Origin of the sequence: Pilosibacter rotomagensis, from assembly GCF_045062245.2 — a bacterium.
Classification (GTDB): domain Bacteria; phylum Bacillota; class Clostridia; order Lachnospirales; family Lachnospiraceae; genus Pilosibacter.
This window is the reverse complement of the sequence record NZ_CM170323.1, coordinates 2,212,954-2,270,624: the sequence shown is the minus strand read 5'-3', so window position 1 is coordinate 2,270,624 and position 57,671 is coordinate 2,212,954. Positions and strand designations below refer to the sequence as shown.

Sequence of the window (57,671 nt, the reverse complement as noted above, 5' to 3'; positions counted from 1 at the left end):
CATTGTTAGAAGATGTTTTTAGCTCCTTGTTTACCCAAACAAAGGAAACGATTACATTTGATATGGCATTGGTCTGCCGCTGGTTCACCGGGCAGGCAAAAATCAGTCCGAAAATAACGCAGTTTTATTCCAGAGATGGCAATCGTGAAAAACTGGCAGCAGATTTGGAAAACAATGTACTGCTTTCAATGTATGATAGTTCTATGGCTGCACAGGAAGTATACCGACTGCTAATGCAGGATGATACCATTTCGGAACGAGTAAAAAAAGAATGCTCCCGGCACTATCCTTGTGATAGCCGAGAGGATGAAGCATCGTTTATAGCGGATGTTCTTTGCTTCGGCATGGAGCGTGAGTTTATCAAGCGTGACCCAAAGGTAAAGAATCTCCTTGCTGACGGAAAGCTTTCTCCAATTCTCAGTGATTTCATTGCTGATGAAGGAGCACCAAAGCCTTGCCGACATTTCTGCGGACGTGAAAAAGAACTGGAAATGCTTCACGAATTGTTATTGGAGCATGGAAAGGTATTTCTTCATGGCATCGCCGGTATCGGTAAGAGCGAACTGGCAAAAGCCTATGCAAAGCAGCACCGCAAGGAATACACCAATGTTCTGTATCTGACCTATACCGGTAATCTGATGCAGGATATAGCGGATATGGATTTTGCTGATGACCTTCCGGATGACAGCGAGCAGGAACGCTTCCGCAAACACAATCGCTTCCTGCGTACATTGAAAGAAGATACGCTGTTTATTGTAGATAATTTTAATACTACGGCTTCTCAGGACAGCACTCTTTCTGTTGTGATGAAATATCGCTGCCGTATGTTGTTCACGACCCGCAGCAGATTTGATAACTACGATTCCATGGAAGTAACCGAAATTGCAGGCAAGCAGGCGTTATTATCCATTGCCGGTTGCTTTTTCTCGGACGCAGAAAAATACCAGAGTGTATTGGAACAAATCATTGATACGGTTCACAGTCACACGTTGGCGGTAGAACTGGCAGCTCGACTGCTTGAAACGGGTATTCTGGAGCCGATGGATTTGCTGGAAAAGCTGAAAGAAGAAAAAACATCCTTGGATGCTGATGATAAAATCGGCATCACCAAGGACGGTCAGAGCCGCAAGGCAACTTACTATGACCATATCCATACATTGTTTTCCTTGTATCAGCTTGCCGGTGATGAACAGGATATTATGCGGAGCATGGCGTTTGTACCGACAACCGGTATCAGTTCCCGTGTGTTTGCAGGCTGGTTGATGCTTCGGAATATGAATACCATCAACGATCTGGTGGAAAAAGGATTCATACAGACAAAGTCCTGTCATTCGATTGCCTTGCATCCGATGATTCAGGAAGTAGCAATTACAGAAACCAAGCCTTCTGTCCGGAACTGCCACACCCTGCTCAACAGCTTGCAGGAACTTTGTCTACGGCATGGCGAAGAAGTTTCCTATTACAAACAGTTGTTCCAGACGGTCAATAATATCGTGACTTCGATTGAAAAAGACGATACTGCATCCTATCTCCGGTTTTTGGAAGATTCCTTTCCGTATATGCAGAAGTATGGCTATGAATCTGGAATGGAATTGATTTTGACAGAACTGGCTTCTATGCTGAAAGACAATACCATTGGTTCTGTTTCTGACCGTGCTTTGCTTCTGGACTTCCGTGCCGCTAATGAGAAGAAACCGGAAAAGGCAATCAAGCTGGAAAAAGAAGCTGTGACGCTGATCTCCGAAGTGACCGCAGAGAACGCCCTTCTTGCAGCGAATCTCCATGCAAACCTTGGCGGTCTGTATAAGCAGACCAGTAAGTTGGAACTGGCAAAGCAGCATATGGAAACGGGTATTCACTTGCTTGAGCAATACGGCTTGGCGCCTTATCATGACAGTATTCCGCAAATCACCAATTATGCGGTACTGCTGACGGATATGGGTGAGCCGTACCTCGGGTTATCTGCATTACAAAGGCTGTCTCGTGTCATCAAAGAATCTAACTCTGATGTGTCCGGTGATTATGCCGTTGTACAAGAAGCTATGGGCAATATCTGTCTGTCAATCGGCGATGTGCTGCAAGCTACCACACACTTTAAGAACGCTCTGGCTATCTATGAGGTGCTGTTTGATGCTGAACCGGAACTGATTGAAGAAAAGAAGCAGGACATATTAGAAACTTATACTCAGGCTGGGGTGCAATTAGGTAGACAGTGGTTGGATGCGAAAAATTGAATTTTGTGAGGTGTTGGCATGAGTGAATTCATGAAATTAGCGATTGTATTTATTTCAATGTTGGTTTTGTTTTATTTTTTATGGGTCAACGGATATATGATTTTGAACGCAAAACGAGCCTTATTATTTGTTGTTTCACTCAGAGGGAAAAATAAATGCGAAGTTTCTTTTTCATCTTGTAGCGGATATGTAAAAAAGGTAATAAAATTTAACGAAAGTCGTTAATATACTTTTAAGTTGGATGGCGATGTCTCAAAAGGAAGTATCCATGTTATTGTAGAAAATGAAAATAAAGAGACCATATTAGATTTGACACCAGAGATAAAAACCGGTATGTTGACTGTCGATGAAAAATGTAGATATTTTCTAATACTATAAATGAGCAAATTTGAAAAATTGCACAAAACTACGCTATAGATTTCATAAAAGTGCTAAAGTCATGACTTTCCTTTGCACATCGGAAAAGATAATGATACTTTTCCAACTGGATAAGGGAGCTATAGAAAATATTGATGAGCGATTAAAAGAAAGTTTGTCAATTTATTTAAAAAGAAAAGAAAAGTTACAATTCCTGAAAAAAGCATTGTATTTTGCACCTACATTAACTGAGACAAAACAACACATTTTGCTTTCAATATGCCACATGCTCTGTAACCGCTTAACTGGAAAGAGAAATTTAGAAGCAAAATATCTGCAACTAATCAGGATTGCTATTCGAACATTAAAGAAACGTGAAGAGTTTTTTAATAAGTTATAGTATAATTTTTGCTTAAAAGTTGCAAGGAGCAAATTAAAACCAGGAGGATAATTATGGGACATTTTTATATGGAGAATATATGCACGATGGACGAACAAAGGAAATGTGAATTAAAAATAATTGCCGGCAAAATAGGATGGATCTTATTGATTGCGTATTTGGGTTCGCTAATACTTATGCGAATAATGCCGATTTTTGCTGAAAATATGGCTTTTTATATATTTTGGGCTGGTATCGTATGGGTGGGAATGAAAAAATGGGGAAGGTTGTCTTTGCTGGATACATGTTATTCTAAAAACAAATATGAATTATCCGTATTGGAAAAAGGTTTATTAACGGCATTTGTAATATTTTTATCCCATGTTTTTTGTGCATTCTTTTTGTTTTTGTATGCAAAAGTATTTCAAGACATCGTAATGATGAATGATAAAAGTTTACACAGTGGTTTAGATATTTTCACAGGTGTAATACTGGGACCTCTGGTAGAGGAATGGATTTTTCGGGGAATTCTATGGTCTAAGCTGAAGTCTTATGGGGAGGGATTTGCAATTTTAGCAACAACTATACTGTTTGCTATAATGCATGGTCAGGGGTTATTATTAATATTTCTTTTGATTGGTTTTTTTTCAGGTGTTTTGGTCTGCCTCACAGGAAATTTATGGTATGCTATTACTTTTCATGTTATTCATAATCTGGGGATTTTCTTGTGGGAAAATAAATTGTTTTCCTTTTCAATGAATATGGTTTTAACCATGTTATTAAATGCAGGACTCTTTTTAATGCTTTTAATCCTGCTATTGCTCTGTAGTAAGAAGAATATACTTTTACATTTGTATTATTGTAAAAAGAAATTATTAGAAAAAATTATTTCTGAAAAAAGTAGATTAGTAGTTTTTTTTAATACAGCTGGAATTATGTCATTTGTTTTTTATTTTGGAGTTTCATGGCTGATATCGTTGGTTTCTTTTGGACTAAATTTATAAAGGTAGGTGTTATTTCATGAAAGGTAGTGAGTCGCAGAAATGGTCTGTCAACTTTATTGATGGCTATTTTGAGTATATTTTGAGTTTATATAAAAAAGAGGAATCATCACCCAAATGCTATATGGATTTGCTTATTATTATTTCGGATGCAATAGATTATCTAAAGGATCCTGTTTGGGAAGAAGTTGGTTATTCTATATGTAAAAAAATATAGGTTCCTTTGCAAGTGCAACACATATAATGGACAAATGACATCATCAGCCAGTATCTCTGGATTCCTTTTTGGGAACGCAGCTGATATTTATCCAGACCAAGCTTTTTCTTGCTTTGTCGGAAAAACAGTTCAATTTGCCAGCGTTGGGTATAAAGTCTCAGGATTTCCTGCGTGGATAATGCTGCATTCGTTGAAACAAAGATCCGCAGTGCTTTTGGAATCCCAAAACATGGTGTTGGATAGCTCAGTAGAACCACTGTATTGGGAACATCATTCAGATTCCCTTCATACCGATATACGTAAAACTGCCTTTTATCAACGGTCACAAGGCTGATGTTTGGATCTGTTTTCCGCAAGTGAAGGGCAAATGCACTGGCTTTCTGACGGATTCCGCAAGGATAGAGGATTCGGTTGGTTTTTAAAGCCCCTATGGTGTAGAATCCTTTTTTAGCAAAGCAATCCATGACTTTGGCTGAAGTATACCAGCTGTCACAAAGGAAGTAGGAAACTATCGGTGCAATAGGAAGTTCTGCAGCAATATCCTGTATGATCTGGATCTTTGATTTTGTTTTATCATACAGAATAACGGCATAATTCAGAGTGATTCCATTGCAGAAAGCATGACGGACACGATCTGGTGCCCATAATCCTGTCTGCCTTTCAGATGAGATTGATGAAAATACGCAGCTTCGATTGGATGCAAAGCCTGTGACGAAAGCTTTGTATGGGAAGCAATCGTATCATCCACAATGCAAAAGATAGGCTGACCGGAAATAGTCGCCTCCCGGTAGATCAAATATGCAACGCTGTTTCTTAGGGCATCCTGAAAAAGGAAATCATTCCACTTTCCCTGATTCAGGAAGTGAGCCACAATCGTTCTATGATGTTGGCTGGTCAAGGCGAAATCCGTTGTTTTGCCACGGTATCCACGCAAAAAGGTAGAAAGAATGATAGCCATAAAATGCTGCAGGTAAATATCGGATAAAAAACAGTTGAGGTTGAGAACTTTAAAGTAATTGTAAATCTTATTGGAATGATGTATAATGCCTGCAATAGGCACCCCCTTGTTTGAATGAGTAGGTTGTTGGTCGCACTTCAATTATACATCATTCAGCAGAGGGTGTCTTTCTTTTGTGCAAAATTTAGGATTTACTCATTTATAGATCTAATACTTAAATTTGAAAAAGCAGATGGCAAGATTAAGTTACAATGGGATTAGTGGGTATATAGTTTATAAAATCATCATTTTTCAAATCGCAGTCTGTCGTAGCCTCAAATTAAATAAAGAACTGCCTTGGGCAGCCATGTACTTAACGGTGTGTGGCTGCTTTTCCTTTGTTGAAACAGAATAAAACAATGAGAGAATACAGGGATAATATCCTGATTGAAGCATATAATAGGCTTTAGAACGGAAAACTGTGTTAAGTTGCAAAAATCTTTCCTAAAACCGGTTATACATATTGATTTGAAGGTTGCGATATGGTAATATAGAACAGAAAACTGTATTAAGTTGCAAAAATCTTTCCTAAGGAGGTTATCGTATGGAGATTCGCAGAGATTTTTACTTAGACAAATTGATTAGAAGAAAGAACAATGGATTGATTAAGGTAATTACAGGTATTCGCAGATGTGGAAAGTCCTATCTGCTGAATAATATTTTCTATAATCACTTGTTAGAGTCCGGTGTCCCTGCTGACCATATTATTCGTTTTGCGTTTGATTCCGCAGATGACCTGTATTTGATTGGAGAAAGCCTTATCAAAATTGAAAAAGAAAAACGTGGAGTTGATCCGGAGAAATTTATGGCATATATCCGTTCCCAAGTTACCACGGATGGAATGTATTATCTGCTTTTGGATGAAGTTCAGCTGATGGACTGCTTTGAATCTGTATTGAATGGTTATCTTCGCAAAGATAATATGGATGTATTCGTAACCGGAAGTAATGCAAAATTCCTGTCCAAAGATATTGTTACGGAGTTTGCCGGACGTGGAGATGAAGTCCATATGTATCCACTGAGTTTTTCGGAATTTATGTCGGTTTTCAAAGGCGACAAGTATATGGGATTGTCTGAATATATGCTTTACGGAGGCATCCCGCTGGTCGTTCTTCGTGAAAGTAGCAGCGATAAGGCGGCAGCATTGCAAAACCTGTTTAGCGAAATTTATATTCGAGATATTTTCAAACGTAACCGGATTAAAAATATTGGAGAACTGGAAGACCTGCTGAATATCCTTTCCTCTGCTATTGGTTCTCTGACCAATCCTGAGAAGTTAAAGAATACCTTTAAGACTGTAAAAAAATCTAAAATCACTTCAAAAACGATCAAGAAATATCTGGATTGTTTTGAGGATTCTTTCCTGATTGAATCAGCACAGAGATATGACATCAAGGGTAAGGCATATATTGAAACTCCAAAGAAATACTATTTCTCTGATCTTGGGCTTCGCAACGCAAGGATTAACTTCCGTCAGTTTGAGCAGACACATTCCATGGAAAATGTGATTTATAACGAACTGCGTATGCGTGGATACAGCGTGGACGTTGGTGTTGTTATTATTGCGGAAAAAGACCAAGAAGGAAAGGTAACCCGTAAACAGCTGGAAGTTGATTTTGTATGCAATCTCGGTTCTTCCAGATATTATATCCAGTCAGCTTATTCATTACCTGATGAAGCGAAACGTACTCAGGAAATCAGACCGTTTAGAAAGATAGACGATTCTTTCAAGAAGATTGTTATTACAAAAGATATTGTACAGCCGTACTATGATAACTATGGTATTTTGACCGTGAATATCTATGATTTCCTTCTTGACCCGCAAATTCTTGAAAAATAGTACAATGTAAACTCTTGTTGCGGATATGCAAAGTCGGTGTGGTGGTGAATTATAGTGATTTTAAGTACAATGAAGTCACCAAGCAAAGGAGGATTTCATATGAAACTATCTGATAAAATTGTAGGACTGAGAAAGTCCAATGGAATGTCTCAGCATTCTGGTGATATGTCAAGAGTTTTTAAAAAAGATTTTGATATATTTTTCAGGAAAAAGGGTAACTTTAATAGACCTTCGGCGGAAAATCCAAAGGCGAACATCAGTTCTTGTTGATATTTGATTGAGTGTCCAGCTTTTCGCCGGTGTACAGTTGGTTTTTGACCAGCAATCCAAAAACAAGCCGTACAAGTTTACGAGATGTAAGCGCGAGTGCTCTTTTGTGCTGATGCTTGGTAACTTCAGCATATTTTTTTGCATAATACTCAGTGTATTCTGGCACATGCTTCCTGACGCTGTTAGCCGCTTCTCCCAGATAATAGCGCAGATACGGATTCCCGACTTTTGAGACTTGATTGTCCTCGGAAATAAAATCGCCGGAATCGTTTTTCAGCCAGTACAAACCGGCATACTTTGCAAGTGCATCGGATGAGTGGAACGCAGTTATGTCGCCTATTTCGGACAGCATGCCGGAGGCCCATACCGGTCCGATACCGGGAATGGACTTCAGGATAAGAAACGCATTCGGGTTCATCCCATTGATGCACTTTTCAATTGCCTGCTCTATCAGTTTTATTTCTTTTTGATAGGCCTGGATGCAGTTAAATGAGCTTGCAAGTGAAATATTCAGTGGTTCATACATGCATTGATCCAAACGGTACGAGTCCCTTGCGGCTTTCCGCAAAAGCTCGGATGTCCTGGATATGTCAGAAATACGGTTCCTGCTTTTTTCAGCGAGGAACGAAAGGAGTTCTTCCTCTGAGAGGTCGATGATCTCCTGGGGGGACAGGAACTCCGTCAGTATGGCAGAAGATGTTGCGCCGTAAATATTGCTGAACGGCTTGTTATCACCCTCAAGAAGCTGCAGTTCGCTGAACTTCAGATACAGGTTTGAAACCATGTAGGTCTTTTCCCTGGTAATGCATTCTGACAGGTGCATGCGATGCCTGGTAAGACGCTTCAGGGCGATAAACTGGCCGCCGCGCCAAGGCTCAAGCTTTTTCGTCCTGCCGACCCTTGCGAAGTCAGCAATGAGAAAAGCATCGATAGGATCCGTCTTTTCCATTCCGATATAGGATTTACGGTAATTGGATGTAGCCTTGGGGTTGACACAGAAAACATAGGGCTTGTACGGCATAAGCGTCTCACATGTAGAAAGAAAATTTGCGATATGGACGCTGTAAACAGAGGTAGACTCTAAAGCAACGATGATTGTATCAAGGTTTTTATGTTTCTGCATGCATTTAGCGATCATATCGGCAAGTTCATCAGCGCCGGGCTGATTGTTGCCAAATGAGGATGAGATGTACTTGTTTTCTTCAAAATCCATGGCATAGACCGCATTGGATTTTGAGCTTACATCAATACCTACAAACAAGGTGGACATATAGTTGATCTTTAACAAGATATCACATCCTTTCCGATCTGGATTTGTGGAGCCTGAAGTAAAAGGTTTATCCTGTGCTGCATATGGTGACCGAAGCCTCGCGCAATGAGCATGCACCCGGCCAGCCTTTCTTGCTGGAGCTACGGCGGGGGACGAAAATTCTGTGTTAGCGGAATGTGCCATATGTGCCAGGCTGAATGCTAAAAAAGCAGTCACGGCCAAAGCCGGCTGAAAGGAGGAAAAGCAGTGCCTTCGGACATCAGACTCTGCCTGATATCATAACACAGGATGAATCATATAAAAAGTAACTGTTGACCGTATGGATGGGATTCAGGATGAGGGGAGTTCCTCTTGGATGTCCTTACCATCTATACCCATAAAAAGAATAAGTTCATAAGCGATATTTCTTGCCTACGAACTTATTATACGAGGAGGATTTGGCTGAAAAACTGGATGTATCAAGACAAGCTATTTCTCGTTGGGAATCAGGAGCTGCGATGCCTGATGCAAATAACATTCTTCAACTTAGCAAGCTGTTTGATGTTACAACAGATTACTTACTGAACGATGATTACCAAAGTGATAATGACTTGCCGAAGATAAAAGAAGTTCAAAACGATAATCTCGGTCAGATTATGATCTATCTGGTGACACTTGAAGTGATGATACTTTTGATGCAGTTTATGACAATGTTCATTCTTCAAAATGTGTTTTTTGCATTTCTAAGTTTCCTGCCGTTTGTTGCAGCCATTGGCGGGTTTGAATATGCGTATCAGAAGAAAGTATCCAGTGCAACAGAAAAAACAAAGAACTTCCGTAGAAAGTTTTACAAAATTTCTGCTTGGTTGGGACTTTATTTCCCGATTAGATTTATCGTAAGTGTTGCGGCAGGATTCTACCCTCGTCCGTATAATACTTTGGTATTAGAGGCTATTATTTTAGTAATCTATATTGCAGTAGCAACTTGTGTTAATCTTTCAATAGACAAAAGTTATTTGCCAAAAGAATAAAAGGAAAAATGATTTTGTATAGCAGTCATGCACTACGGTGTGTGGCTGCTTCTTTTTTTACTCAATTTCCACTCAATCCACGCTCAATGTGCTTTTGCCCTCTTTCCAGTAGAATGAAATTGCAATGAAAACAGCACCAAATTCAAAAATCCGGTGCCACTTCAAAGCAAATCTACTGAAAAGAGGGCATTTTTTATGACTATCAAATTTTTTGAGGAGGAATTAAGCAAATGAAAGAACTGAAAAGCATCAAAATTATCGCCGTAGATCATGGCTACGGCAACATCAAAACAGCAAACACCGTCACCCCTACCGGCATTACTGCCTATGACACAGAACCGATTTTCTCCGGTAACATTCTGGAATACAACGGCACCTATTACCGCATCGGAGAGGGACACAAGGAATTTATTCCGGACAAAGCCATGGATGAGGACTATTATCTTTTGACTCTGATGGCAGTTGCCAGAGAGCTGAATGCGTATGGCATCCGTGAAGCAGATGTTCATCTGGCTGCCGGTCTGCCGCTGACCTGGGTTCGCAAACAGCGTGAAGATTTCCGAACTTACCTGCTCCGCAATGAATATGTATCTTTCCATTTCAATGGTAAGGAGTACAAGCTCCATTTTGTCGGATGCAGTTTGTTCCCTCAAGGTTATCCCGCTATTGTCAGCAGATTGGGCGATTTCAAGGGAACCAATCTCCTTGCAGACATCGGAAACGGCACCATGAACATTCTCTATATCAACAATAAAAAGGCGGTGGAGAGCCGTTGTTGGACAGAGAAGTTTGGTGTGAACCAGTGTATGATCGCTGCTAAAAATGCCGTGCTGGACAGCTTTGGTGTCAAAATCGAAGAAGTCACCATTGAGCAGGTGCTTCGCTATGGAACAGCGGACATCGGCAAGCCTTATCTGGACTGTATCACTGCCATTGCGAAAAGGTATGTAGCGGATATTTTCGCCACACTCCGCCGCTATGAATACAATCCGGAACTGATGCGACTGTATATTGTTGGCGGTGGTGGCTGTCTGGTCAGAAACTTCGGGCAGTACGATGAAACCCGTGTAACCATTCTGGATGATATTTGTGCGACTGCTAAGGGATATGAATATCTCGCCCATGCCAGCCTTCGCAGGAAGGAGTAAGCATGAGTGAGAATATCCGCAGCACAAATCTTCGTTTCAATCTGGACAAGGATGTGCAGAACCGGGCGTGGCAGTATCTGCAAACGATGGATAAAAAGAAATTCAAATCCTACAGCCAGATTATCGCCATTTCTCTGGTGGACTACTTTGACCGTTACTACAAGAAGCAAGATGAGCCGTATCTGGAAACCAGAGAGCGTGAGGAACGCTTCGTGGAGCAGATTGTAACAGCGGTGGAAAATGCCATGAACAGGACCCTACCGGTATATTTGGCAGGCTGTATGGTTGGTATTGCTCAGATTACACCGCAGGTAGCTGTTGCAGCATCCGAACCGGAAGATGCAGACCTTGACTGGGATTTTCTTGGGGAATAACCGGTATCTATTCTGACAACGGAAGGAGGTGAACGCATGACACAGTTTCTAATAAAGGATACCCTGATACCGCCGTATATGGCATTTCCACGATTTTTACTGGATATGGAGCAGCTGAGTGAAACCGCAAAAATACTGTATGTACTTTTGTTGGATAGAGCAAGACTTTCACAGAAAAACGAAGGCTGGGTAGATGAGCGTGGGCGTGCGTTCATATTCTTTCCAATCAAGGATTTGGCAGAAACCATGCACAAAAGCGAAATGTCTGTTAAGACCGCTCTGGCAGTTCTGGAAAAAACGGATTTGATTTTCCGCAAGCGTCAGGGACCGGGATTGCCAAACAAAATCTATGTAAAAGTCCCACCGGAATATCTGGTGCAGACGGACAGAAATCTTTCCCTGATACAGACAGAAACCTATCCGTCTGACGGACAGGAAACTGTCTCTGTAAGGGAAAGAAAAGTGTCCGGAAGTAATAATGAAAAGAACAATAACAAGATAAAGAAACAAGGGAGTAAGGCTGACCGCACCGCTTACGGAAAATATCAAAATGTTTTCCTGAATGAAAAGGAGCTGGCACAGCTTCAAAAGGAAATACCATTATACCGGGAATATATCGAAAAGCTGTCTGGCTATATACGTTCCAGCGGGAAGCGGTATCAAGACCACGCTGCTACGATTCACAGCTGGTATACGCAGGATCACCCGGCTCCCGTAAGACGCAGCTATGAATGTAAGGAGGATGAAAGCCTATGAACCAAATCACTGGCACCATTCAGAATATCTTTTCTGACCGCCCTTTGCAGGAAGATGAATACCGCAATGAATCAGACAACCTCATCCACTGCGCCAAATGTAAAACACCCAGGCAGCACCATGTGGTTGTTCTTGGAAAGGAAATGGTGGTTCCCATTCGCTGCCGCTGTCAGCAGGAAGTCCAGGATAAAGAGGAAGCGGAGAGAAAGCACCGTGAATTTCTGGATCAGGTGTCCCGTCTGAAAGCCAACGGCTTACAGGACAAGTCCCTGCGGGAATACACCTTTGCCAATGATAAGGGTTACAACCCGGAAATGCAGAAAGCCCATGACTATGTTGTCCATTGGAGCGAAATGAAGGCAAAATCCATCGGCTTGCTTCTCTGGGGCGATGTGGGAACCGGAAAATCCTTTTTTGCCGGATGTATCGCCAACGCTCTGCTGGAGCAGGGTGTTCCGGTGCTGATGACCAATTTCTCCCGGATTCTCAACGCCCTGTCCGGGCTGTATTCCGAGGAGAAGAACCAATATATCGACAGCCTGAACCAGTACAGTCTGCTGATTATTGATGACCTGGGAATTGAGCGCAGTACGGAGTTTGCCTTGGAACAGGTATTCAATGTCATTGATAGCCGATATCGCAGCAAATTGCCACTGATTGTGACAACTAATATGACCTTGGAGGAACTGAAAAATCCGCAGGATCTGACTCGCTCCCGTATCTATGACCGAGTATTGGAACGGTGTGTGCCGCTGAGAATCAACAATCAGAATATCCGGCAGAGAAATGCCGCTGAAAGCATGAAAGAAGCACGGAAAATACTGGAAAGCGGTACTGGAACGTAAGACCGGCGGTGCCGGATTGTCTCCTAATCAGCGGTGCATTGATAATTCCGCTCATGCAGCAACAATCCCGGCACCATTCTTTTCTAAAACAAGTACCAAATAAAAATCAGTTAGACCGGATATGGTCAGAAAGGACGTAAATATGACCGAGGATGAAAAGAAATTATTGCAGGCGAAACACAGACAGGAAGCGGTTGAAGCCAGAAACCGTCAGAAAGAGAGAAAACAGCGCACAAGAAGATTGATTCAGCAGGGAGCTATTCTGGAAAACGTATTCCCGGAAGCACAGATAATGGACTTGGATAATCTAAAAATGGAGCTGGAAAGACGATTAAGTGCAGAAGTTACGGAAAAACATTGAGGTACGAAAGTATCTCTATTCCCGAAGGGCGCACTTACTCACCACCCGATAACATCGGGCGGTGGTATCCCCTTCGGGGCCGTGCGCTCTGCGAGGCGGATGCGGCTCCTGCGGGAGCCTTATGGACAATGCCACAATCCTGCGAGCTTGCTGTCATTGTCCACGCAGCTGGTGGTCGGTGTTACCACCTATAAAAAATACCGTCGCTTTAACCGACGGTATTCCACCAACTGTCTGCAAAAACCTGCCACCGGCAGCTTTGTTGCAGAGATGGGCATTGTTGCCAAGCCCCATTTGCTTTTTCTAAAAAGCAACAAAAACAAAAGCGAAAGGACGGTGATGAAGAATGGCAATCTATCATCTGGAAGCAAAGGTCATCAGCCGTGGAGCCGGGCGCTCCGCTGTGGCGGCTTCCGCATATCTGAGCTGTTCACAGATATACAACGACTACGATGGGATTCAGCATGATTACACCAGAAAACGAGGGCTTGTCTGGCAGGAAGTATTTCTTCCGCCAATCGCTCCGGCTGCGTGGAGTGACCGAAGCATTCTGTGGAATGCGGTGGAGGAAAACGAAAAGACCAAGGACAGCCGCCTTGCCCGTGAATTTGTGGTAGCACTTCCCATAGAACTGGGAAAGACAGACTGGCAGAGCCTTCTCACAGAATTTATTCAGGACAATTTTGTGGCCGAGGGAATGTGTGCGGATGTTGCAATCCATGACCCATATCCGCCCGGACACAATCCACACGCCCACATTATGCTGACGATTCGCCCCTTACAGGAAAACGGTAAATGGCAGCATAAAACCGAAAAAGAATATCTGTGCGTGAGGGATGGCGCAGAATGGGGATTTACCTCTGCTGAATATAAGATCGCACAGGCGGAGGGCTGGGAGAAACAGTATCAATATCTGGTTGGCGAGCGAAAGGTGTATATGGCACCTTCAGAAGCTGAGAAGCAAGGTTATGAACGAGCCAACAAGTATCCCAAAAGTACAAAGTATGGCAGACAGAATCCAATTTCTCAGCGTTGGAACAGCGATGAACAGCTACTCATCTGGCGGGAAAAATGGGCAACCGTTACCAATCGGCATTTGGCACAGTATCCGGAGATAGATGCCCGGATCGATCACCGCAGTCACGCCGCACAGGGATTGGATGAACTGCCAACCATCCACGAGGGCTATCACGCACGAAAGCTGGAAGCGATGGGTATCGTTTCTGACCGCTGCGAAATTAATCGCCAGATCAAGGCGGACAACGCCCTTCTCCGGGAGCTGAAAGCGAAGGTCAAAAAGCTGGCTGCTGCAGTAAAAACTTCGATTCCGGAGCTGGCAAATGCACTGGAATCCCTGCGTGAGAATATGATTGTTCTTATGTACCGCATCAGCCATATCCGTATCAGCAAGCAGAAAATCTCTGACTATGTGGATGCTGTAAAACCGGTCGTGGAACGATATACGGAAATCAAACAGGAAATCAAAGAGAAAAACACAGAGCGAAAGCAGCTCCGTGCAGAACAGGATTCTCTACCCTTTATTCATGTGATAAAGCATCAGAAATTGTCGGAGCAGGTTGCTACGCTGACTGAGGATTTGGAGGAATTGAAATCCGAAAAGTCCATGCTTCTGAACAGTATGGAATGTGCGGATGATGCAGCCTTCTCCAAATTCAAAAAGGAAGTCAAGAATCTTGATACACAGATGGACGCACTGGAACAGGCAGAAAATAAATTCACTGCCGAACTGGACAGAACACTGGAGAGATACAGGGATTTGGAAAAAACCGTTGCCGATGTGGATGCAGGCGAATTGACCGACACCAGAATGGAGCTTCGCACTGGCAAAGAGCAATCCGCAGCCAGTCAGCTTCAAAAAATCTACGGCGTTAAATATGATTATGATATGATGCGTCAGAGCAAGCTGGAAGTGAAGAAAATGCTTGGGGAAGTTACCAGAAAGCCTTCTATTACTCAAATGCTTCAGCGCAAAGAACCAGAATCACAGATGCAAAAACCTCCCAAAAGAAAGCAAAAAGATTACGAGCGATGATAACAAAATCCACCATTACCACTCCGATTTTGGAATGGTAGTGGTGGATTGCTGCTCTACAATATATCTGAGCCAGTGAAAAATATACTGTCCTTCCTGTGTACATATCGTACTACACAGTATTTTCAACAGAAAAAATACCATCGCTGCTACTTTGGAAGTATCTGCGATGGTATTCCTTTACTAAGGATGCAATAATTATATTTGACATTGTACTTGGACAGTTATCGAATTTCAAATTCTACTGCCAGATAATGAGTATGGATTTCATCTTCTATCGTTTCATATATTTTCTTTATGATGCGATATTTACCGTCTGACAAGTCGCCATACCACGTTTTCCAATTCGTAGAAAAAGCCGTAATTTCTCCCGCTGGAATCTGGTATAGAGTATCTGTCCACAATCCATCCGTCAGCTGATCCAGCCTGTGTCATTCACCGTTTTCCCACTTCTGAATATCATACCATTCCCAGGTTTTCAGTCCTTTTCCACTTTGATTTGAAATTTCAATATCGCCTTCCCGGGATTTATACTTTTCCATCATCATAGTCACGTTAGGCAAGGTATTCATCGCTATATGCCTTTTTTCCAGTAACTGTTTTCTGTTCTCCGGTATTGCCGTTGGTTACAGCAATGCTGGCAATCTTAGAAGCATCCACCATTGAAACTCCTGCCACTACTGATGTAGTTTCTCCCGACTCAGCTCCGTTTGATCCGTTAACATCTCCATCAGCAACAGGAAATTGAATATCCTGTCGCACTTCTTCAGTAGCAAAGATGCACCATTTACCATCCATGTAGATTTCAATGGTTCCTTCGGCAGCACCGTACTGATATGCGTATCCCTCGCCAAAATTCGATTGATCATTTACGGTAGGCTTGGTGTTCCCGTGAACAGAGGATGTGATCTTGCCATTCATCACATCGTGGTGAGCATCTGTATTTTCAAATCCTGTGTACAGATAGAGTGTGTCATTCACCATAACCATCGGAATCACAGCACCACTATCTGCTGAGTGAGAAGTATGTTCCGAATTTTCATTGCCCAAGTTGGTACTATCAAATGAAGCACGAATCACGATTGCATAATCTACATTTTCCAATCTTTCAGGTTCATTGACAAGCACTTCGGGACTAAATACCCTCACTCCATTTCCCACATCAAATACCATAGCTGCCAAAATTTTTTCCGCCTCGGATTGGATTAGAATAGGTTTATTCAACTCATAACCGTTGCAGCTCCATCCGAGGATGGAATAATTCTCAGGGAATGCAAAATATGTGATGAAGGAACCACCATGTTCGTTGGTATCGACTTGAATATCAACACCTACTGAATGACCGTTTTCACGACGAACATCCAATAAGATGTTTATCTCATCGACTTCACTCGTTAATACGGCAGGCGTAGATTTTGTGCAAGTGCCATTACTCCACTGCTCGGCATAAACAGTGCCGCTCATTACACTTTGACCAAAGGTAGTATCATAGGTAAAAGTATTACCATTTCCGGGTGTAGACTGTTCAACAAGTGTTATAGAATCACCAATCGTTTTGGGATTTGTCAGGAAACAAACCGCCGTAACGATAGCAGCAATTATTGCTACGACAACAATCCAGAACGCAGGCTTTTTATAATTCAACACACGCTTCACCCTTTCTTTTACGCCAACCTCGCCAAAGGCAAGCGGGCAAACCAAAATCGTTCTTCTATTTACGCTACAAGAGAGTAATGTTTCGGAATAGGAAATAGACTCGCTCTGATTTAATTCTCGAATGACTTTCTCGTCGCAAGCCAACTCAATATCTCTGCAAAGTAAAATATACGCAATCCATACAAGCGGATTGAACCAATGGATTGCTAAAACCAGATACCCCAGCGGCTTCCACCAGTGGTCACAGCGTTTTAAATGAGCGTTCTCATGGGCGATGATATGGGGAAGCTGCACTTCATCCGTTCCGGACGGAATGTAGATTTTTGGCTTAAAGCAGCCTAGGATAAATGGTGTTTGGATATCATCGCAAATCCAAATGTTGTCCCGCACATTTAACGATGGACGAACCTTGTTGTGGATTTTTCGGTAGCTCACAAGAGCAAATACAGCAAAAGTGAAAATGCCAACTATCCATGCAACACTGAGAATCGTTGTTATGTTAGCTCCGTTGTTTGCAGGAACCGTCACACCTTCAAAGTAGCGGTCGCCAAGGTAATCATTGATTTGTGTATCTACGATATTGAAACCTGTATTCACATCAAAGGATGGTCCGGAAACGACCTCATTCGGAAAAACCTCTGCGCTTGGCACCATGCTCAAATTGCTTTCGATGGTAATCGGGCATAAGAGTCGAATTGCAACAGCACCCCAAAGCAGAACATTGATCCACTTAGGTGCCTCTCTCAAAACTACACGCAAAAGTACGACCGCAAGGATCAGCCAAGATGCGGCGATACTCATATTTACAATTTTCAAAAAGAGTGAACTCATAGATTACTCCTTTCCGGCGGCTGCATCAATCATGTGTCGAATCTCCGCAGCTTCCTGTTGAGAAATACCCTTCCTTTGTGTAAAAGCCGCAATGAAAGCAGGGAGGGAGCCTTCAAAGGTTTCATCTACAAACTGCTCGCTCTGAACAGCATAGAACTCGTTCTTGGTCAGCACAGAGGAAACAGTTCCTCCGTTGTTTTGGAAAATCCCACGCTCACAGAGTTTGCGTAACACGGTATAAGTGGTAGAACGGTTCCAATTCAGTTCCTTCTCACAGAGCTTTACCAAATCTCTGGAGTGCAAAGGCTCATTCGCCCAAATAATATCAGCGAAGTGGGATTCCACTACGCCCATTTTAATCTCAGCCATAAAGATTTCTCCTTCCAGTTGATAGTCAATAAACTAATTATAGTTTACTCTCAATAAACTAGAATGTCAATAGGAAACAGTCATGTTCATAATAGTTTCACAAGTATTTGGGTTTCTGCATTTTCTAACTTTCCGACAAGCTGGTGGGATGTCAAAACAACTTCTGTCCAACTCGGATTCAAGGGAAAAGAGAGAACTTGTACCCATGATGTGTACAAGCTCTCTCCCTTGGCGTTAGCAATATATTAGTTCATTCAAAACAATTTCCTCCGCAGCATTGCGGATGTTATTGCAGGCACCTACCCAGATCATCTGATCAAGAGCTTTTAATTCCTCGTTTACACCATGCTGCTCCTGCATTTGTCGAGTCAGCAGCTCCATCCGTTGACGAGCCGTATCATCAATGTCGTTCAAGTGTGATACCAGCTTTCCGTCGAACAAAAGCTCCGTATACAACCCCGGGCGATGCTCTTTTATGTAATTCATTCGCATACGACCATACTTACCGTAATGTGGTTCTTCTTCAACCGGAAGCTCCAGGTTCGGATAATACATTCCGTCCTCGCCTAAAGTGTAGGTGCCGCCTAATTCTTCAAAAATCGATTTCATAGAAAACCCTCCTGTCATGTTTACTTGGTGCTTACTTTATGTTATAATAGCACATGATACATCACATAGCAAGAGAAGGAGGAAAAGCAGATGCGACAAAATGAAGATGTTATCGCCCTCTATTCCCGTAAATCAAAATTTACAGGGAAAGGCGAGAGTATTGGCAATCAGGTTGAACTTGGCAAAGAGTATGTTCGTGTGCATTTTGGTGATGCCGCTGTAGATAAAATCGTAGTATATGAAGATGAGGGATTTTCCGGAGGGAATCTGAACCGTCCGGCATTCAAACGAATGATGGATGCAGCAAAAAAGCGACAGTTTAAGGCAATCATTGTCTATCGTCTTGACCGTATCAGCCGTAATGTCAGCGACTTCTCTGGATTGATTGAAGAACTTGCCCGTTTGGATATTTCTTTTATTTCCATCAAGGAGCAGTTTGACACCAGCACCCCGATGGGACGAGCCATGATGTATATTGCATCTGTTTTTTCTCAGTTGGAGCGTGAAACCATTGCCGAGCGTATCCGTGACAATATGCATGAGCTGGCAAAGACCGGACGCTGGTTAGGTGGTACAACCCCTACCGGCTTTGAATCCGAAGCTATAAAAAGCATTACAGTGGACGGAAAGGCAAAGAAAGCCTGCAAGTTGAAACTTGTTCCGGAAGAAGCAGATATAGTCAAAACGATTTTTGATTTGTATGTGGAAACGGATTCTTTGACTTTGACAGAAGCGGCGTTGATTAAGCAAGGGTTCAAGACAAAGAACGGAAAATATTTTACCCGTTTCTCGGTCAAAGCGATTTTGCAGAATCCGGTCTACATGGTCGCTGACCAAGAGGCGTATGATTTCTTTATAAAGAATGATACAGACCTGTTCTCCGAGCATGATGCCTTTGACGGTGTTCACGGCATGATGGCATATAATCGTACCGATCAGGAAAAAGGCAGAGCGAGTATCTCGTTACCGCCGAGTGAATGGATTGTGTCCGTTGGCAAACATCCCGGACTAATTCCCGGCAAGGTGTGGGTGCAGGTTCAAGAGTCATTGGAACGCAACAAGTCCAAGTCTTTCAGAAAACCACGCAGTAACGAAGCGTTGCTGACCGGTCTGCTGTTCTGCAGCTGCGGTGAGCGTATGTATCCGAAGATGAGCAAGCGAAAAACTGCTGACGGCAAGGTGATTTACACCTATGTGTGCAAAATGAAAGAGCGCAGCCAGCGTACCGTGTGCAACAGCAAAAACGCAAACGGCAATACACTGGATATGGCAATCATCGAACAGGTAAAAATGCTTGCAGATGATAAGGAGACTTTTGTCAGTCAGTTGGAGCAGAGCCGAAAATTCTATACCGGCAATCGCATGGACTACGAACAGCGGATTTCCGATATGAGAAAAGAGAAGGCAGAAACAGAGAAGAAAATCAATTCACTGGTGGATTCTCTCGTGGAAATGGGTGACAGCCCTGCCAAGGCTCATGTAACAAAGCGAATTGAGCAACTGAACGAAGAATACCAGTCCCTTGAAAAACGTATTCAGGAGCTGGAAGGACTGACTACGCAGCACGCTCTCAGTGATGTTGAATTTGACTTGATGCGCCAGCTGCTGACTGTCTTTAAGGACGGCATTGATGAAATGACCATAGAACAGAAACGAGCAGCCATCCGCACCATCGTGCGTAAGGTTATCTGGGACGGAGTCAATGCCCATGTGGTTTTGTTCGGTGTGCAGGACGATGAAATCGAATACCCGGAAATCGCTTCTGCTGCTTCTGATAATACAGACGATGAGGACGATAATGATGAATTGGTGGCATTTTCCGATGTAGATTACGAAGATGATGATACGGAGGATGACCGCCTGGGAAAAACTAATCCCCTCAGTGCATCAAAAACGCATTGGGGGGAGGATAGCAAATGAGATCCTGATGATGTTCCGGTCGGGGAAAAAGTTCTCCAGGGAAGTCTCCATCTATGACCCGATCGGTGCGGATAAAGACGGGGAGACGGTGAGTCTGTTTGATGTTCTGGAATCCGGAGACCGGGAAGTGCTGGAGACGGTCATCATCGGACAGGATGTGAAGATACTCTATGAGGCATACCGGGACCGTCTGACGGAGACGGAAAAAAAGGTGATTCGGATGCGCTACGGTCTGTTCGGGGAAGATGAGCACACGCAGCGGGAGATCGCCGGACAGCTTGGAATTTCCCGATCCTATGTATCCAGGATCGAGAAAAAGGCGGTTGCCCGCATGCGGGAGGCGTTCGGATACGGAGAGTGAAACGGACGGTATGAGTCCGGATCATGGAAAAACAAAAGACAGGATCGGGAGAACAGCATGATGGTCTGGAAAAGGATCATTGTGCTGTTTTTGTTTGGAAAGAAATTTCCGGACTGCGGGACCCGATCCTGTGCCGTTTTTTATATGTGTTCGCTCTGAATTTATAAAAACGCAAAAAAGAATAAAAAACCCCTTGCATAAATATACATATAGGATTATAATTATGCATAATTATTCAGAAAATATTCAGCTTTATGCATCTGCCCCCACAAAAACATGCAGAGAAGAAAAGCTCCGATCCCTTTTTTAACACGGACCGGAAGGAAAGCTGACTGGGATCCAGCAAATTATGACCGAGAGGAGAAACGATTATGAAGCCAAAGGTATACATTGACGGAAAAGAAGGAACCACCGGACTCCAGATTTATGAGAGACTTGCATTGAGAGACGATATTGAACTCCTGATGATCGATGAGGCAAAGAGAAAAGATGCGGATGAGAGAAAGAAACTCATCAACGCCGCGGATATCACGTTCCTCTGTCTGCCGGATGCGGCGGCAAAAGAGGCGGTGAGCTTTGTGGAAAAAGATTCCGCAAGGATCATCGATGCATCGACGGCACACCGGACAGCTCCGGGCTGGGCATATGGAATTCCGGAACTTTCCGACGCACATAAGGATGCGATCGTTCATGCGAAATATACGGCAAACCCGGGCTGCCATGCATCGGGATTTGTGATCCCGGTCTATCCGCTCGTTGCGGCGGGGATCATCCCGAAGGAGACACCGCTCACCGTATTCTCCCTGACCGGCTACTCCGGAGGCGGAAAAAAGATGATCGCGGAATACGAATCTCCGGAGAAACCGACTCTCTACAATACCCCGAGGATCTACGGCTTAAGCCTGAAACATAAACACCTGCCGGAGATGCAGAAGATCTGCGGACTCGACGTTCCGCCGGTGTTCTGCCCGATCGTGGATGACTACTATAAAGGAATGGCGGTCACTGTGATGCTGCAGAATTCAATGTTAAAGGGAAATCCGACTGCAAAGGATATCCATGAGGCACTTGCAGCTCATTATAATGGAAAGAACGTTGTAAAAGTCCATCCGTTCGGCTGGGACGATCCGATGATCGCGGCGGGAACTATGGCCGGAAAGGACAGCATGGAAATCGTGGTCAACGGACATGAGGACCAGACGATCATCACGGCGCTGTTTGACAATCTCGGAAAAGGCGCATCCGGTGCAGCTGTCGAGAACATGAACCTGATGCTCGGATTTGAGGAGACGGCAGGATTAAATCTGTAAAAAGGAATGGATGTCTGCAGAAAAAAAGATGCAGGCGAGTCCGAAACAGTCAGAAACGTGATATAGATGATAAGAGGGGAGAAAAACGTTATGGAAAATCTGAAACCGGAAACAAGAGCTGGCGTTCTCGTTGAGGCGCTCCCATACCTTCAGGATTACTATGGAAAGATCGTGGTCGTCAAATACGGCGGAAATGCCATGATCAATGAAGAATTAAAACAGGCGGTCATCCGCGACATTGTTCTTTTAAATCTGGTCGGCATCAAGGTCGTTCTGGTTCACGGTGGCGGTCCGGAGATCGGGGAACTCTTAAAGAAGACAGGAAAAGAGTCCAAATTCATCAAGGGACTCCGCTACACCGATCAGGAGACCATGGAGGCAGTCCAGATGGTCCTCTGCGGAAAGCTCAATAAGAACCTTGTGACGCTCTTAAAAAATGCCGGAGGAAAAGGCGTCGGCTTAAGCGGTATGGACGGCGGATTATTTGAGGCAGTCAAATTAAATGATCCGGACGGCACCGAGTACGGCTATGTGGGCGATATCGTAAAGACAAACCCGCAGATTGTTCTCGATATGCTGGAAAAAGGCTACATTCCGGTTGTTACCTGCGTTGCAGCGGGAATCGATGACACCTGCAACTACAATATCAACGCGGATACGGCGGCGGAGAAGCTGGCGATCGCGCTGAAGGCGAAAAAGCTGATCATGCTGACTGACGTGCGCGGACTGTTAAGAGATCCGTCCGATGACACGACACTTATCAAGCGCCTGAAAGTTTCGGATGTTCCGTCCCTGGTCAAGGAGGGCGTCATCAAGGGCGGCATGATCCCGAAGGTCAACTGCTGCGTGGAGTGCGTCCGTCAGGGCGTAGAGCGTGCGAACATCCAGGACGGCCGTGTGCCGCACTCGATCTTAATCGAGCTGCTCACAAACGAAGGCGTTGGAACCATGTTTTCATAGGAGGAACAAGGAATGACTGCAGAAGAGATCAAGAAAAAAGATTCAGAATATATCATGCATACCTACGGACGGTTTGACATCGTCCTTGACCACGGAAAAGGCGCGACGCTCTGGGATGCAGACGGAAAAGAGTATGTGGACCTCACGTCCGGGATCGGCGTCAACAGCCTGGGACATGGAAATGAGAAGATCGTCGGTGCGATCACAAAACAGGCGGAAAAGCTCATGCATGCGTCAAATCTCTACTACACGGAGCCGATGGTGAGTGCTGCTGAGAAGCTTGTGACGGCAACCGGCATGGGAAAGATCTTCTTCGCAAACTCCGGAGCAGAGGCGAACGAGGGCGCGATCAAGGTTGCGAGAAAGTATTCCTTCGATAAATACGGGGCAGGGAGAAACAAGATCGTGACACTGATCCAGTCCTTCCACGGAAGAACCGTGACGACCTTAAAGGCAACCGGACAGGAGAAGTTCCACCAGTATTTTTTCCCGTTCACGGAAGGTTTTGACTATGCGAAGGCAAATGACCTAGCGGATGTAACCGCAAAAGCGGACAAGACCTGCTGCGCGGTCATGATGGAGATGATCCAGGGCGAGGGCGGTGTTCTCCCGCTCGACAAAGAGTTCGTCCAGGGGGTTGCAAAGTTCTGTAAGGAACATGACATCCTTCTCATCGTGGATGAGGTCCAGACCGGCATCGGAAGATGCGGAAGTCTTTTTGCATACGAGCAGTACGGGATTTCCCCTGACATCGTGACGATGGCGAAAGGACTCGGCGGCGGACTTCCGATCGGCGGCGTGCTCACATCTGCAGCGTGTGCCGACGTGATGGGACCTGGAACCCATGGTTCCACATTTGGAGGCAACCCGGTGAGTGCAGCGTCCGCAAATGTCGTTCTCGACACGGTGAATGATCCGGAATTCTTAAAAGAAGTTCAGGAAAAAGGCGCTTACATCAAGAAAAAAGTCCTGGGATTCCACTCCCCGGCAGTCAAAAATGTCCGCGGCATGGGACTCATGCTCGGCATCATCGTAGATCCGGAAAAGCGTGCCGGATACGTTTCAAAGCTCATGGAAAAGGGCATTCTCGTGCTGACAGCCGGAACGGACGCGATCCGTCTGCTTCCGCCGTTAGTCATTACATATGAAGAGATCGATAAGGCACTTGAGGCCATGAAGGAGGTATTTTAAATCATGAATCATTTATTAAAATTACTGGATCTGAGTACGGAGGAGATCACCGGGATCCTGGATCTCGCGGACCAGTTAAAATATGAGAGAAAGCACAACATTCCGCACAGACACTTAGAGGGACAGACTCTGGGAATGATCTTCCAGAAGTCTTCCACAAGAACGAGAGTTTCCTTCGAGACAGGAATGTATCAGCTGGGCGGACATGCCCTGTTCCTCTCATCAAAAGATTTGCAGATCGGCCGCGGAGAGCCGGTTCAGGATACAGCGCGTGTATTATCCCGCTACCTTGACGGCATCATGATCCGTACCTTCGAACAGAAGGAAGTCGAGGATCTCGCAAAATTCGGCTCCATCCCGGTCATCAACGGTCTGACTGATTTCTGCCATCCCTGCCAGGTACTTGCAGACCTTATGACGATCCGTGAGAAATTCGGAAGCTTTACAGGTCTTAAGATGTGCTACATCGGCGATGGCAACAACATGGCAAACTCCCTGATCGTCGGCGGCTTAAAGGTCGGCATGAATGTTGCAGTTGCGACACCGGACGGTTATAAGCCGGACGGAGAAGTCCTTGAGTTCACAAAGGGCTACGCAGATAAATTTGCCCTGGAGACAGACCCGTTCATGGCAGCATCCGGCGCGGATATCGTGATCACGGACACATGGACTTCCATGGGTGAGGAAGCGGAGAAAGAGGAGAGAAAGAAAGTATTTAAGGATTATCAGGTCAACAAACAGCTCCTCGCAGCCGCAAATGCAGGTGCGATGGTCCAGCACTGCCTCCCGGCATACCGCGGACAGGAGATCACAGAGGAAGTCTTCGAGGAACATGCCGACGAGATCTTCAACGAGGCGGAGAACCGTCTTCATGCACAGAAGGCTGTTATGGTCAAGCTGATGAAGAAAGACTGAGCGGAAAAATAAAAATCAGAAAGTTCCCTGTGGGTGCGGGAGTACCTGCGGGGGATTTTTTGTTCAACAGGAAAGTTCGATGGAACTTCCCTGTTGAACAAAAAGGCACTACGTGCCAATGATGCGCACTCGCGCGAAGATGAAGATCGTCGCGAGCGACCGCGCTCGGCGCGTGAATGTGCCGTGGCACATTCTTTTTTAGGTTTATATAAACTTTATGAAATTTTAACAGATGTTTCCTGGGGAAAATACGGTATGCGTGTTATACTTATAGATAAGCTGAACACGTATGAAAACTGGCGGGGCATTGATCCTGACCGGAGACCGGATCCCGTCTGCGGATCCTGCCGATGGCAAAAAGATCTGGTGTGAGGAGGGAGAAAAATGGAAATTCATGAATTTTATATTCCGTCCAGCAGTGGGATCGCGAATCTTCACTGTATGGAGTGGATCCCGAGCGGTGAGGTGAAAGCGATCGTTCAGATTGCCCACGGAATGATGGAACATGTCGGAAGATACCGGGAGTTTGCGGAATTTTTAGCGGGACACGGGATCTATGTCCTTGGAAATGATCATCTTGGACACGGAAAGACCGCAGCGGCAGCGGAAGACCGCGGATACTTCGGGGAGCATGGCGGAGCCGTCTCGGTGATCCGCGATATGCGCCGCGTGACGGTCCACGCGCAGAGAAAATATCCAGGTGTGCCGATCTTCCTTCTGGGACACAGCATGGGATCATTTTTCGCGAGACGATATCTGACTGTCTATAAAGACAGGATCGACGGAGTGATCTTACTCGGGACCGGAGCTCCGAAGGACGCGGAGGTCCGGCTTGGCTATCTGCTGGCGGACACGATCTGCAGACAGAGAGGAACACGCTGCCGGAGCAAACTGCTCTATGAGATGTCCCTCGGAAATTACAACAGGAAATTTAAACCTGTGAAGACGCCGTACGACTGGCTCTCCAGGGATGAAAAGAAAGACCGGGATTTTGGAGACGATCCGCTGACAGATTTTATCTTCACAGCCGGGGCGTACCGTGACTTCTTTGAGGTGATCTTAAAAACGGCAAAGCTTGAAAAAGCCGGAAAAATGCGGACAGATCTCCCGATCCTGATTCTGTCCGGAAGCAAAGACCCGGTGGGAGAGGAGACAAAAGGCGTGCGCCGCGTCTATGAGCGATACGACAAGGCAGGAGCGGAGGATCTCTCCATCGGCTTCTATGAGGATGCGAGACATGAACTTTTAAACGAACTCAACCGCGACCAGGTATCCGCGGATATCCTGGAGTGGATCGGGGAGCATGAGGGCTGATTCCTGTCAATGACGGCGAAAACATGGATGAAAGCTCAAATGGTAAGGCCACGCGGCGGGTGTTTGTCCGCGCGGTGGGAGGACGATGCATATGGGGCTGGCGGAAATAGGAAGGAATCCTCCGCCGGACGCCCCATATTCGAGAGGGAATCCGCTCTCTTCTGCAGGTGTGAGAGGGGAACGGATACAGGGTTCACAGTCTAAATTCTTAAAATTCTTAAACCATATCTATTTTATCAAAAACGGTGAAAATATTCTCGATTTCAGGGATGATTTCAACTAACAACATCAAGGATTCTCCTATCTCTATAGGTGGTGAGATGACAACCAAAGACTGGAAAGGAGTATTTTTTGTTCAGCAAGATCAACAGCATATATCTCCTCGGAATGGAGGGGAAAAACGTGACCGTGGAGGCGGACGTCAGCGACGGACTTCCGGGGCTGATCCTTGTGGGATATCTGGCCTCGGAGGTCCGGGAGGGCGGAGACCGGGTGCGGACGGCGATCAAGAATCTTGGACTCTCCCTGCCGCCAAAGAAGATCACGGTCAATCTGTCTCCGGCAGATTTTAGAAAGGAAGGAACCGGCTTTGATCTGGCGATCGCCGCGGCGATCCTGTCATCATACGGAGGATTCCAGGCAAAGGACCTGGAGGATGCGGTATTCTTCGGGGAACTGGGGCTGGACGGGACTGTGCGGGGGATCCCGGGCGTTATGGCGCTCACGGCACAGGCACGGGAGAGTGGATTCCGACGGGTATTTCTTCCGGCTGAGAACGTGAAGGAGGCATCCTTTATCGGCGGGATTTCGCTCTACGGTGTCCGGGATCTGAAACATCTGGTGGATATGTTATCCGGAAAACAGTCGATGCGCCCGGAACCACCGGTAAACATGAAGGAGCTGCAGGATACGATGAACCGCTATGATGTGGATTTCGCGGAATTATCGGGACAGCCGCTCCTTAGGCGGGCGGCGGAGGTGGCAGCCGCCGGAAAGCACAACCTTCTGGTCGTGGGACCTGCGGGGGCCGGAAAGACCATGCTTGCGAGGAGAATGCCGACGATCATGCCGGGAATGGACGTGGCGGAGAGCATCGAGATCTCGAAGATCTACAGTGTGAGCGGACTTCTGACGGAGAAAGAGCCGCTTGTAAAGATCAGGCCGTTCCGTGCACCCCACCACACGGTATCGGTCCAGGCACTGACGGGAGGCGGGAGGAGACCGAAGCCGGGGGAGATCTCGCTTGCCACCGGCGGGATCCTGTTCCTCGATGAATTGCCGGAGTTTTCCAGAGCGGCACTCGAGACACTCCGGCAGCCGCTCGAAGACCGGGAGGTGACAGTCTCGAGAGTGGAGGCCACGGTGACATATCCGGCCAACTTTCAGCTTGTGGCTGCGATGAACCCATGTCCCTGCGGTCATTTTCCGGACCTTGCGAGGTGCCGGTGCACGGAGGGACAGATCACGCGGTATCTACAGAAGATATCGGGACCACTGCTGGACAGGATCGATCTCTGTGTGGAGGCATCCCCGGTTACTTACGGGGACATCAGAGGCGGCGGAGAAAATGAAGCTTCCGGCGCGATCCGGGCGCGGGTGGAGCAGGCGAGAGAGATCCAGAAAGAGCGGTTTATGGAGGAAAACATCCGCTGCAACGGGGAGATGGCGGGGCGGCATATCCGGAAATACTGCGTTCTGGGGAAGGAGGAGGAGACCTTTATGGAGGAGATCTTCGAAAAGCTTGCGCTTTCCGCCAGAATGCATGACAGGATCTTAAAAGTCGCAAGAACGACGGCGGATCTTGCAGGTGCGAGTGAAATCCGGCTTTCAGATCTGTGCGAGGCGGTGTCCTATGTGAAGAGCCGGGAGAAGTTCTGGGGGAATTAATGCCTGAAAACGAAGCTTGTCCGGAACTTTTTGGGTGCGGAACAGTTCTATGAATGAAAGGAAAGGGGTACATAAGATCATGGCTTACAACACACTTACCGAGCGGGAAGCGTTTTACTGTCTCTGCCATGTTCCGGGGTTCGGCAGTGCGACGATCGGGAAGTTAAGAGAAAGGTTCGGAACATATCAGGAGGTCTGGACGGCAAAGGAACAGGAAATCCAAAAAGCGGGAGTTCTCACAGAGAAGCGCGTGACGGTCTTTTTGCAGGCAAGAGAGCAGGAATCTGCATGGCTGAAGGAATTTTATGGGCTGGAACGGACGGGGATCCGCTTTATCGCTGAAGGAGACACAGACTATCCGGAACGTTTCCTTCCATATAAAGACCGCCCGGCGGCGCTTTTCGTAAAGGGAAATCTTCCGGAAAACGAGGTCCCGGCGGTTGCCATTGTCGGCGCCAGAGCCTGCACGGAATATGGGAAGGAGGCGGCCGGATTTTATGCCGGGGAACTTGCCAATGCGGGAGTCAACATTATCAGCGGCATGGCGGCGGGAGTGGATGGCTGTGCCCACAGGGGCGCGATCGAGCGTGGGAAACCCACCTACGCGGTTCTGGGATGCGGGGTAAATATCTGTTATCCGCGGGAAAATTACAAAATTTTTCATGCCATGGAGGAAAACGGCGGTATCCTCTCAGAGTTCGTCCCGGGGACCCGCCCTGTGGCAATGAACTTTCCGCTGAGAAACCGGATCATCAGCGCTCTTGCTGACGCGGTCATAATAATAGAAGCGAGGGAGAAGAGCGGATCGCTGATCACAGCGGATTTTGCTTTAGAACAGGGAAAGGAGGTTTTCGCCCTTCCGGGACGTGCAAATGACCCGTTGAGCGGGGGCTGCAACCGCCTGATCCAGGGCGGTGCGAGCCTGCTTTTGAGCCCGTCGGATGTGCTGGAATTCCTCGGGATGAAATACGAAAGAAAATTAACGATTCATAAATTTTCACAAAATAGGCTTGCCAAGAACGAAAATTTGGTGTATGCTTCGGTTGATTCGCGCCCCAGACATCTGGAAGAGGTCGCCGCATTGAGCGGACTCTCTGTGACAGAATGTATGGAAGCCCTTTTAAAGCTGGAGCTTGCGGGACTTGTTTTTGGAACCGGGAATCAATATTATAAAGCGGAATGATTGCAGAAGGATGTGAAAAATATGGCGAACAGTCTTGTGATTGTGGAGTCTCCTGCAAAGGTTAAAACAATTAAAAAATTCCTGGGAAGCACATATGAGGTGGACGCGTCCAACGGACACGTAAGAGATCTTCCGAAGAGCCAGCTCGGAATTGATGTGGAAAATGATTATGAACCGAAATATATCACGATCCGGGGCAAGGGCGATATCCTTGCGAAACTCCGGAAAGAAGTGAAAAAAGCAGATAAGATCTATCTCGCAACTGACCCTGACCGTGAGGGAGAGGCGATTTCCTGGCATTTGATGAAAGCGCTGAAGCTCGATGAGGTAAAAGATAAAAAAGTATACCGAATCAGCTTCAATGAGATCACGAAAAACGCGGTAAAGGCGTCCTTAAAGGCACCGAGAGATATCGATATGAATCTTGTGGATGCCCAGCAGACGCGGCGTATCCTGGACCGTATCGTGGGCTATAAGATCAGCCCGATCCTCTGGGAAAAGGTAAAACGCGGACTGAGTGCCGGCCGTGTCCAGTCGGTGGCACTCCGAATGATCTGTGACCGTGAAGAGGAGATTTCCGCGTTTATTCCGGAGGAATACTGGAGTCTCGATGCGATGTTGAAAGCACCGGGGACAAAGAAGCCGGCAGCGGCCCATTTCCATAAAGATAAGGATGGAAAGACAGAGATCAGGAGCCGTGCCGAGCTGGATGCCCTGTTAGAGTCCTTAAAGGGACAGAAATTTATCGTAAATGATATCAAGAACGGTGAGCGCACGAAGAAGCCGCCGCTTCCGTTTACAACGAGTACCATGCAGCAGGAGGCGTCCAAGGCGTTAAACTTCTCCACCCAGAAGACGATGCGTCTCGCACAGCAGCTCTATGAGGGCGTTGATGTGAAAGGACACGGCACGGTCGGTCTGATCACTTACCTGCGTACCGATTCCACCCGTGTCGCGGAGGAAGCGGAGAAGATGGCAGGCGAATTCATCGCTGAGAACTATGGGGAAGCATATCTGTCAACGGGAGAGAATTCAAAGAAGAATAACGGAAAGATTCAGGATGCGCACGAGGCGATCCGTCCGACGAATCTTTCTCTGACACCTGTCAAGGTGAAGGAATCTCTTTCGAGAGATCAGTTCCGTCTTTACCAGCTGATCTGGAAGCGGTTTACCGCGAGCCGGATGTCTGCAGCTGTCTATGAGACGACCTCTGTTAAGATCATGGCGGGCGGAAATGAATTTACGATGACAGCGTCCAGACTGAAATTTGACGGCTTCATGTCTGTCTATATCGAGGCGGATGAGAAGGAAGAGAAAAATCAGATCCTCTCGAAGCTGGAAAAGGGCGAGGAGCTGGAGCTTGCCGATCTTGTAAATGCCCAGCACTTTACCCAGCCGCCAGCCCACTATACGGAGGCATCGCTTGTAAAGGCGATGGAGGAACAGGGCATCGGACGTCCGAGTACCTACGCTCCGACGATCACAACGATCCTTGCACGCCGGTATGTGGTGAAGGAAAATAAAAATATTTATGTGACTGAGCTCGGCGAGGTTGTCAACCGGATCATGAAGCAGTGCTTCCCGAGCATCGTGGATATCGCTTTCACGGCGAATCTGGAGTTCCTGTTAGACAGCGTCGGAGAGGGACTGACCCCGTGGAAGACGATCGTCAGAAACTTCTACCCGGATCTCATGGCAGCGGTGAATGAGGCCCAGAGAACGCTTGAGACGGTCCACATCGCAGATGAGGAATCGGATGAGATCTGTGAGGTATGCGGAAGACGGATGGTCATCAAGTACGGTCCTCACGGTAAGTTCCTCGCATGTCCGGGATTCCCGGAGTGCCGGAATACGAAGCCGTATCTTGAGAAGACCGGCATCCCGTGTCCGAAGTGCGGAAAAGAAGTCATCATCAAGAAGACGAAAAAAGGCAGAAAGTATTACGGCTGTGAGGCCAACCCGGACTGTGATTTCATGTCCTGGCAGAAACCGTCCACTGAGAAATGTCCGGAATGCGGAAGCTACATGGTGGAAAAAGGAAACAAACTTGTCTGCGCAAATGAGCAGTGCGGTTTTGTGATGCCGATGAAGGAAAAGGAAGAGGAAAAGACTGCAACTGAATAATCTGCTGCCGGTTACAGGATGAACGGCAGTGATAAAAAGGCTCTGGCGGGATGTGCGAGACACATTTGCCGGATGTTTCTTGTAAGAGCTGTGAATCAAACCTGCATACGGCGGATGTTTGGAAGAAGATGCAGGCATCGGGTCAGCTGGTGTGGAAAGGTGAAATGTCTCTTCTGACAGTGAAATTTGCCGATAAATGCACTGAACTGCATAATTATCGCTACAAATGATACAATTCAGACAGTTTGAACTTCAAAAAATTGATAAGGACTTGACAATTTATTTCGATTTATCCTAATTATCCGAAAAAGTCTTGAAATTCTGGAAATATCGTGTTACAATTTAATCGATCAAATATTATTCGTACGATATCAGAAAGTAAAGGAGGTTTTCGGAAATGAGTGTTGAATTATTGGATAAGACCAGAAAAATAAACAAACTGCTCCACAACAACAATTCGCACAAGGTCGTATTTAACGACATCTGTAAAGTTTTAAGCGAAATTTTGCTGTCGAACATTCTCGTGATCAGCAAGAAAGGAAAAGTCCTGGGTGTAAGCATCTGTCCTGGTGTCGATGAGATCCATGAGTTGATTGAGGACAAAGTTGGCGGCTATGTCGATAAAATGTTTAACGAACGCCTCTTAAGTGTCCTTTCCACAAAGGAAAATGTAAATCTTGCGACTCTCGGTTTCGCTGAGGAGAACGTGAAGAAATACCAGGCGATCATCGCTCCGATCGATATTGCGGGAGAGCGTCTTGGAACTTTATTTATGTACAAATCCGACGAGCAGTATGATATCGATGATATTATTCTCTGCGAATACGGTACTACGGTTGTCGGCCTTGAGATGATGCGTTCTGTAAATGAGGAGAACGCGGAGGAGACAAGAAAGGTACAGATCGTGAAATCTGCGATCAGCACGTTATCGTTCTCCGAGCTGGAGGCAATTACCCATATCTTCGAGGAGCTTGACGGAAACGAGGGAATTCTTGTTGCCAGCAAGATCGCAGACCGGGTTGGTATTACAAGATCCGTTATCGTGAATGCGCTCCGGAAGTTTGAGAGTGCGGGTGTTATCGAGTCGAGGTCTTCGGGTATGAAGGGAACATACATTAAAGTTTTGAATGATGTGGTGTTTGATGAGCTGAAGGCGTTGAAGGCGGTTAATGCGAAATAGCTGATAGAAGTGGTTTTGGTTGTAATTGAAGAAGACGTAAAAAGAGGTGCGGCGGGATTTAGGGCTGCGCCTCTTTTTTGGGTGGAATAAGGGAGAATGTCTTTTGAGGTGTCTTGGCGAAAGGTACGCGGTGAGCTTCCGGGCTGGTGTGCCGGGGATGCGGGGATGGTTCCTCTAAGCGCCCGGGAGACTGCTAAGGGCGAAGAACAGGCAACACAACTCGCCAGATCCCCGGATCATGCACACCAGCCCGGAAGCCCACCGCTGGGTAACGCGAGACGCAAAAAAAGACACAAAAAAAGTTGGAAAAATAATAAAAAAGTACTTGCAGGGGAAATTGACTTATGATATAGTGAAAAAGCTGATATTATGCACGTCTGCGGATTCTGCAAGTGGTGCCTGAGTTTTTCAGGTGGTTGTGGAAGTGAGATGCAGGCGGAAGTAAATAACCAAATGGAGGAAAATAACATGAGCGTAATTTCAATGAAACAGCTTCTGGAAGCCGGCGTACATTTCGGTCACCAGACAAGAAGATGGAACCCGAAAATGGCACCGTACATCTACACAGAGAGAAACGGTATCTACATCATCGACCTTCAGAAATCTGTAGGTAAAGTTGATGAGGCTTACAAGGCAGTTGCTGATATCGCAGCTGAGGGCGGCACAATCCTTTTCGTTGGTACAAAGAAACAGGCTCAGGATGCAATCAAGGCTGAGGCTGAGCGTTGCGGAATGTACTATGTAAACGAGAGATGGCTTGGCGGTATGCTTACAAACTTCAAGACCATCCAGTCCAGAATCGCTAGATTAAAAGCAATCGAGAAGATGTCTGAGGACGGAACTTTCGACGTTCTTCCGAAGAAGGAAGTTATCGAGTTAAAGAAAGAGTGGGAGAAGCTTGAGAAGAACCTTGGCGGTATCAAGGAAATGAAGAAGATCCCGGACGCTATCTTTATCGTAGATCCGAAGAAGGAAAGAATCTGTGTTCAGGAAGCTCACACACTTGGAATCACTCTGATCGGTATCGCTGATACAAACTGCGATCCGGAAGAACTTGACTATGTAATTCCGGGTAACGACGATGCTATCAGAGCCGTTAAGCTTATCGTTTCCAAGATGGCAGACGCTGTCATCGAGGCTAAGCAGGGCGAGGCTGAGGCAGCAGAAGCAGCTGAGGAGAACGCAGAGGCTTAAGTTGTTATAAGGAATCCGGAAGGTGCTGTCAGTGGCAGCACCTTCTTCTGAAAAGACACGTTTTATTTTGATTCTTTAATATGATTCGGAGGAAATGAAACATGGCAGCAGTTACAGCTAAAATGGTAAAAGATTTAAGAGAAATGACAGGCGCTGGAATGATGGACTGCAAGAAGGCTCTTGCAGCTACAGACGGCGACATGGACAAGGCTGTTGAGTTCTTAAGAGAAAAAGGACTTGCAGGCGCAGAGAAGAAGGCTGGACGTATCGCAGCTGAGGGTATCGTTGACACAACTATGACAGCAGACGAGAAGAAAGCTGTTATCGTTGAGGTTAATGCTGAGACAGACTTCGTTGCAAAGAATGCAAAGTTCCAGGCATACGTTGCTCAGGTTGCAGCTCAGGCTCTTACAACAACAGCAGCAGATATGGATGCATTCATGGATGAGAAGTGGGCAGCAGACGAGAGCCTTACTGTTAAGGAAGCTCTTTCCTCCCAGATCTCCATCATCGGCGAGAACATGAGCATCCGTCGTTTCAAACAGGTTACAGAGGAGAACGGTTTCGTTGCTTCCTATATCCATGCCGGCGGAAGAATCGGTGTTCTTCTTGACGTTCAGACAGACGTTGTAAACGACGCTGTTAAAGAGATGGCTAAGAACGTCTGCATGCAGGTTGCAGCTCTTAATCCGAAATACACAAGCCGTAATGAAGTAAGCGCAGACTTCATCGAGCATGAGAAATCCATCCTTATGGCTCAGATCCAGAACGATCCGAAGGAAGCATCCAAGCCGGAGAAGGTTATCCAGGGTATGATCCAGGGACGTATCAACAAAGAGATGAAAGAGATCTGCCTCTTAGACCAGGTTTACGTAAAAGCAGAGGACGGCAAGCAGTCCGTAGCTCAGTACGTAGCTCAGGTTGCAAAAGAGAGTGGCGCTAACATCGAGCTCAAGAGCTTCGTTCGTTTCGAGACTGGTGAAGGTCTTGAGAAGAAGGAAGAGAACTTCGCTGAGGAAGTTGCAAAACAGATGGGCAAATAATAAAAGTTTGTATTCCGATACAGACGTTTATAAGCCGCATGGTCCTGAAATACGGGACTGTGCGGCTTATTTTTTCCCGGACAAACCCGGCAACGAACGGCATACGGCTTTTTAGATGATAAAGCAGCCCTCTATGGATCTGGCAGGTCCATGGAGGGCTGCTTTCATTTGTTTGCTTACAGCGGAAATGTATGCACAGATGCGGACAGTCATAGAAAGCGGTTTACTGAATTTATTTCGCCTCACGGAGAACCTGCAAAATACGAATAAAAATGAAGAAAATATCGGAAAAAATCCTTCTTGGCATACAGAAGATGTTGACTTTTTTTAAACGAAAAGAGTATGATAAGAAAAGTTAAACGGGCAATGTCTGTAAAGAGGACGCTGCCTGTTGCTATGGGGAAATGAAAAAGCTTTGCAAAGGGAAGAGAAAGGCAGATACTTTGCAAAGGAGTGAAAATAAGATGGGGATCTATCAAAAGATGGGCAGACGCTGGATCAGTCTTCTGCTCGTATTTCTGATGGTTTTTTCGCTTGTGCCTGTGGATGAGCTGATGCAGGTTTTTGCAGCGGAAAAACCCGCCATAACAGTGGGCTGGAAACCTCAAAAGAAAGAGGTGCCTTCCGGCGAGAATGGCGAGATAACGCTAAAGGTGGAAATTGATCCGGCGCAGGTGGAAGATGTAGGATTGCAGATCCGCCTGACAGAGGAGGAGGCAGCGGCATTCGTCGAGTTCACGAAGAATGAGGACGGAGTTCTGACCTATGAACATGGAGATCATGTGTGGACACTGGAAAAAGAACCGGAAGGGGACTGGAATTTCTGGCTTCTCTCCCTGAAGGGAACAGTTGAAAGCCACACATTGGAGGAAAAATTTACAGTCTGCATGCCGAAATCAGCAGATGATCAGACGATCGATGTGGATTCAGAGACAGATGTGATCCTTTCCTACAATGGAAAGAGCGACAGCCGGTATACAGATTCAGATCCGGTGAAGAGCATAGCGTCCAATTCCTCTGCATCGGGAAATACGAAAAACATCATGACGGATGAGAATGGGATCAAGATCAGTATCGAGACGGTACCGATCCGTTTTCTTGCGGTAGAATTGACGGAAACTGCAGTGCCGGAAGTCAGTGCTGCGCAGGAGAAACTCGCTTGTGTGGACGGAGTCGAAAATCCGGATGCAGTCTTTGAAATGAAGCTGCCGGATGCCGGCCTTACGTATCATGCGTCCGTGACATTGAATGGAGATCTTTCCTTCCCAAAGGCTGCGGCGACATCCAGCAATGCACTTTACAGAGATGACAGTGGGAAAAAACTGGCAGAGATCGTGGGACTTTCTTCGGAAATGAAGGTGACAGAGTTTTCTGCAGATGGAGATACACTGAAGTTCCGGATCGTTCCGGTCTCAGACACAGCGGATAAGTCTGTGGAGAGCGATGAAACCGGAGATGACGATTCAATCGCGGTTGTGAAAAAGACGGTCGATTTTCAGCTGAAGATCGATCCGGACAGTCTGGTCTGGGCAAAAAAGCAGGAGAAGCAGGGAATTCTGGAACTGCTTACGGGGAATGAAAAAGAACGTCTCCGGGCAACGGAAGATGCAGAAGTGTTAAAGGGAAGCATCACGCTCCGCGCCGGTGCGGAAGGCGGAGCAGACGCAGAGGCTGTGATCCGGATTTCGAGAGCTGCCGGAGGGGGTGTGAACGTTCTCCGGAGACAGGCTGTGCTCGGTCCGCAGACGGTATTCTGGATCGACAACGGAAATAACGATGAAGGAATCCGGCCTTCGGAAATCATGCCGGAACTCTCCTATAAATTGGTTGCGCAGGATGCGGACTGGGGAGACGGCGACGGAACAAAACTGGAGCCGGGGGCATCTCTTGCGGGTGTCGGACTGACAGAAATGCCGCAGCCTGCAATCACAAAAAATGAAGGGAACAGCACCTGGCAGATTTCATACAGCAATCTTCCGAGCACGGTTGTGAAAAACGGAAGCGAATACCGGGTACTCTGGAAATGGTCGCAGCCTGCCGTTGACGGATATGAACGGAAGGAAATCAATGACGACAATATTGGTGAGTATGAGGGGACCGTTGATCAGTGCGGATGGTACTATCTGATCCGCAGGACCGTCATATTGAAGACGGATATCCGCCAGGGATATACCGATTATTACGATATCACAAAGGATGAAGCGGCAAGATACTTTAAACTGTGCATTTATCAAGTGACTTCCGGAGGTCAGGTGAGTGAAAATCCGGTAGAAGTCGTAAGGATTGACGACCTTTTGGAGAACGGAACTCTGAAACTGATCGGAGACAGGAATGCAAAAGGTGACGGAGAATATGTGATCGATATGGGCTGGCGGTATAACCTGGATGGGAATCCATTTGTGTATACGATCGAGTGGGCCGGAGATACCGACGAGAACGGAAACCCGTTAAACCGTTTCCGTGTGGATGGCATGGAAGAGGGAGACTATATCCAGATCTCCTACGACAACTCTGCAACTGTGGGATATCAGGAGCGGACCGACAGGCTTTACAGCGGAGGAACCCTGGTTCTGACACTTACCGGAACGAGAGGATACGAGGCGACAAAGATCTGGGCGGAAAATCGTACGGATGTCTCGGAGGACGAGAGACCAGAGGGAGAGTTTGAACTCTGGCGTTATCCGCAAAGACATGAAGACTACACGAAAGCAGCTCCGGTGTATGGGGAAGACGGAAAGACAATGAGCCAGCCTCTGGACCGACATCCGGAAAATAATACCCAGGAGATTCGGTTCGGCTATGGGGAAAATGGTGAAAAGACACTTCCGAAGTATGATACGGACGGATATGCTTATGCGTATGTTACAAAAGAATATTTCACAAATGATGACAGCAGAGGCTATGAACAGCTGTTCGGAGCGTACAATGACCAGACTGGTTATTATGACGACGTATTTATCAAGGGAGACGGAACGAGGGTAAGCACGGAAAACAAAGACGGGAAACGTGCAGATGTCAATAACATTTATCTCTACGATGGAGGAACGCTCTATAACCGTAAAATCGATACTGTCACAGTGCCAGTATCCAAAACATGGGAAGCGGCCGCATTCCAGGAAAACCTCCAGGACGTAAAGGTAACGTTTGGACTGCAGTCCAGGATCAAAGAGCAGAAAGACCCGAATGGAAATACGGTGACGCCTGCCGGAGCGTGGACGGAAGTTCCGGGAGAGGAGCTGTCACTGGACGGTTTCAATGCGGTCAATGTCACCAGAAGCGGAAGCAGAACCATGCCGAAATATGATATTTACGGAAATGAGCTGGAGTACCGCTTTGTGGAGCGGGAGATCACCCAGAATGGAATCAGACGGGAGATCGAATATCCGGAAGGCTCTGAAAACGGAACGTTTACCCTCACTCAGAATGGCCGCCAGGTGGCATATGAGTCGATCTGTGAGACTGCAAGTGCTTCCGATGCGGAAAACAGAACGGTGATCGTAAACCGGATCAAGGATACGGTCGACTACGATGTTGTCAAGAACTGGGTGGGAAATCCACCCGCGGGCGCAACCTTGAAATTCCGCCTGTATCGTTTCTACAGCGGAACATCGGTTGCAGATATGATAGCGGGAAATGCTTACCTGACATTTGAAGTGACCGAAAACGGCGGGAAGATCACGGATTTTCCGACCGATGAGGGCAGTGAAAATATCGGGATCTGTGTGCCGGAACAGGCGGACTCGTCTGCATGGAGTCATGTGCGGATCTACGGTCTTCCGGAATTTGACCGTTCCGGACATCAGTATGAATATATGCTGATTGAGGAAGAGCCGGATGGATATCACGCAGCGGACATCCGGACGGAAAAGGTCAACGGAAACCTGGATTATAGAAGTACGCTGACAAATGCGGTGGGAACAGGAAATAATAACCGCATCCTCGTCATGAAAGAATGGCTGGATGACGGAGATATCCAGCACCGGAGAAATGTTGCGGTGCAGGCATACCAGAAGGGAACCGGGGAACCGGTGGGATCACTTGTCATCCTCGGACCGGGATCTATCTGGTATACCTATGTGGATCTGGGAGCAGTCCATGCAGATGATGTCTACATTCTGGAAACAGAGATTTACGGAACGGGTGGGGAAGAGACGCAGTTTACAGTGACAAACCCACGGATCTCAAGTGTTTCCGATTACGACGGAGCTTACGGGAGTGTGGACCTGAAGCACCACCGCTATGAAGTCTCCTATAAAAAGACAAAGATTGGAAATGATCCAGTATTTGTTGTGAAGAACCGCCGTATCGCTCAAATTGATATTGATGTGGAAAAACGCTGGAATGATGGAAGCGGTGCGCTCCGAGATGCAATGAAAAACGCACTGGATACATACAATGCCCAGCATACAGATGCTCCGCTGGAACTGTCCATGTATATTGACTTTGATGATCCGGCCGGAACCGCTTCCGGTGGGCAGATCACGAGAAAGGCGGGAAATGAGGGAGATACGATCCTGGTGGATGGACACAACGTCGAAACGATCTACGACTCAGATCGCCGGGAATCGGCAAAATCTGTCCAGACGATGTCGCTGAAGAGCCGTCAGAATGACGGTTCTGTGATAAGAAGTGACCACTATGCATTTTATGGGGTTCCAAAGTACAATGCAAAAGGGCAGGTTATCCGGTATCAGGTAAAGGAAGCGTGGGTGACAAAGGGAACGGAAGAGGAAACTCCGGTATACCAGAAGGTTTCAGATGTAAAGTCGATCCTTGAGGCAATCCCGGCTCAGAATCCTGTTACCGGTGCGAAAAAATCCAATTTGTGGGATCTCTGGAGTACATATCTCCGGACCACTTCGGAAACATATACGGTTGCGCTGGATGCACCGGAAAATCAGGAGGTTACGAGCAATGACCGTCAGGTTGTCACCGTTAGCAACAGCCTTTCCGGAGTCAAGACGGTTCATTGGAAAAAACAATGGAATGATGCATATTCCAGAGAACAGAATACCCGCCCGGATATTTATCTGACGATCTTAAAACGTGAAGCGGATGCAGACGGAAAGCTGAAAGAGAAACTGAGCCCGTCTGATGTCGTGGTAAAGGATTACCGGTGGGTCAAGACCGATCAGGATTCAGATGAACAGCATTGGACTGCAACAATCAGGAATCTTCCAAAGTACAATGCACAAGGATACGAGATCTATTATTATGCGTTCGAGCGGACGGAGGTAGATTCCAATGCGCTCGATTATGCGATCGCGCAGTATGCGGTTGCCAGCGCCAGCAACCCGGACAAGACCGATATCATCGGAACATCAGGAGGAGTCGGAAAACCGGGAGATGAAAGCTATGCGCCGTATAGTCCGGATGATATTCGGGTAGTATTAAATCCGATCGATCAGAGCGGCAGAACCGGACTTCCGGAGTATGCCGGAAAATATGCGGTTGTCGAGGAAGGAACGATCATCAACTCACTCTTAAAAGATGCGAGAATTCTCGGATCCAAGAGCTATAAGAGCCTGCCAAACAATTATCCGGCAAAAGACTATCCGGAGATCACATTTGTGCTTGACCAATATCTTGGAACTCCGGGGCCGGATAGAGTCCCTGATCGGGCGAATATTTCAGAATTGACCGTCAAAGACTGGACAACCATCACAAAAAACGCAGACGGTTCCTATCCGATCGAGATCAGCAGAATCGGAAAATATGTGTATCAGCTTGCTGCTGACGGAAACACAGGAGAAACTGTTCCGGTTTCTGAAGACCAGACTCCGGGAAACGGGGAGAAACTCCCGCGTTACGATGAAAACGGAGAGAGATATACCTACGTTTTGCGAGAGAAGAGTGTGAAAGGTGCCGACGGAAAGGAGTTGCTTGTCGGGGCTGCAGACGCAGCAGTCGGAGGAATGGGGCTCTATGTCAGAGATGACGACGGCAGCACGACAGCTTCCCACGTGATCACGAATACCTACGAGGGTCCGAAGGGAAAACTGAAGGTCCGGAAACTCATGAAACTTTCCCAAAATGGGGATGAGGTGACATTCCCGGCCGTGAAGTTTGAGCTGACAAGATCCTATACATCCTATGCGGATGGAACACCGAAGGTCGTGGAGGATACAGGGTTTGCGAAACAGGTGAAGATCCTTTCTTCCGCGGAGGTTCAGGCTGCCTATGAGGCTGCCGGGGCGCATGCGGGATCCCCGGTTTCCCTGGAATGTGTCTTCGACAATTTGGATCTTTATGCGCCGAACGGAACGGACTATCTGTACACGGTGACGGAGCTCAAGGACGGATTCCTGGAAGGCTTTGACACCTGGGCAGTAAAGGGGGATTATACTTCCTTTGACCAGGTTGCGACTGCCTCGAACGCAGGGACCAAGGTGGAGCATGTAACAGCGACCGCCTCCAATGCGTCAGGCGGAAATGGGATGACCACAGAGTCTCTGGCGGCAAAAGTCGGACAGGTGATCTCAGGACTTTTCGGACGCAGCAGTGCAGGAAACACAGAAATTCCGGCAGCAGCAACGTTTGCAAACCGGAAATGGAACACGCCTCAGGAGGATGGAAAGGACAAGGTACAGCTTGTCTTAACAAAAAACTGGGCTGACTTCAACGCTCAATTCGGGACAAGACCGGATACGCTGGAGCTTACACTGGAGCGAAAAGCGGATGCACAGCCTGGACAGTCGAATGCGATCGACTGGACAACGGTGACGGACAGTACGCCGACGGAAGATAAGTCTGTGATCAACCAGTGGAAGTACATCTGGAGCGGACTCGACCGTTACGCGCCGAACGGGATGCCGTGGATCTACCGCGTCAGCGAGGAAAAACCAGCGGCTTATCAGGCGTCAGGAAACGGCAGTGTCCAGTTTGGCAGCACGGGAAATCCGTCCCAGACAGCAGAGATCACGAATTCCTTACAGACGACTGCAAAATTCACGAAGCAGTGGACGGACAAGGCAGGAAAAACTGTGACGAACGACTATCTCGGATATGATCTGACAGCCTCCTTTAAGCTGCAGGCGGCGACATCCAGTGATGCTTCGTTTGATGCCGGAAGCGCTTCCTGGATGGATGCGGATGCTCTGTTTACGGATGAAAACGCGAGATCAGCGATCCTCAATGCCAATGAAGGAAATCCATCGGCGGACTGGAGCGAGCGGATCGCGGCACCGTCACTTACAGGAAAGATCAATGCTGCTGTATGGAAAAACGGGAAAACGGTAAAGCTCCCGGCGGCCATGAAAGAAAATGGCACACTGGTTTATCTGCATTACCGGTATGTGGAGACAGGTGTGAGCTATAAAGTTCCCGGTGAGACACCGGACACAGCTACGCAGACAGTGACCAGACAGGCAGACGGCAGTTATCTGATTACCGGAAACGGTCTTTTACAGTCTGTCACAGATACGGTGACATCCGGAACGAGTACGATCACAAACCGGACAAACCTGAAGGACTTCTCAGTTTCCAAGGTATGGAGTGACAATGACAATGCCTACGGAACGAGATCGGTACAGACACAGATGATCCTGTTCTTCCGGGCAGGAGAAAACGAAGACTGGAAGCTCTTTACGATCAGTGGAAATCCGGTCATTGTGACACTTTCGGAGAGTAATGGCTGGAGCACATCGATCTCCGGTCTCCCGGGTGAGTGCGAGTACCGGATGCGGGAACTTCCACTGACCGGGTGGGATGGATCGACCTGGATTGATGACGGAGGAACCTTCACAGGCGGAACGGATTACCAGGTCAGCTACAATGATCAGGCGGATTCAACGACGGTGACAAACACGCTGAAAACGAATCCGGATCCGGATGACGGGGCCAAGAAGATCACTCTCTATGTAGAGAAAACGTGGGGAGGAACAGAAAATGCTCCGATCACCCTGAAACTCCAGCACCAGGTTGCAGAAGACAACGAAGATCATCAGCTCCACGAGGACAAGTGGGCAGATGTCGGGACAAAGACGTATGCGATGGATGGAACAGCGGATGCGTCCGGCAACGGAGCATACTGGGAGTTTGATTCCTGGAAGTTTAAGATCACGAATCTTCCGGCATTCCGGGTCGGAAAGGCAATCTCTTACCGTGTCATCGAAGTCGTGCCGGATGGGTTCGTCCAGATAGCACAGACGGAAAGGACGATCACGGATACAGAATTTGATCCAGCCGGAACCAGACAGACTGCATCCCTGTTTACCTTTGTAAACGCAAAGAAAAATTCCTTCAAAGTGACGAAAAAATGGGTTGGACCGAGTCCGAGTGCCGCTGAGGTCACCGTGAGTCTCCACAGGAAATACCGGAAAGCCGGAGAGAACGAAACGGAGGAACCGGTGGATGGAACAACGGTCCAGCTGAACGAGGCAAATCACTTTGAGGCGGAGTGGAAGGATCTTCCGGAAACTTCCGCTGATGGTGATGTTTACAGCTACTATGCGAAAGAAGTAAATGATCCGGCTGCGACAGGATACCGCGCAGAGTACGGCGCAGTGGAAGCTGCGGCGGACGGAACATGGAAGCAGACGATCTACAACATTCCGCTGACATCTGTTTCAGGCACAAAGGTCTGGAAGGATGAGAAGAATGCGGATGGTCTGCGTCCGGGTACAGTCGGTCTGATCCTGGAGCGCAGTACCGATTCGAATGCATGGAAAAAAGTGGACATCGATGCGGACGGTTCGACTGTGTCCCTGACATGGGACCAGACGACGGATCCGGATCAATGGACCTACCGTTTTGACGGACTCGACCTTTATTCCATAGCAGGAGAGAAGTATCAGTACCGTGTGACTGAGGAGCCGGTGACAGGTTACCATGCGGTCTACACGGGAAGCAATGCGCTTTATGCGGGAGACCGTGATACGATCATCAATACGAAAATCGGAGAGCACACCTTTGTGTTTGATAAGGTCTGGACTGACGCCGGAACGTCACAGAGACCGGAACAGATCATGGTCAGATTGTGCCGGAAGACGGCAGAAACGTCACAGGAAACGGTTGACGGAGTGGCGCCGGTGCTTGTCAAGAACGGTGATCTCTGGACATATACCTACGAGGATCTTCCATCCTATGATGCGGATGGACGGGCATATACCTACTGGGTAACCGAGGATCCGGTAAATGGATATGACACTGTTTACTCTTCCGATGATCGTGCCGAAAACGGCGGCAGGATCACCAATGTGGCCCGCGGCGGTCTTGCCGTGAAAAAAACGGTATCCGGAAACCGCGGAGAGCGGAACAGGAAATTCCTGTTCACGATCACACTGTCAGGTGTATCACAGACGGGAATCGATGCTGCAACATTCACGGATGGGAATTTCGAGAACGGAGTTTCAGAGATTTCCTTAAAGGACGGGGAAGAGTACCGGTTTGAGGAGATCCCGGCAGGATTTTCCTACACAGTGACCGAGGCAGATGACGCTTTGCGGGACGGATATACGGTTACAGCGACCGGAACATCCGGAACGATCCCGGCGGGAGATACGGCGGAAGCTGCGTTTGAGAACCGGAAAAATGAAGATCCGACGGTTCCGACACAGCCGACGACACCGACAAGTCCGTCTGATCCGACAACACCTGTCACTCCGACGAGACCGTGGCATCATGATTCCGATGACCCTGAGGAGACGGATCCGACGAAACGTCCTCCGAAGATGCCGACCGGGCAGTCAACGGAGACTGTGACAGAGACAGATCCGGCAGGTACGACCTCACCGGATGAGACTTTGGAAAGCCGGACGGAAACAACCTCTTCGGAGACCGAAACCAATATCGAAGAAACTACCACGGCGGAAACCGTGACAGAATCCGGCACAGAGCCGGATCATGATGACAGGGATAACCCGAAAACCGGGGATTCCACCCATACCTGGATATGGGCGGTTCTCATGATCCTCTCCGCATTCGGTGCGATCATGCTGCACAGGGTGAAGAAAGATGACGAGAACGAAGAACATATGAAGTAGCAGAAAATGAAAAAGCTCCTTCGGACTGCAGAGAGATTCTGGCGGTCCGGGGGAGCTTTTTTGTAGGAAGTTCCTTTGGAATGTGTCGAGGCATATTCTTTTTATTTGGAATATTTTCGCTCGTATGGTATACTGGACACAGCAGTCTGCACTCTTACTGGGAGTGAGAGAAAGGGATGAATCGACATATGGAATTGACACGGAAACGTACGACGTGATCAAAGGCTGGCGAGCGAATGCGTCCTACTTTTACATCGCGAAAGAGTTTGTGCGTGACAATATCGATGTTGATATTCTGGAAGAACTGTTATCCCTCGGCGGTCTCGGAATCCAGTACTGTATCAAGACAGAGCGGGCATATGCCGGACTGCATGAATTAAAAGATGAGCTGGAAACCGTCGAGTACACAGAATTCAATGACCGATATAACGCAAGAGATATTATGGCACGAAAAAAGATGCGGGATCTGGTAAATTCGGATGCAAATACGGTAACAAACGTATTTAGTACGCTGCTTGAGAGGTGATGGATATGAGGGCATATTCCGATGCATATCTGGAAGATGTAGTGGAAAATCAAGGAAAACTGTTTGATCTTGTTGCACAGTCGTTTCCAGACAAAGATACAGGAGATTTTATTAAGGCGTATATGTCCAGTAAAACACGAAAGAGTATCGACGAGGCGAAGGCATATGTCAATACCATGGATGCCAGAGAACTCTGGGATTATTTTACGGAGACAGAACAGTACCGGATGAAGCCGGGAAAGTCGATCGGTGGATTTATGCCGGACTGGATCGGTGAATTTTATGCGTATTATCAGTGGTATTACAATATTCCGAGTGCGGAGTTAGTGAAGAAGATCCCTCTGGATTTTCTTGAAAAAGCATACTATGGACTGCACGATCTGGAACTGGAGCTTGCAGTCCGGAAAGTGGGGCGGGTCTGATGCGTGTGATAGGCTTTCACAATCCGGATGAGGAGTATGGAGCTTTCAGCAACTGGTATCCATCAAAATTTGTTGTGGACGGAATCTGCTTCACATCGATGGAGCAGTTTATGATGTACCGAAAAGCCGTGTGGTTTCAGGATCATGAGATTGCGGAGAAGATCCTTGCAACGGAGGACGCTGCGAGGATCAAGGAACTCGGGCGGATGGTAGCCGGATATGAGGATTTGATCTGGAGTGGAATCCGGCAGATGGTGGTATATGAAGGATTGATCAAAAAATTTTCACAAAATTCGGAACTTTGTGAACAATTATTGAATACCGGGGATGCGATTCTAGCAGAATGTGCTGTCAAAGACCGGATCTGGGGGATCGGGCTTGCGATGGATGATCCAAAACGGCTCGATCCGGCCCAGTGGCGTGGTCAAAATCTGCTTGGATACGCCTTAATGATGGCGCGGGATCAGATCAGGCATCATTCCGGGCAGTAAAAGACAGGAAAATGGACGAAAAAGACGGATGCTTGGGAACAGCGTAAGTTGGGGGAACTTGGAAGTGTTCAAACCTGTAAACGTATTTTTAAAGAACAAATATCTGAACAAGGAGACATTCCTTTTTATAAAAATGGAACTATTGGATTAGAACCTGACTCGTATATTTCAAGAGAAGTTTACGAAGAATTTCGCAGGTTATATCCTTATCCAGAGGTGGGAGATACTTTAATTTCGGTAGTTGGTAGTATTGGAAGAACAGCAGAATATACAGGAAAAGATGAGTATTTTCAAGATTCAAATGTTGTATGGCTCAAGACAGATGGGAGCATTAACAAAAAGTTTCTTAAGGTATCTTATCAAGTAATAAAGTGGTTGATTGAAGGCTCTACCGTGAAGCATTTATACAATGACAATATATTGAAAAGTGAGATTGTTATGCCGCCTTCTCAACTGGAACAGGAAAAAATTGCAACATATTTGGAGCACCTCGACCACCTTATCACCCTTCATCAGCGTAAGTCCCACTCCCCATCCCCCAAATCCCTGTTTTCCCGACCAAACACACGCAAAAAGGAGGCAAAAAACGATGATGTTTCAACGAGAATCAGATTTTGAGAATGCCCTGATCCAGATTCTGACTACAAAGGGATGGGAGGATCAGATCTTAAAGTATCCGACCGAGGATGATCTGTTAAAAAACTGGGCAAAAATCCTTTTTGACAATAACCGTGGGATTGACCGGCTGGGAGACTGTCCATTGACAGATGGGGAAATGCAGCAGATCATCGAGCAGATCACGGAACTGCGGACACCATTAAAGCTGAACGGATTTATCAACGGGAAAACAGTATCCATAAAACGTGACAATCCGGAGGATAAAGTACATTTTGGTAAAGAGATCAGCCTGAAAATTTATGACCGTCTGGAGATCGCAGCGGGACAGAGCCGGTATCAGATCGTAGAACAGCCGGTATTCCGTGGAAAATCCAGACTGTTGAATGACAGACGGGGAGATCTGCTTCTTCTGATCAACGGGATGCCTGTGATCCATATCGAATTAAAACGCAGCGGTGTTCCGGTGAGCCAGGCATGCAATCAGATTGAAAAATACGCACATGAGGGTGTATTCACGGGATTGTTTTCCCTTGTGCAGGTATTTGTCGCGATGAATCCGGATGAGAGCTTATATTTCGCAAATCCGGGACCGGATGGAAGATTCAATCCGGATTATTATTTTCATTGGGCTGATTTCAACAATGAACCGATCAACGACTGGAAGCTGATCGCATCGTCATTGCTCTCGATCCCGATGGCTCATCAGCTGATTGGTTTTTATACGGTTGCAGATGATGCGGATGGGATTTTGAAGGTCATGCGGAGCTATCAGTACTATGCGGCGAATGCGATTTCCGATGTTGTCTCAAAGACAAAATGGGACAGCGGAAAGCAGCGCGGAGGATATATCTGGCACACCACGGGATCCGGAAAGACGATGACATCCTTTAAGTCTGCACAGCTGATCGCAAATTCGGGTGATGCAGATAAAGTCGTATTTCTGACGGACCGGATCGAACTTGGCACGCAGTCCTTAAAAGAATATCGTGCATTTGCCGATGCGAATGAGTCGGTACAGGCGACGGAGAATACCTATGTGCTGTTATCAAAATTAAAGAGCGACGAGGTAAAAGATACCCTGATCGTCACTTCCATCCAGAAAATGAGCAATATCCGCGATGAAGAAGGCGGACGGAATGCTCACGATATGGAGATCATCGGTCGGAAGCGAATTGTCTTTATCGTCGATGAGGCGCACAGATCCACGTTTGGTGAGATGCTGGCAGTGATCAAGGAGACATTTCCGCGTGCGATTTTCTTTGGTTTTACAGGAACACCTGTCTTTGAGGAAAATGCAAAGAAACGGAATGCACAGACCGATGTCTTTGGAAATGAGCTGCACCGGTACAGCATTGCCGACGGGATCCGGGATAAAAATGTACTGGGGTTTGATCCGTATAAAGTTCTGACATTCCGCGACCGCGATGTCCGCAAAGTGGTTGCCCTGGATCAGGTAAAGGCTGACACAGAGGCAGAGGCTGTTTCGGATCCGGAAAAAGCAAAAATTTTTTATGATTATCTGGATCCCTCAAAAATCCGGATGGCAGGGTATGAAGGAGAAGACGGAAAATGGATCCGCGGGATCGAAGATTACCTTCCAAACAGCCAGTATCGATCAGAGGAACATCAGAACCAGGTAGTAAAGGACATGAAAGAAAACTGGATCACGTTGAGTCATAATGGAAAATTTCATACAATTTTTGCGACGAGCAGCATTCCGGAATCCATCCGGTATTATCGTCTGATCAAAAAGGAGATGCCGGATTTAAAGACTACCTGTCTGTTTGATGCCAGTATTGACAATGATGGGAGCAGTGCACTTGAGAAGGAAGATGGACTGATCGAGATCTTAAAGGATTATAATGCGAGATACGGTCAGGAGTTTGGTATCGCTTCCCACGCGGCCTTTAAAAAAGATCTTTCCTCCCGCCTTGCACATAAGGAACAGTATAAATACATAGAGAAAACGCCGGAAAAACAGTTGGATCTTCTGATCGTTGTCGACCAGATGCTGACGGGATTTGACTCAAAATGGGTGAATACACTTTATCTGGATAAGGTGCTGGAATATGAGAATATTATCCAGGCATTCTCACGCACAAACCGTCTGTTCGGACCGGACAAGCCGTTTGGGATCATCCGCTATTACCGGAAACCACATACGATGGAGCAGAATGTCCTTCGTGCAGTAAAATTGTATTCCGGGGATAAACCGATCGGTTTGTTTGCAGAAAAACTGCCCCATAATCTGAAAAAGCTGAATGACGTGTACGGAGAAATTTCAGAATTATTTACGAATGCGGGAGCTGCGGATTTTGCAAAACTTCCGGATGAGAAACCGGTGAGAGCGAAATTTGCGCTTTTGTTCCGGGATTTTAACAGTTATCTGGAAGCGGCAAAAGTTCAGGGCTTCCAATGGACAAAGAAAGAGTATGAATTTTGTGATGAAGCGGGCAGAAAGACAGGAGATCATGTGATCATGTCATTCGATGAGAACGACTTTCTGACTCTTGCGCAGCGCTATAAAGAGCTGGCCTCTTCTGCATCAGATGAACCGGGCGGTCATGAGGACATGATGTATGATCTGTCCGGATATCTGGTTGAAATTGACACCGGAGTGATCGATGCAGACTATATGAACAGCCGTTTTGTTAAGTATTTAAAGATGATCCGGCAGCAGGGGACACCAGGAGAACTGATCGAGCAGGCAAAGGCGGAGCTGCATAAGACATTTGCGACCCTGACGCAGGAAGAACAAAAGTATGCCAACATTTTTCTGCATGATACTGAACGCGGGGATGTGATCCCGGAACCGGGAAAGACTCTGCGGGATTATATCACGGAATATCAGTATCGCGCAAAGAATGACCAGATTCACCGGTGTGCGGAAATCTTTGGACTGGACGAAGAAAAACTGCGAAATCTGATGAAGCTGGGACTGAATGAAAAAAACATCCGGGAGTTCGGTCGGTTTGATGAGCTGAAAAAGACGGTGGATAAGTCGAAAGCAAAGGCATTTTTTGAGAAAAAAGAAAAATGCAGGCTGATTCCTCCGAAAGTAAATATGAAAACAGATCAGTTTTTACGCTCCTTTATTATCAAAGGCGGCTTCGATCTGGAAAATTTATAGTTGTATCGACGTTCTTTGCCAACGCGCGCCGCTCTGGAAAAAGTGGAGGAACGCGAGCAATGTTAAGTGAAATGAAAGAAGACTTGGCCATTCAAGTATGACAACAACGCAGAAGACATACCTGCATATTATTCAGGAACTGGAAAATAAGGATATTGACCTTGTCATGAGATCTTTGTCCAGTCTGAACTAAAACGAAAAAGAAACAGATCCCGGCTGCGCTGGCAGGGAGCGAACCATTTGCAAACAGTGCGGATCTATAGTAAAATGAAAACAGGCATGAAAACGACCCGGCGCAAGAATCCCGCCGGTTCAGATAGGAGCAGCAGGAAATGGATTTATACAGAATTATCCTTGTGGATGACGAGGAAGAAGTGCGAAAGAGCATTATCCGAAAGATCGACTGGCAGTCGGTAGGCTTTACCGTGGTCGGTGATGCGGAGAACGGGGAGGACGCTTTGGAGAAGATCGAGAATCTGGAGCCGGACGTTGTCCTCACGGATATCCGGATGCCATATATGGATGGTCTTACGCTTGCGGAGAAGATCCGCCAGAAATATCCGTCGATGAAGATTGTGATCTTTTCCGGATATGACGATTTCGAGTACGCGAAGCGGGCGATCAAGTTAAATGTGACGGAATATATCTTAAAGCCGGTGAATGTGGAGGAGCTGACGGCGATCTTAAAGAAGATCCAGGCGAGTCTCGACGAGGAGATTGAGCAGAAGCGGGACGTGAGTCTTCTGCGGGAAAATTACAAGCGCAGTCTGCCGATCCTCAGGGAGCAGTTTTTAAAGGATCTTGTGAGCCGACAGATGGATGAGATGACGGTGGCGGAGCGCCTGGAACAGTATGATATCCCGCTGGCAGGTGCGAAAAAATGGATCTCGATCGCAGTCAAGGCGGAGCTTTCGGCTGTCTCCGGCGAGGTGATCCTGCCGCTTCATGAAGAGCGGGACCTGATCCCGATCTCCGTGATGCAGATCCTGGAGGAAAATCTGAAAAATTACTGCCGCTTTTCCCTGTTTTCATTCTCGGGGGCGGCGGATGCGGAGATCGCAGGGATCGTCGCGGTGGATGAGACAAACTCCCAGACCGGACTGATCGATATCCTGAGCGACATCTGCAAGGAGATCCGGAAGATCTTAATGATTCCGGTCACGATCGGGATCGGTCACAGCCGGACGGAGCTTGGACTGATCTGTGAATCTTTCCAGTCAGCACTCGACGCGCTTGGATATCGCGCGATCGTCGGTGTCGGCAGTACGATCTATATCAACGACGTGGAGCCGATGAACACCGGAAAACTTCAGTTCACTTCGGAAGATGAGTCAGCACTGATCCAGGCAGTCAAATTCGGGCCGGAGGAAAAGATCCGGGAAGTGACCGCGCGGATCATCGGACGGATGTCGGACGCGAAGGTTCACGCGAGACAATACCAGACTTACATCCTGAGCGTCGCAAACTGCCTGGTCCAGCTGATCCAGCAGTATGATCTGGAGATGGACGAGCTTTTTGCTGACTCAAAGGTGGGGGCGGATCCGTTTACGATCATCCACCAGGTCATGAACCGGGAGACGTTCTCAAAATGGCTCCTCGGGGCAGCGTTAAAGATCAACGGCGCGATGAATAAGGAGCGCGACAACACGACGAGACAGAGCATGGAACGCGCCAAGCAGTATATTATGGAAAATTATCAGGATCCGGATCTCTCGGTCGAACAGATCTGCCGGATCCTTCATATGAGCCCGGCGTATTTTTCAACGATGTTCAAGAAGGCAACCGGGCAGACGTACATCGGATATCTGACGGACGTCCGCCTCAATAAGGCGGTGGAGCTTCTGAACATGACGGATGACAAGACATATGTGATCGCCGCGAAGGTCGGATATCAGGAGCAGAATTACTTCAGTTACGTTTTTAAAAAGAAATTCGGCGTCTCACCGACAAAATTCAGGGGAAGCAGACCCGGAAATTAAAGGGTGGTGAATAAAAACAGGGGAGAGCAGTATGAAACCAGAAAACGAGAACGGATTTCTGAAACGGACCAGCATCCGCTATATGATCTTCGTGTACTTTACGGTGACGGCACTTGCGGCCAGCATCTTTATCGGACTGTCATTGTACAGCCGGATGTCAAAACAGATGTCCGACACGATGCAGGAGGAAAATCAGATCCTGATCGACCAGGTGAACCGCTCGGTGGATGTGTGGCTCCGCGGCATCATGAAGCTTTCCGATTCCCTGTATTACGACGTGATCAAAAATGCGGATCTGGAGAACGAGCGCGTCAACCGGGAGATGATGCTGCTCTACGACAATAACCAGGACAATGTGGAGAATATCGCCCTGTTTTCCAGAAGCGGGGAGCTTCTGGAGGCAGTTCCCGCTTCCCGCCTGAAGACCGGTGTGGATCCGACGGAGGAATCGTGGTTCCGGGCGGCACTGAGCAAGACGGAGAACCTTCATTTTTCGGTTCCCCACGTCCAGCGGGTCTTTGATGTGAGCGAAAACCAGTACCGCTGGGTGATCTCGGCGGCCCGCGTGGTCGAGATCACGGAGGGTTCCTCCACGGAACAGGGCGTGCTTTTGATCGATATCCGCTATGACAGTCTGGAACAGTTGTTCGATGAGATCACGCTCGGGAACGGCGGCTATGTCTATCTCATGGGAACGGACGGAGAGCTGATCTACCATCCGGAAGCCCAGCTTTTGTATTCCGGGCTGGAAGAGGAAAACCTCGAGGCGGCGGCCGGCTACCGCGACGGGATCCACGAGGAGATGTTCCAGGGGAAAAAGCGGGCGGTGACTGTCAAGACGGTCGGATACACCGGATGGAAGATCATCGGGGCGGCGCCGATGGGCGGAGTCACCCTGAATGCGTTGAAGACGCGTCTTCTGATCACGTTTATCGTGGTGTTTGTTGCCTTCCTTCTCGCGGTGATCAACGCCTATATCTCCACGAGAATCACGACCCCAATCGAAGCGCTGGAGAAGTCCGTGAACGAGATCGAGGCGGGAAACCTGAATGCGGATGTCTATGTGGGCGGCTCCTATGAGATCCGCCATCTTGGCACATCCATTCAGAACATGGCGACCCAGATCCGGCGGCTGATGGATGACATCGTCGCGGAGCATGAATCAAAGCGAAAGAATGAGTTCGACGTCCTACAGTCCCAGATCAACCCGCACTTCCTTTACAATACGCTGGACATCATCGTCTGGATGATCGAGAATGAAAAACAGGCGGACGCTGTGAAGGTCGTGACGGCGCTGGCGAGATTTTTCCGGATCAGCCTGAGCCGTGGAAAGAGCATCATCACCGTCCGAGATGAGATCGAACATGTGAGAAATTATCTGACGATCCAGCATATGCGCTTTAAAAATCGCTTTACCTACGGGATCGAGGCGGATGAGTCGGTTATGGACCTTGCGAGTGTAAAGCTGATCCTTCAGCCGCTTGTGGAAAATGCGATCTATCACGGCATGGAGTTCATGGACGGGGATGGGGAGATCCGGATCCATGTATACCGGGATGGCGATGACCTTTATATGAAGGTCTCTGACAACGGACTCGGAATGACGAAGGAGCAGATCGAAAACATGTTCTCCGAAAAAAAACATGTGGCCTCAAAGAGCGGCTCCGGGATCGGCGTCCGGAATGTCAATGAAAGGATCCGCCTGTATTTTGGATCGGATTACGGTCTCTCGATCGAGTCGGAGCTTGACGAGGGAACGACCGTGACGATCCACATGAAGGCGATCCCTTACTCGGAGACGGCAGAGGGGGAAAAGATCAATGTCAAATAAAGAAAAGATCGGCTGGTGTGCCGGAGTGATCCTGCTGGTGATCCTGTATCTGCTGTCCTCGACAGATCTGATCATCAAGGAGAAGAAAAAGGAGATCTTCCGGGTGTCGGTGATCGTCGACCAGGTGAACGACAATTATTACGGAAATTTCCGCGAAGGCATGAACATGGCGGAAAAAAAGTATCAGGCGGATGTGAATTTTATCACGCTGTATGCAGAAAATGATGAAAAACAGCAGGATGAGCTCATCGTGCGCGAAGTGAAGGACGGAACGAACGCGATCATCCTCGCACCGGTGCGGGAGGATCACACGGTCATGCAGCTGGACGAGATTTCACCGGGATGTCCGGTGATCTTTCTCGGCGCTTCGACGATCAGCAGTTCGGTCGCATGTTCGATCTCGGTGGACCGCTACGAGATGGGGCGGAGCCTCGGCGAGAAGATCGTGGAAAATGAGACACCGGAGATTCCGGTCTGTCTGTTTACGGAAGGACTTTCCTACACGGGAAATACCGATACATATGACGGACTTCGTTCTGTGCTCGACCAGGCCGGCTTTTCAGTCAGTCTGATCGAGAAGAGAAATGAGGACACTTACCGGAAAACGATCGAGGGGACCGTGTACCCGGAAAACGGAAAATTTATGGCAGTCGGCATGGATGTAGGCGCGCTGTCGGATCTCGCGGATATTCTGGAGGGAAGCGGCGTGTACCGGGAACATGTAACAGCGCTTTACGGGATCGGAAGTACGACAAAACTGTTAAACCAGATGGACAAGGGGATCGTCACCGGTCTTATGGCGTGGAACCGCTTTGATGAAGGATACTTAAGCGTGGAAAAAGCCGTACAGGCGGCAGGCGGAGAGTGGAATGAGAAACAGATCACATTGACGCCGGAATATATCGATGATGGGATCTTAAAGAGCGGGACCTATGAGAAATTGCTGTATCCGATGGAATAGGAGGATGCCAGAATGAAAAAGAACAGATTTCCGGTCATGACGGTCGCGCTTGCGGCGGCAGCACTGCTTGGGATCACCGTGTGGCGGGCCGCTCTGGAAAACGGTGCGCAGGAAGAAAAAAAGACTTCTCTCCGGATCGGGGTTCTCCTGTACCGCGGGGATGATACGTTTATCGGGACACTCCGGAGTTCCATGGAGCAGGATGCAAAGGAGTATGAACAGGAGACGGGGATCCGGGTAACCCTGGATGTCCGGGATGCGAAGAGAAACCAGATGACCCAGAACAGCCAGGCGGAGCGGATGATCGGCTTAAACTGTGATGTACTCTGTGTGAACATGGTTGACCGCTCGGCAGCTTCCGGTGTCATCGACAAAGCGATGGAGGCGGATATCCCGATCGTGTTCTTCAACCGGGAACCTGTGTCGGAGGATATGAACCGCTGGGAAAAACTCTATTATGTTGGGGCGGATGCGAAAGAGTCGGCGGTCCTTGAGGGGCAGATCCTCGTTGATGCCTACCGGAAGAATCCGGCATCCCTTGACCGGAATGGGGACGGGGTCGTCTCATACGTCCTTCTTGAGGGGGAGACGAACCACCAGGATTCCCTGATCCGGACGGAGTGGTCGGTCCAGACCTTAAAGGACGGCGGTGTCCCGATCCGGAGGATCACGAGCGGGATCGCGAACTGGGAGAGAAACCAGGCGTCTGCACTCATGGAAGAATGGCTTTCCGATTACGGGGATGAGATCGAACTTGTGATCTGCAACAACGATGATATGGCGCTCGGGGCGATCGATGCGATCGAGCGGGAGGGGATCATGGCCGGGACGATCAAACTCGTCGGGATCGACGGGACTCCGGCCGGTCAGGAGGCATTCCGCGAGGGAAAACTTTTCGGAACGGTGGAATCGGACAGGGAGGCTTATGCGAAGCGGATCTTTGACACGGCGGAGGAACTGGCGATGGGAAAAGAGGTCACACAGGAAAAATACTTCTGGTGCCCGCAGCATATGGTCGCAAACTGATCCGGATCCATTTGTAAAAGTTGATGGAAAAGCAGCCCTGGATCCGGGACTGGTAGTGCCAATTAAGCGTTTTTCTGCCGTGATATGACAAAAAATTGTGGTTTTTTTACATAAATCAAAGAATTTCAATAATTTATCATAAAAAAAAGTATGGAAAAATGCACAAAGACAAGCTATAATTAACTTGTCGTTAAGGGAAAATGCCTAAACGGTCAAAATTATTTTTTGAATGGGAGGATTCAAAAACATGAGAATGACAAAGAAAGTAACAGCAATGGCACTGGCTTCCATGATGGCCCTGTCTTTAGCAGGATGCGGAAGCTCTTCCACAACAGCAACAACAGCAGCGGCTACCGAGGCAGCTACAACCGCAGCAGCTTCTGAGGCAGCATCCGAAGCAGCAACAACTGCAGCGGAGGCAGCTGGAACTGTAGATGTAGCAGACAAGAAAGTCGGCATCAGCATCTACAAGTTCGACGATAACTTCATGACTCTTTACAGAACAGAGTTAGTCCGCTACTTAACAGAAGACCTTGGATTCAAGGCTGAGAACGTAGTTGTTCAGGATGGTAAGGGTGACCAGGCAGAGCAGACAAACCAGATCCAGAACTTCATCACACAGAAATATGATGTTCTGATCTTAAACCTTGTACAGGCTTCTTCCGCACCGGAGATCACAGATATGTGTAACGAAGCTGGTATCCCGGTTGTTTACATCAACCGTGAGCCGGATGAGGCAGAAGAGCAGAGATGGGAATCTGAAGGCATCAACGCTACATACGTAGGCTGCGACGCTAGACAGTCCGGTACATACCAGGGCGAAGAGATCCTTGAGACAGCAAACAAGGGCGATATCAACGGCGACGGCAAAGTTTCCTACATCATGATCCAGGGCGATCCGGAGAACGTAGATGCTCAGTACAGAACAGAGTTCTCTGTTAAGGCTCTTACAGATGCAGGCGTAGAAGTTGAGGAACTCTTAAAACAGCGTGGTGACTGGGATCAGGCTAAGGCTCAGCAGATCGCACAGGATGCTTTAACTCAGTACGGCGACAAGATCGAGGTTATCTTCTGCAACAACGATGCTATGGCACTTGGTGCTTTACAGGCAATCGAAGCAGCAGGACGTAAAGTTAACGAGGATATCTACCTTGTAGGCGTTGACGCTCTTACAGAGGCTGTTCAGAACGTAATCGACGGCAAACAGACAGGTACTGTATTCAATAACCACTTCGCACAGGCTCAGGCTGCAAGCGATATCGCTGTTAAGTTCTTAGGCGGCGAGAAGGTTGATGCTGTCAACATGGTCAACTACGAGAAGGTTACTCAGGATAACGCTCAGGAAATCCTTGATATGTTAAAGTAATTGATACTGTAACAAATGAGAACCGGGTGTGTCTGGCACACCCGGTTCTCTGAACTTAAAACTTAAAAAATATGCCACCCGGAGATGCGGGGGAGTGTATCTGAAAGGAGTTTTGGGATGGCAGAACAGTACAGACTCGAAATGAGAGGAGTCAAAAAAACCTTCCCAGGTGTTAAAGC

General features: G+C 47.4%; 44 protein-coding genes and 2 pseudogenes (2 of these 46 only partly in view). 39 read left to right on the top strand and 7 right to left on the bottom strand.

What is annotated here, in order from left to right; all coding sequences use genetic code 11:
• The 3 genes from ACI3EW_RS10120 to ACI3EW_RS10110 form a co-directional block, all read left to right on the top strand.
• Positions 1–2,234: the 3' portion of an NB-ARC domain-containing protein gene (locus ACI3EW_RS10120; RefSeq protein WP_117515771.1), read on the top strand. 79 nt of this gene lie to the left of the window's left edge; 2,234 of the gene's 2,313 nt are visible here — the last part of the coding sequence; its start codon lies off the left edge, out of view; the stop codon is at positions 2,232–2,234.
• A gap of 469 nt (positions 2,235–2,703) precedes the next feature.
• Positions 2,704–2,991, top strand: a complete 288-nt coding sequence (locus tag ACI3EW_RS10115) for a hypothetical protein (RefSeq protein ID WP_107000094.1) — start codon at positions 2,704–2,706, stop codon at positions 2,989–2,991.
• A gap of 53 nt (positions 2,992–3,044) precedes the next feature.
• Positions 3,045–3,974, top strand: coding sequence for a CPBP family intramembrane glutamic endopeptidase (locus tag ACI3EW_RS10110; protein ID WP_117504970.1), 930 nt, complete (start codon positions 3,045–3,047; stop codon positions 3,972–3,974).
• A 189-nt stretch (positions 3,975–4,163) separates the two neighbouring features.
• Here ACI3EW_RS10110 and ACI3EW_RS10105 read toward each other — a convergent pair whose 3' ends face one another.
• Together ACI3EW_RS10105 and ACI3EW_RS10100 are read right to left on the bottom strand one after the other, a co-directional pair.
• A complete protein-coding gene (locus ACI3EW_RS10105; protein ID WP_233430194.1) occupies positions 4,164–4,769 on the bottom strand; it encodes a transposase in 606 nt (201 codons plus the stop codon).
• Positions 4,770–4,783: 14 nt separating this feature from the next.
• A complete protein-coding gene (locus ACI3EW_RS10100) occupies positions 4,784–5,146 on the bottom strand; it encodes a hypothetical protein (RefSeq protein ID WP_117566377.1) in 363 nt (120 codons plus the stop codon).
• 583 nt (positions 5,147–5,729) lie between these two features.
• Here ACI3EW_RS10100 and ACI3EW_RS10095 point away from each other — a divergent pair.
• Both ACI3EW_RS10095 and ACI3EW_RS10090 read left to right on the top strand, forming a co-directional pair.
• Entirely contained in the window at positions 5,730–7,025 is a 1,296-nt protein-coding gene (locus ACI3EW_RS10095; protein WP_107000090.1) for an ATP-binding protein, read from the top strand.
• A gap of 99 nt (positions 7,026–7,124) precedes the next feature.
• A complete protein-coding gene (locus ACI3EW_RS10090) occupies positions 7,125–7,295 on the top strand; it encodes a hypothetical protein (protein ID WP_485662914.1) in 171 nt (56 codons plus the stop codon).
• Here ACI3EW_RS10090 and ACI3EW_RS10085 read toward each other — a convergent pair.
• Positions 7,282–8,583 carry an IS110 family RNA-guided transposase gene (locus ACI3EW_RS10085; protein WP_227117340.1) on the bottom strand — a complete coding sequence of 434 codons (1,302 nt, stop codon included), beginning with the start codon at positions 8,581–8,583 and terminating at the stop codon, positions 7,282–7,284. The genes ACI3EW_RS10090 and ACI3EW_RS10085 overlap by 14 nt on opposite strands.
• 419 nt (positions 8,584–9,002) lie before the next feature.
• Here ACI3EW_RS10085 and ACI3EW_RS10080 point away from each other — a divergent pair, with 419 nt between their 5' ends.
• From ACI3EW_RS10080 to mobQ, 7 genes are all read left to right on the top strand, one after another.
• Entirely contained in the window at positions 9,003–9,575 is a 573-nt protein-coding gene (locus tag ACI3EW_RS10080) for a helix-turn-helix domain-containing protein (RefSeq protein ID WP_485662913.1), read from the top strand.
• A 230-nt stretch (positions 9,576–9,805) separates the two neighbouring features.
• Positions 9,806–10,723 carry a ParM/StbA family protein gene (locus tag ACI3EW_RS10075; RefSeq protein ID WP_107000088.1) on the top strand — a complete coding sequence of 306 codons (918 nt, stop codon included), beginning with the start codon at positions 9,806–9,808 and terminating at the stop codon, positions 10,721–10,723.
• Positions 10,724–10,725: 2 nt separating this feature from the next.
• Positions 10,726–11,097 (top strand): adenylate cyclase, encoded by a 372-nt coding sequence (locus tag ACI3EW_RS10070; protein ID WP_117504976.1) that lies wholly within the window; start codon positions 10,726–10,728, stop codon positions 11,095–11,097.
• Between the two features lie 36 nt (positions 11,098–11,133).
• Complete coding sequence (locus ACI3EW_RS10065) at positions 11,134–11,853, top strand: replication initiator protein A (protein ID WP_107000086.1); 720 nt, start codon at positions 11,134–11,136, stop codon at positions 11,851–11,853.
• The gene (locus tag ACI3EW_RS10060; protein WP_107000085.1) at positions 11,850–12,698 is read left to right on the top strand and encodes an ATP-binding protein; all 849 of its coding nucleotides are present in this window, start codon (positions 11,850–11,852) and stop codon (positions 12,696–12,698) included. Before ACI3EW_RS10065 ends, ACI3EW_RS10060 begins: the two co-directional genes overlap by 4 nt.
• Positions 12,699–12,840: 142 nt before the next feature.
• Positions 12,841–13,059, top strand: coding sequence for a DUF3847 domain-containing protein (locus ACI3EW_RS10055; RefSeq protein WP_107000084.1), 219 nt, complete (start codon positions 12,841–12,843; stop codon positions 13,057–13,059).
• 346 nt (positions 13,060–13,405) lie between these two features.
• Positions 13,406–15,112 carry a MobQ family relaxase gene (mobQ, locus tag ACI3EW_RS10050; protein ID WP_485662912.1) on the top strand — a complete coding sequence of 569 codons (1,707 nt, stop codon included), beginning with the start codon at positions 13,406–13,408 and terminating at the stop codon, positions 15,110–15,112.
• 224 nt (positions 15,113–15,336) lie between these two features.
• Here the strand turns inward: mobQ and ACI3EW_RS10045 are convergent, their stop codons facing one another.
• The 4 genes from ACI3EW_RS10045 to ACI3EW_RS10030 all read right to left on the bottom strand — a co-directional run bounded on the left by ACI3EW_RS10045 (position 15,337) and on the right by ACI3EW_RS10030 (position 18,577).
• Positions 15,337–15,516 (bottom strand): immunoglobulin-like domain-containing protein, encoded by a 180-nt coding sequence (locus ACI3EW_RS10045; RefSeq protein WP_416346971.1) that lies wholly within the window; start codon positions 15,514–15,516, stop codon positions 15,337–15,339.
• A 151-nt stretch (positions 15,517–15,667) separates the two neighbouring features.
• Positions 15,668–17,599 carry a M56 family metallopeptidase gene (locus tag ACI3EW_RS10040; protein WP_233430164.1) on the bottom strand — a complete coding sequence of 644 codons (1,932 nt, stop codon included), beginning with the start codon at positions 17,597–17,599 and terminating at the stop codon, positions 15,668–15,670.
• A 3-nt stretch (positions 17,600–17,602) separates the two neighbouring features.
• Positions 17,603–17,968 (bottom strand): BlaI/MecI/CopY family transcriptional regulator, encoded by a 366-nt coding sequence (locus ACI3EW_RS10035; protein WP_107000083.1) that lies wholly within the window; start codon positions 17,966–17,968, stop codon positions 17,603–17,605.
• 234 nt (positions 17,969–18,202) lie between these two features.
• The gene (locus ACI3EW_RS10030; protein WP_107000082.1) at positions 18,203–18,577 is read right to left on the bottom strand and encodes a TnpV protein; all 375 of its coding nucleotides are present in this window, start codon (positions 18,575–18,577) and stop codon (positions 18,203–18,205) included.
• Positions 18,578–18,667: 90 nt separating this feature from the next.
• Between ACI3EW_RS10030 and ACI3EW_RS10025 the strand changes: the two genes are divergently transcribed.
• The 27 genes and pseudogenes from ACI3EW_RS10025 to ACI3EW_RS09895 all read left to right on the top strand — a co-directional run.
• Positions 18,668–20,497, top strand: coding sequence for a recombinase family protein (locus tag ACI3EW_RS10025; RefSeq protein ID WP_118529626.1), 1,830 nt, complete (start codon positions 18,668–18,670; stop codon positions 20,495–20,497).
• 7 nt (positions 20,498–20,504) lie between these two features.
• Entirely contained in the window at positions 20,505–20,858 is a 354-nt protein-coding gene (locus ACI3EW_RS10020; RefSeq protein ID WP_346011223.1) for a sigma factor-like helix-turn-helix DNA-binding protein, read from the top strand.
• A gap of 371 nt (positions 20,859–21,229) precedes the next feature.
• On the top strand, positions 21,230–22,168 hold the full coding sequence (argC, locus tag ACI3EW_RS10015; protein WP_182426730.1) for an N-acetyl-gamma-glutamyl-phosphate reductase: 939 nt from the start codon (positions 21,230–21,232) through the stop codon (positions 22,166–22,168).
• A 90-nt stretch (positions 22,169–22,258) separates the two neighbouring features.
• A complete protein-coding gene (gene argB, locus ACI3EW_RS10010) occupies positions 22,259–23,128 on the top strand; it encodes an acetylglutamate kinase (protein WP_118515053.1) in 870 nt (289 codons plus the stop codon).
• Between the two features lie 12 nt (positions 23,129–23,140).
• A complete protein-coding gene (locus ACI3EW_RS10005) occupies positions 23,141–24,319 on the top strand; it encodes an aspartate aminotransferase family protein (protein ID WP_118529628.1) in 1,179 nt (392 codons plus the stop codon).
• A gap of 3 nt (positions 24,320–24,322) precedes the next feature.
• Positions 24,323–25,234, top strand: a complete 912-nt coding sequence (argF, locus tag ACI3EW_RS10000) for an ornithine carbamoyltransferase (protein WP_118515049.1) — start codon at positions 24,323–24,325, stop codon at positions 25,232–25,234.
• Between the two features lie 384 nt (positions 25,235–25,618).
• A complete protein-coding gene (locus ACI3EW_RS09995; RefSeq protein ID WP_118529629.1) occupies positions 25,619–26,548 on the top strand; it encodes an alpha/beta fold hydrolase in 930 nt (309 codons plus the stop codon).
• A gap of 91 nt (positions 26,549–26,639) precedes the next feature.
• A complete protein-coding gene (locus ACI3EW_RS09990) occupies positions 26,640–26,831 on the top strand; it encodes a hypothetical protein (RefSeq protein ID WP_118296926.1) in 192 nt (63 codons plus the stop codon).
• Between the two features lie 68 nt (positions 26,832–26,899).
• Positions 26,900–28,435, top strand: coding sequence for a YifB family Mg chelatase-like AAA ATPase (locus ACI3EW_RS09985; protein ID WP_118529630.1), 1,536 nt, complete (start codon positions 26,900–26,902; stop codon positions 28,433–28,435).
• A 49-nt stretch (positions 28,436–28,484) separates the two neighbouring features.
• Positions 28,485–29,618 (top strand): DNA-processing protein DprA, encoded by a 1,134-nt coding sequence (dprA, locus tag ACI3EW_RS09980; protein ID WP_243022214.1) that lies wholly within the window; start codon positions 28,485–28,487, stop codon positions 29,616–29,618.
• A 21-nt stretch (positions 29,619–29,639) separates the two neighbouring features.
• Complete coding sequence (gene topA / locus ACI3EW_RS09975; RefSeq protein ID WP_118529632.1) at positions 29,640–31,742, top strand: type I DNA topoisomerase; 2,103 nt, start codon at positions 29,640–29,642, stop codon at positions 31,740–31,742.
• A 397-nt stretch (positions 31,743–32,139) separates the two neighbouring features.
• On the top strand, positions 32,140–32,922 hold the full coding sequence (gene codY / locus ACI3EW_RS09970; RefSeq protein ID WP_118296924.1) for a GTP-sensing pleiotropic transcriptional regulator CodY: 783 nt from the start codon (positions 32,140–32,142) through the stop codon (positions 32,920–32,922).
• A 468-nt stretch (positions 32,923–33,390) separates the two neighbouring features.
• Positions 33,391–34,116, top strand: a complete 726-nt coding sequence (gene rpsB / locus ACI3EW_RS09965; protein WP_147557269.1) for a 30S ribosomal protein S2 — start codon at positions 33,391–33,393, stop codon at positions 34,114–34,116.
• A gap of 101 nt (positions 34,117–34,217) precedes the next feature.
• Positions 34,218–35,159 (top strand): translation elongation factor Ts, encoded by a 942-nt coding sequence (tsf, locus tag ACI3EW_RS09960; protein ID WP_118529635.1) that lies wholly within the window; start codon positions 34,218–34,220, stop codon positions 35,157–35,159.
• A 464-nt stretch (positions 35,160–35,623) separates the two neighbouring features.
• A complete protein-coding gene (locus ACI3EW_RS09955) occupies positions 35,624–45,142 on the top strand; it encodes a Cna B-type domain-containing protein (protein WP_485662907.1) in 9,519 nt (3,172 codons plus the stop codon).
• 124 nt (positions 45,143–45,266) lie between these two features.
• On the top strand, positions 45,267–45,668 hold the full coding sequence (locus ACI3EW_RS09950; RefSeq protein WP_243022215.1) for a DUF3990 domain-containing protein: 402 nt from the start codon (positions 45,267–45,269) through the stop codon (positions 45,666–45,668).
• A 5-nt stretch (positions 45,669–45,673) separates the two neighbouring features.
• The gene (locus ACI3EW_RS09945) at positions 45,674–46,090 is read left to right on the top strand and encodes a hypothetical protein (protein ID WP_182426731.1); all 417 of its coding nucleotides are present in this window, start codon (positions 45,674–45,676) and stop codon (positions 46,088–46,090) included.
• Positions 46,090–46,581, top strand: a complete 492-nt coding sequence (gene ybiA, locus ACI3EW_RS09940) for a riboflavin biosynthesis intermediates N-glycosidase (protein WP_118529639.1) — start codon at positions 46,090–46,092, stop codon at positions 46,579–46,581. Before ACI3EW_RS09945 ends, ybiA begins: the two co-directional genes overlap by 1 nt.
• Positions 46,582–46,623: 42 nt before the next feature.
• A pseudogene (locus ACI3EW_RS09935) lies at positions 46,624–47,199 on the top strand (restriction endonuclease subunit S); the annotation flags it as partial.
• Complete coding sequence (locus ACI3EW_RS09930) at positions 47,171–50,329, top strand: type I restriction endonuclease subunit R (RefSeq protein WP_118529641.1); 3,159 nt, start codon at positions 47,171–47,173, stop codon at positions 50,327–50,329. The pseudogene ACI3EW_RS09935 and the gene ACI3EW_RS09930, both read left to right, overlap by 29 nt.
• A 76-nt stretch (positions 50,330–50,405) precedes the next feature.
• Positions 50,406–50,522 (top strand): annotated as a pseudogene (locus ACI3EW_RS09925) (site-specific integrase); the annotation flags it as partial.
• A gap of 139 nt (positions 50,523–50,661) precedes the next feature.
• Positions 50,662–52,308 (top strand): response regulator, encoded by a 1,647-nt coding sequence (locus ACI3EW_RS09920; protein WP_118529642.1) that lies wholly within the window; start codon positions 50,662–50,664, stop codon positions 52,306–52,308.
• A 31-nt stretch (positions 52,309–52,339) separates the two neighbouring features.
• Complete coding sequence (locus ACI3EW_RS09915; RefSeq protein ID WP_118529643.1) at positions 52,340–54,139, top strand: cache domain-containing sensor histidine kinase; 1,800 nt, start codon at positions 52,340–52,342, stop codon at positions 54,137–54,139.
• Positions 54,129–55,100 (top strand): substrate-binding domain-containing protein, encoded by a 972-nt coding sequence (locus ACI3EW_RS09910; protein WP_142410453.1) that lies wholly within the window; start codon positions 54,129–54,131, stop codon positions 55,098–55,100. The genes ACI3EW_RS09915 and ACI3EW_RS09910 overlap by 11 nt, the downstream gene beginning before the upstream one ends.
• 12 nt (positions 55,101–55,112) lie before the next feature.
• Positions 55,113–56,126 carry a galactose ABC transporter substrate-binding protein gene (locus tag ACI3EW_RS09905; protein ID WP_182426732.1) on the top strand — a complete coding sequence of 338 codons (1,014 nt, stop codon included), beginning with the start codon at positions 55,113–55,115 and terminating at the stop codon, positions 56,124–56,126.
• Positions 56,127–56,373: 247 nt separating this feature from the next.
• Complete coding sequence (locus ACI3EW_RS09900; protein WP_118529645.1) at positions 56,374–57,492, top strand: galactose ABC transporter substrate-binding protein; 1,119 nt, start codon at positions 56,374–56,376, stop codon at positions 57,490–57,492.
• A 117-nt stretch (positions 57,493–57,609) separates the two neighbouring features.
• A protein-coding gene (locus ACI3EW_RS09895) for a sugar ABC transporter ATP-binding protein (RefSeq protein ID WP_118529646.1) crosses the window boundary here: on the top strand, positions 57,610–57,671 show its 5' portion. Its footprint extends 1,471 nt past the window's final position; the window shows 62 of its 1,533 coding nt (coding positions 1–62); it begins with the start codon at positions 57,610–57,612; its stop codon lies beyond the right edge, outside the window.

Excerpts from the sequence above, each read along its gene's own strand:
- ACI3EW_RS10115 (WP_107000094.1), top strand. The coding sequence starts at position 2,704 with ATGATACTTTTCCAACTGGATAAGGGAGCTATAGAAAATATTGATGAG.
- ACI3EW_RS10110 (WP_117504970.1), top strand. The coding sequence starts at position 3,045 with ATGGGACATTTTTATATGGAGAATATATGCACGATGGACGAACAAAGG.
- ACI3EW_RS10100 (WP_117566377.1), bottom strand. The coding sequence starts at position 5,146 with ATGGCTATCATTCTTTCTACCTTTTTGCGTGGATACCGTGGCAAAACA.
- ACI3EW_RS10095 (WP_107000090.1), top strand. The coding sequence starts at position 5,730 with ATGGAGATTCGCAGAGATTTTTACTTAGACAAATTGATTAGAAGAAAG.
- ACI3EW_RS10090 (WP_485662914.1), top strand. The coding sequence starts at position 7,125 with ATGAAACTATCTGATAAAATTGTAGGACTGAGAAAGTCCAATGGAATG.
- ACI3EW_RS10075 (WP_107000088.1), top strand. The coding sequence starts at position 9,806 with ATGAAAGAACTGAAAAGCATCAAAATTATCGCCGTAGATCATGGCTAC.
- ACI3EW_RS10070 (WP_117504976.1), top strand. The coding sequence starts at position 10,726 with ATGAGTGAGAATATCCGCAGCACAAATCTTCGTTTCAATCTGGACAAG.
- ACI3EW_RS10065 (WP_107000086.1), top strand. The coding sequence starts at position 11,134 with ATGACACAGTTTCTAATAAAGGATACCCTGATACCGCCGTATATGGCA.
- ACI3EW_RS10060 (WP_107000085.1), top strand. The coding sequence starts at position 11,850 with ATGAACCAAATCACTGGCACCATTCAGAATATCTTTTCTGACCGCCCT.
- ACI3EW_RS10055 (WP_107000084.1), top strand. The coding sequence starts at position 12,841 with ATGACCGAGGATGAAAAGAAATTATTGCAGGCGAAACACAGACAGGAA.
- mobQ (WP_485662912.1), top strand. The coding sequence starts at position 13,406 with ATGGCAATCTATCATCTGGAAGCAAAGGTCATCAGCCGTGGAGCCGGG.
- ACI3EW_RS10040 (WP_233430164.1), bottom strand. The coding sequence starts at position 17,599 with ATGAGTTCACTCTTTTTGAAAATTGTAAATATGAGTATCGCCGCATCT.
- ACI3EW_RS10035 (WP_107000083.1), bottom strand. The coding sequence starts at position 17,968 with ATGGCTGAGATTAAAATGGGCGTAGTGGAATCCCACTTCGCTGATATT.
- ACI3EW_RS10030 (WP_107000082.1), bottom strand. The coding sequence starts at position 18,577 with ATGAAATCGATTTTTGAAGAATTAGGCGGCACCTACACTTTAGGCGAG.
- ACI3EW_RS10025 (WP_118529626.1), top strand. The coding sequence starts at position 18,668 with ATGCGACAAAATGAAGATGTTATCGCCCTCTATTCCCGTAAATCAAAA.
- ACI3EW_RS10020 (WP_346011223.1), top strand. The coding sequence starts at position 20,505 with ATGATGTTCCGGTCGGGGAAAAAGTTCTCCAGGGAAGTCTCCATCTAT.
- argC (WP_182426730.1), top strand. The coding sequence starts at position 21,230 with ATGAAGCCAAAGGTATACATTGACGGAAAAGAAGGAACCACCGGACTC.
- argB (WP_118515053.1), top strand. The coding sequence starts at position 22,259 with ATGGAAAATCTGAAACCGGAAACAAGAGCTGGCGTTCTCGTTGAGGCG.
- ACI3EW_RS10005 (WP_118529628.1), top strand. The coding sequence starts at position 23,141 with ATGACTGCAGAAGAGATCAAGAAAAAAGATTCAGAATATATCATGCAT.
- argF (WP_118515049.1), top strand. The coding sequence starts at position 24,323 with ATGAATCATTTATTAAAATTACTGGATCTGAGTACGGAGGAGATCACC.
- ACI3EW_RS09995 (WP_118529629.1), top strand. The coding sequence starts at position 25,619 with ATGGAAATTCATGAATTTTATATTCCGTCCAGCAGTGGGATCGCGAAT.
- ACI3EW_RS09990 (WP_118296926.1), top strand. The coding sequence starts at position 26,640 with ATGGGGCTGGCGGAAATAGGAAGGAATCCTCCGCCGGACGCCCCATAT.
- dprA (WP_243022214.1), top strand. The coding sequence starts at position 28,485 with ATGAATGAAAGGAAAGGGGTACATAAGATCATGGCTTACAACACACTT.
- topA (WP_118529632.1), top strand. The coding sequence starts at position 29,640 with ATGGCGAACAGTCTTGTGATTGTGGAGTCTCCTGCAAAGGTTAAAACA.
- codY (WP_118296924.1), top strand. The coding sequence starts at position 32,140 with ATGAGTGTTGAATTATTGGATAAGACCAGAAAAATAAACAAACTGCTC.
- rpsB (WP_147557269.1), top strand. The coding sequence starts at position 33,391 with ATGAGCGTAATTTCAATGAAACAGCTTCTGGAAGCCGGCGTACATTTC.
- tsf (WP_118529635.1), top strand. The coding sequence starts at position 34,218 with ATGGCAGCAGTTACAGCTAAAATGGTAAAAGATTTAAGAGAAATGACA.
- ACI3EW_RS09955 (WP_485662907.1), top strand. The coding sequence starts at position 35,624 with ATGGGGATCTATCAAAAGATGGGCAGACGCTGGATCAGTCTTCTGCTC.
- ACI3EW_RS09950 (WP_243022215.1), top strand. The coding sequence starts at position 45,267 with ATGGTATACTGGACACAGCAGTCTGCACTCTTACTGGGAGTGAGAGAA.
- ACI3EW_RS09945 (WP_182426731.1), top strand. The coding sequence starts at position 45,674 with ATGAGGGCATATTCCGATGCATATCTGGAAGATGTAGTGGAAAATCAA.
- ybiA (WP_118529639.1), top strand. The coding sequence starts at position 46,090 with ATGCGTGTGATAGGCTTTCACAATCCGGATGAGGAGTATGGAGCTTTC.
- ACI3EW_RS09930 (WP_118529641.1), top strand. The coding sequence starts at position 47,171 with ATGATGTTTCAACGAGAATCAGATTTTGAGAATGCCCTGATCCAGATT.
- ACI3EW_RS09920 (WP_118529642.1), top strand. The coding sequence starts at position 50,662 with ATGGATTTATACAGAATTATCCTTGTGGATGACGAGGAAGAAGTGCGA.
- ACI3EW_RS09915 (WP_118529643.1), top strand. The coding sequence starts at position 52,340 with ATGAAACCAGAAAACGAGAACGGATTTCTGAAACGGACCAGCATCCGC.
- ACI3EW_RS09910 (WP_142410453.1), top strand. The coding sequence starts at position 54,129 with ATGTCAAATAAAGAAAAGATCGGCTGGTGTGCCGGAGTGATCCTGCTG.
- ACI3EW_RS09905 (WP_182426732.1), top strand. The coding sequence starts at position 55,113 with ATGAAAAAGAACAGATTTCCGGTCATGACGGTCGCGCTTGCGGCGGCA.
- ACI3EW_RS09900 (WP_118529645.1), top strand. The coding sequence starts at position 56,374 with ATGAGAATGACAAAGAAAGTAACAGCAATGGCACTGGCTTCCATGATG.